Annotated in this window: 33 protein-coding genes (2 of these 33 cut by a window edge); 25 read left to right on the top strand and 8 right to left on the bottom strand. The window is 68.5% G+C overall.

Annotation, left to right across the window (positions count from 1 at the left end; translation table 11 throughout):
• The 6 genes from AB0881_RS04380 to AB0881_RS04355 all read left to right on the top strand — a co-directional run.
• Positions 1-302 carry the 3' end of an MFS transporter gene (locus tag AB0881_RS04380; RefSeq protein WP_366614105.1) on the top strand. The gene continues 1084 nt to the left of window position 1, outside the view, so only the last 302 of its 1386 coding nucleotides appear in the window; its start codon lies off the left edge, out of view; its stop codon occupies positions 300-302.
• Positions 263-835: a C-terminal helicase domain-containing protein gene (locus AB0881_RS04375; RefSeq protein WP_366614325.1), complete on the top strand. Its 573-nt coding sequence runs from the start codon at positions 263-265 to the stop codon at positions 833-835. Before AB0881_RS04380 ends, AB0881_RS04375 begins: the two co-directional genes overlap by 40 nt.
• A complete protein-coding gene (locus AB0881_RS04370; protein WP_366614103.1) occupies positions 720-1784 on the top strand; it encodes a hypothetical protein in 1065 nt (354 codons plus the stop codon). The genes AB0881_RS04375 and AB0881_RS04370 overlap by 116 nt, the downstream gene beginning before the upstream one ends.
• A 390-nt stretch (positions 1785-2174) precedes the next feature.
• On the top strand, positions 2175-3530 hold the full coding sequence (locus AB0881_RS04365; RefSeq protein ID WP_366614101.1) for a 3'-5' exonuclease: 1356 nt from the start codon (positions 2175-2177) through the stop codon (positions 3528-3530).
• A complete protein-coding gene (locus AB0881_RS04360) occupies positions 3527-4219 on the top strand; it encodes a DarT ssDNA thymidine ADP-ribosyltransferase family protein (protein WP_366614100.1) in 693 nt (230 codons plus the stop codon). Before AB0881_RS04365 ends, AB0881_RS04360 begins: the two co-directional genes overlap by 4 nt.
• Positions 4220-4238: 19 nt before the next feature.
• Positions 4239-6029: an ADP-ribosylglycohydrolase family protein gene (locus tag AB0881_RS04355; protein WP_366614098.1), complete on the top strand. Its 1791-nt coding sequence runs from the start codon at positions 4239-4241 to the stop codon at positions 6027-6029.
• 562 nt (positions 6030-6591) lie between these two features.
• On the opposite strand, the gene AB0881_RS04350 is transcribed toward AB0881_RS04355, so the two are convergent.
• The 6 genes from AB0881_RS04350 to AB0881_RS04325 form a co-directional block, all read right to left on the bottom strand.
• Positions 6592-10248: a CHAT domain-containing protein gene (locus tag AB0881_RS04350; protein ID WP_366614096.1), complete on the bottom strand. Its 3657-nt coding sequence runs from the start codon at positions 10246-10248 to the stop codon at positions 6592-6594.
• Positions 10245-11426, bottom strand: a complete 1182-nt coding sequence (locus tag AB0881_RS04345) for a CATRA conflict system CASPASE/TPR repeat-associated protein (protein ID WP_366614094.1) — start codon at positions 11424-11426, stop codon at positions 10245-10247. Before AB0881_RS04345 ends, AB0881_RS04350 begins: the two co-directional genes overlap by 4 nt.
• Entirely contained in the window at positions 11413-11694 is a 282-nt protein-coding gene (locus tag AB0881_RS04340; RefSeq protein WP_366614092.1) for a CATRA system-associated protein, read from the bottom strand. The genes AB0881_RS04345 and AB0881_RS04340 overlap by 14 nt, the downstream gene beginning before the upstream one ends.
• Before the next feature lie 384 nt (positions 11695-12078).
• Entirely contained in the window at positions 12079-13032 is a 954-nt protein-coding gene (locus AB0881_RS04335; RefSeq protein WP_366614090.1) for a hypothetical protein, read from the bottom strand.
• Between the two features lie 592 nt (positions 13033-13624).
• Complete coding sequence (locus AB0881_RS04330) at positions 13625-17074, bottom strand: AAA family ATPase (RefSeq protein WP_366614323.1); 3450 nt, start codon at positions 17072-17074, stop codon at positions 13625-13627.
• Between the two features lie 5 nt (positions 17075-17079).
• Positions 17080-18318 (bottom strand): DNA repair exonuclease, encoded by a 1239-nt coding sequence (locus AB0881_RS04325; RefSeq protein ID WP_366614088.1) that lies wholly within the window; start codon positions 18316-18318, stop codon positions 17080-17082.
• Positions 18319-19569: 1251 nt separating this feature from the next.
• Between AB0881_RS04325 and AB0881_RS04320 the strand changes: the two genes are divergently transcribed.
• The 15 genes from AB0881_RS04320 (at position 19570) to pglW (ending at position 44554) form a co-directional block, all read left to right on the top strand.
• Positions 19570-21075 (top strand): DUF2397 family protein, encoded by a 1506-nt coding sequence (locus AB0881_RS04320; protein ID WP_366614086.1) that lies wholly within the window; start codon positions 19570-19572, stop codon positions 21073-21075.
• Entirely contained in the window at positions 21072-22385 is a 1314-nt protein-coding gene (locus AB0881_RS04315; RefSeq protein ID WP_366614084.1) for a DUF2398 family protein, read from the top strand. The genes AB0881_RS04320 and AB0881_RS04315 overlap by 4 nt, the downstream gene beginning before the upstream one ends.
• Positions 22382-27382: an SbcC/MukB-like Walker B domain-containing protein gene (locus tag AB0881_RS04310; protein WP_366614082.1), complete on the top strand. Its 5001-nt coding sequence runs from the start codon at positions 22382-22384 to the stop codon at positions 27380-27382. The genes AB0881_RS04315 and AB0881_RS04310 overlap by 4 nt, the downstream gene beginning before the upstream one ends.
• Complete coding sequence (locus AB0881_RS04305; RefSeq protein ID WP_366614080.1) at positions 27379-28521, top strand: TIGR02679 domain-containing protein; 1143 nt, start codon at positions 27379-27381, stop codon at positions 28519-28521. Before AB0881_RS04310 ends, AB0881_RS04305 begins: the two co-directional genes overlap by 4 nt.
• 98 nt (positions 28522-28619) lie before the next feature.
• Positions 28620-28868: a hypothetical protein gene (locus AB0881_RS04300; RefSeq protein WP_366614078.1), complete on the top strand. Its 249-nt coding sequence runs from the start codon at positions 28620-28622 to the stop codon at positions 28866-28868.
• 40 nt (positions 28869-28908) lie between these two features.
• Positions 28909-29916: an alpha/beta hydrolase fold domain-containing protein gene (locus AB0881_RS04295; protein ID WP_366614076.1), complete on the top strand. Its 1008-nt coding sequence runs from the start codon at positions 28909-28911 to the stop codon at positions 29914-29916.
• A 73-nt stretch (positions 29917-29989) separates the two neighbouring features.
• Positions 29990-30997: a helix-turn-helix domain-containing protein gene (locus AB0881_RS04290; RefSeq protein ID WP_366614075.1), complete on the top strand. Its 1008-nt coding sequence runs from the start codon at positions 29990-29992 to the stop codon at positions 30995-30997.
• Between the two features lie 567 nt (positions 30998-31564).
• The gene (locus tag AB0881_RS04285) at positions 31565-33016 is read left to right on the top strand and encodes a hypothetical protein (RefSeq protein ID WP_366614074.1); all 1452 of its coding nucleotides are present in this window, start codon (positions 31565-31567) and stop codon (positions 33014-33016) included.
• Positions 33013-33516 carry a hypothetical protein gene (locus AB0881_RS04280; protein ID WP_366614073.1) on the top strand — a complete coding sequence of 168 codons (504 nt, stop codon included), beginning with the start codon at positions 33013-33015 and terminating at the stop codon, positions 33514-33516. Before AB0881_RS04285 ends, AB0881_RS04280 begins: the two co-directional genes overlap by 4 nt.
• Position 33517: 1 nt before the next feature.
• Complete coding sequence (locus tag AB0881_RS04275; protein ID WP_366614071.1) at positions 33518-34204, top strand: VWA domain-containing protein; 687 nt, start codon at positions 33518-33520, stop codon at positions 34202-34204.
• Entirely contained in the window at positions 34204-35031 is an 828-nt protein-coding gene (locus AB0881_RS04270; protein WP_366614070.1) for a protein phosphatase 2C domain-containing protein, read from the top strand. Before AB0881_RS04275 ends, AB0881_RS04270 begins: the two co-directional genes overlap by 1 nt.
• A complete protein-coding gene (locus tag AB0881_RS04265) occupies positions 35031-36479 on the top strand; it encodes a hypothetical protein (RefSeq protein ID WP_366614068.1) in 1449 nt (482 codons plus the stop codon). Before AB0881_RS04270 ends, AB0881_RS04265 begins: the two co-directional genes overlap by 1 nt.
• The gene (brxD, locus tag AB0881_RS04260; protein ID WP_366614067.1) at positions 36476-37801 is read left to right on the top strand and encodes a BREX system ATP-binding protein BrxD; all 1326 of its coding nucleotides are present in this window, start codon (positions 36476-36478) and stop codon (positions 37799-37801) included. The genes AB0881_RS04265 and brxD (AB0881_RS04260) overlap by 4 nt, the downstream gene beginning before the upstream one ends.
• A complete protein-coding gene (locus AB0881_RS04255; RefSeq protein WP_366614065.1) occupies positions 37798-39927 on the top strand; it encodes a DEAD/DEAH box helicase in 2130 nt (709 codons plus the stop codon). The genes brxD (AB0881_RS04260) and AB0881_RS04255 overlap by 4 nt, the downstream gene beginning before the upstream one ends.
• 58 nt (positions 39928-39985) lie before the next feature.
• Positions 39986-44554, top strand: coding sequence for a BREX system serine/threonine kinase PglW (gene pglW, locus AB0881_RS04250; protein WP_366614063.1), 4569 nt, complete (start codon positions 39986-39988; stop codon positions 44552-44554).
• 66 nt (positions 44555-44620) lie between these two features.
• On the opposite strand, the gene AB0881_RS04245 is transcribed toward pglW, so the two are convergent.
• Both AB0881_RS04245 and AB0881_RS04240 read right to left on the bottom strand, forming a co-directional pair.
• Entirely contained in the window at positions 44621-44818 is a 198-nt protein-coding gene (locus AB0881_RS04245; RefSeq protein WP_366614062.1) for a DUF397 domain-containing protein, read from the bottom strand.
• The gene (locus tag AB0881_RS04240; protein ID WP_366614060.1) at positions 44815-45624 is read right to left on the bottom strand and encodes a helix-turn-helix transcriptional regulator; all 810 of its coding nucleotides are present in this window, start codon (positions 45622-45624) and stop codon (positions 44815-44817) included. Before AB0881_RS04240 ends, AB0881_RS04245 begins: the two co-directional genes overlap by 4 nt.
• Positions 45625-46448: 824 nt before the next feature.
• Between AB0881_RS04240 and pglX the strand changes: the two genes are divergently transcribed.
• The 4 genes in view from pglX to brxD (AB0881_RS04220) are tightly spaced (at most 29 nt apart) and all read left to right on the top strand, a layout consistent with a single transcriptional unit that may run on beyond the window.
• Entirely contained in the window at positions 46449-50036 is a 3588-nt protein-coding gene (pglX, locus tag AB0881_RS04235; RefSeq protein WP_366614059.1) for a BREX-2 system adenine-specific DNA-methyltransferase PglX, read from the top strand.
• Between the two features lie 29 nt (positions 50037-50065).
• Complete coding sequence (locus AB0881_RS04230; RefSeq protein WP_366614057.1) at positions 50066-54001, top strand: hypothetical protein; 3936 nt, start codon at positions 50066-50068, stop codon at positions 53999-54001.
• Entirely contained in the window at positions 54001-56892 is a 2892-nt protein-coding gene (pglZ, locus tag AB0881_RS04225; RefSeq protein WP_366614056.1) for a BREX-2 system phosphatase PglZ, read from the top strand. The genes AB0881_RS04230 and pglZ overlap by 1 nt, the downstream gene beginning before the upstream one ends.
• A 16-nt stretch (positions 56893-56908) precedes the next feature.
• Positions 56909-57671 carry the 5' portion of a BREX system ATP-binding protein BrxD gene (gene brxD, locus AB0881_RS04220; protein WP_366614054.1) on the top strand. It continues 551 nt past the right edge of the window, so the window shows 763 of its 1314 coding nt (coding positions 1-763); its start codon is at positions 56909-56911; the stop codon falls past the right edge of the window.

Genomic DNA, 57671 nt, shown 5'->3' with positions numbered 1-57671 from the left:
GCGCGTACGGTTCCGCGCCGCTGCTGCTGGTCGCCGGGGCCGGGCACGCCGCCGGGTACAACCCGCTGATCGCGCGGATCGCGTCCCTGGTGGAACCGCGGCTCGCCGCGTCGATGTCGGCGCTCAACTCCACCGGCCCGATGCTCGCCGGGGTGACCGCCGTCGCCGGGCTCGGCAGCGTCTACTTCGCGGCCCCCACGTCCGCCGGCGGCCTGCTGCGCGCCACCCTCGCGGTGGCCGTCCTCCTCACACTGGGAGCCACCTGCGCCGCCCGCGTCCCCCCTTCGCAACGATCCTCTTAAGGCATGACACCTCGGCGCTGCCCCAGAAAGAACGCCGCGGCAGGAGACCGAGACCAGGCGAACCCTGGCCGCAGCGGAGCTGGCTCAACGACCGGGAGGCCGAACTGGCGGCCCGGCTCGCCGCCCGTTACCACGCGCGTTCCGGCGACTGGGCGGTGATCCTCCCCTACTCCGCGCAGATCGGGCTGGTCTCCGAACTGCTGGCGGGGGAGATCGGCGACGAGGACGTGATCGCCCGTCGCGTCGCCACTGTCGACTCGTTCCAGGGCGGCGAACACGACACGATCATCTTCGGCTTCACGGTCAGCACCCCCTCCGGTCACATCGGGTTTCTGAGGGAGGTCCGCCGCTCGAACGTGGCGTTCTCCCGCGCCCGGCAGCGGCTGATCCTCATCGGTGATCTCAGCACGCTGCTCAATGCGGGCGACCCGCTCTTCCGCGGCATGGTCGACAACTTGCACGAGCACATCCGGCGACGCAGAGACCTCCGCGCTTACCGCGACGTCATGGGCACTCTCGGGGAGGACACGTGAGCAGGAACGACGGCCCGCTTTACGCCCAGACCCGCGCGTTGGAACACGCGGCGAGCCTCCCGGCGTCCGGCCCCTCCGCGTCCACTCCCTCGCGTTCCCCCTGCACGCCGCCGAGCTGGACGCCACGATCGAGGAACGCGGCCCGTTCGACCTGCTCGACCGGTACGTCGACCTGGCCATCGCCGACGCGCGCTTCACCACCGCCCCGGAGGTCGCCGCGTTCCTGGGCGTCTCCGAGCGCATGGTTGACCGGGTCCTACAGTTCCTGCACGGCATCGGTCACGTCCAGGCGAACGGCGGCAGTCTGGCCCTAACACCACGCGGCTTCCGGGCGGTCCGCGACGACCGCCGCTACGTCGAGAAGCGCGAGAAGCTCCGGATCTTCTTCGACGGCGTCCGCTGCGGCCCGCTACGCACGGCCCACTACGCGCCCGGCGTCCGCATCCTCGACCGTGACGCCGCCCACGCCCAGCGCACCTTCCGCCTGCTCCAACACGGCGGACCCTTCCAACCGGGCGCCGTCGACGACCTGGCCCGGCGTCCCGACCGTGGCGACTACGACCTGCCCGACGAGCTACTGAACCTCGAAGTTTCGAGCGTCGACCAGGCATTCCGCTGGATGCGCCAGCGCGACATCACCCCAGACGCGATCGTGTGGCAGGACCATGACAGCCCCCGGCTTAACCTGTCCCCGTCCCGGTACACCGACAAGGAGCGCCGCTCGAAGAACACGTTCTCCCTGAGCATGCTCGGCGCGTACGTCGCTCCCCGCAGCCACGTCCTCCAGCTGTGGTGCGACGACTCCGCAACCCGCCGCACTCGTGACCAGCTCACAGTGTTCCTGGAACGCGTGTCCAGCCAGCTCGAACTCCCCTCGCCCCTCACCGAGGAGACCCTCCAGCGCCACGCCCGCAAGGTCGGCTACGGCCCCATCAACCTGAAGGGCTGATCGCCATCCAGTTCGACGACCACTGCGCGCTGTACGACACCGCCCTGCTCTATCAGGCCCTGATATCGGGGGGCATCGCTACCGGTCAGGCCTTCCCCACCAGATGCCCCCACCCGGACCGGATGAAGTCGGTACACAGCACTCGAACTCGTCGAACTCGTCATCGCTGACATCTACACCTCACAGGACCCATGGGGACGCTCAGCGCGACGAGGCGCTGCTCGATGCAATGAAGGGGCCCGGCAGGGCTCCGCCTGCAGCCAGTGATCACTCCAAGCCGCAGTAGGGACAGAAGAAGCAACTGCCACGAATGCCAAGAACCACTAGATATATACGCCATATCTGACATAATGATCGACTGTGGGTCACGAACTTCCTCAGCCCGTTGGGATGCAGCGCGAAGTCGTCTACATGAAGGACCATGGCCACCTCGTGGTTCTTGGGACAGCCGGCAGCGGCAAGACCACCATGGCGATCCACCGAGCCGTCTACCTAGCCTCTGTAGCGCCGCAGAGCAAGGGAAGAACCCTTCTGGTCACCTTCAACCGGGCCCTCGCCACCTACCTCAGAGCCGGCGCGAAGGTGCCAGGGCTGACGGTTGAAAATTTCCACACCTTCGCGCGGGGGTATCTTGGTTTTCGAGGTCTACTGCGTGGGCGGCAGATCTGCGAAGCCGCTTCCTTCCTCCCCACCGCCTTGAACGAAGTTCGGCGGCGCAACCCGGACCAGCCGTTGCTAAGAAGGAGCCCGCGGTTTTTCGAAGACGAACTCCATTGGATCACAGGCCATGGGGCGAACGACCTCGACACGTACAATAGGACAGCACGGGTCGGCCGTCTACGCCCCCTGTCGCAAGCAGATAAGGCTCTCGTTTTTCAGATTCGTGACGTCTACCACCAGCTACGCCAGCAGCAAGGGTACCGGTACGACTGGGACGACCTTGCGTCGGCAGTGCACCAAGAGCTGACTCAGGACAATGGTCCACGCCTATACAAGCACATCGTAGTGGATGAGGGCCAGGACTTTACACCGGAGATGATACGTGCACTGGCCGCCGCGGTTCCACCAGACGGCTCATTGACCTTCTTCGGTGATTACGCGCAGCAAATGTACGGCAGCCGTATGTCCTGGAGAAGCCTTGGGCTACAAGTCTCCCGCCCCGTGGAGTTCCAACACAACTACCGTAACACCCAGCAGATCGCCCGTCTCGCCGTGGCCATGTCGGAGATGCCACACTTTCGCGACGACGTGGATTTGGTCGTACCCAAGGCTCCCCGTGCAGACGGCCCCAAGCCGACCGTCTGGGTACACAGTTCCCCAACGGCCCAATTGCGTGCCGCCGCTAAGTGGGCTCGCGATCTCAGGTCCAGCCATCGAGTAGCGATCCTCTTGCGCACTCGCGACGAAGAAAAGAAGCTGAGCAAACTATTGGGCGAACCTGCAACCCGACTACATAAGAACATGGCTGGTTGGCCGACCGGATCCGGCGTATTCTATGGGACCTACCACGCGGCAAAGGGGCTTGAGTTCGACGCCGTCCTACTCCCCTGGTGCGATGCCGATCAGCTACCGCATCCCACCGAAGTCGAGGGGCACGGCCAGCAGGAAGCCTCAGCACGAGAGGCGCGCCTTCTCTACGTTGCCGTGACGAGAGCCAGAACCAACCTCATTCTGCTGCACTCGAGCAAGCTCACGACTCTCCTGCCCCAGGAAACCTCAGACCTGTACGAGAGGGTGGGGGCGTGATCAACCCCATCGAGGAGGATGTTCGTCGGCGCGGCATTACTAGACTGTGCCACTTCACCAAGTCATCGAATCTTGCGCATATCATTGGCGCAGGCGAGATCCGTAGTGTGACCCAGCTCGAGCGCGAGGTGGAGGGCTTCCGTCCCACAGACACCCAGCGCAGAGACGGGCACCCCGACCGCATCTGCTGCACCATCGAGTACCCGAACACTTGGTATCTCGACAAGGTACGCGGAGAGGACCCCAACTTTCTCGACTGGGTCATTCTCACTATCGATCCATGGCCCCTATGGCACGATCAGACAAAGTTCAGCCCTAGCAACGCCGCACGCGCAAACGGGGCAGTCATTCGGCCAGGGCTGGCCGGCTACCAAGCCATGTTCGCTCCGGTGGTGCACGGCCAGCGAGAGTTCCGTAGGCTGCCGGGCCATCCTCCGTGGTGGCCGACAGATGACCAAGCAGAAGTGCTCGTGGCCGTACCTATCCCATGTTCCAGCATCCGCAGCATCATCGTCCGAGATCACGGTCAAGCCAGCCGGGAGGTTGCGCGAGCCTCACACAACCGACAGGTTAGCCAGCTTCCGCCCATCGCTGTGGCTCCGACTCTGTTCGACAAGGGGCAGCTGAGCAGCTCCGTCCGTCGAGGCCACCAACCACCTGAGTTCGCCGCTAACCCTCTGGCAGAGTGATGTCGTGGAGAGAATCGCCATGAACGAGGTCGCCTCGCGAGCACGGGCTGTCTTCGTGGCCAGCGCAGTGGGAGATGCTCTCGGCTGGCCCCACGAGCGTCGCGACCGGGTCTTGGACACGGCGCCGAGCGCAGACGGTATGGGCCCTGGGATTTTCTTCTCCTGGACCAGGAAGGCCGGCAGCCGTTTCCAGCCGGTGTACGAGGAGATCAGCGCGGGCGAGTACAGTGATGACACCCAGCTGATAATTGCTACTGCGCGCGCTCGACTCACACCCGATGGCCATTGGGTAAAGCAGTTGACGGACATTGAATTGCCCTTCTTCCTGCAGTATGAACGCGGGGCCGGGGCTTCTGTAAAACGCTCATGTCGTGCCTGGACACGAAGAACAGCCCCTTGGGTGGCATCAAAAGACGACCCAGCAAAATACTTCGCAGCTGGAGCGAACGGCGTTGCGATGCGTATCGCTCCCCACGTGCTCCTTCATCACGCGGACGACAACTTCGGGTTGCTGGCTTCCGACGTTACACGAGACGCGATCCTAACTCATGGTCATCCTCGTGCACTTGTGGGAGCACTCGCGTACGCCTATGCCCTGTGGATGAGCCTGCGACAGGCCCCCTCAATTCGCTACGGCTGGCTAATCGAAACTCTACTGGCAGACGCCAAATCATGGTCTGCTCTGCATGAAGCTGTGCTAGACACACACTGGCTTCGACTAGCCGATCAGCATCATGCTGGCGACTACCGAGGAGCCTGGGCGAAATCAGTCGAAGAAGTAATCCGGATGCTGGAGCAGGCCACTGAGGCCCTGGCGCTCGGTGCGGTCGGGACTCCCAGATCTTTCGCTAATAGAATTGGCGGAACTGCGACGAAGACCAACGGGTCCGGGACTATTACTGCCGTTCTTGCAGCCTTCTTGGCTGCCTGGGGCTCAGCAGATCCACTGCGAGCTCTTCAAACAGCAGCAACACTAAAAGGCGCTGACACCGACACGCTTGCGTCAATGACCGGCGGATTGCTTGGGGCAGCACTGGGCGGCGACTGGATCAACTCAGCAGCTCGAGAGGTTCAAGATGCAATACTGTTGCAACGCCTGGCAACCGAACTAGTCGACTCAGACCACAGAAGCAAAAACCAAATGTCGTTGCCACTCGAGTTTTCGAGACCAACAACTACCGAACTCACCAAGGCCGTTCCCGAGCTAAGAGCTGGGCAGGACATCACACTACCCAACGGGTGCAGGGCGCAAGTAGGGGACATCGTTCAGCTCCGGGCCAAGGCGCACTCTGTGCAACGTCTTCGAGTTCAAACCGAGGATGGCCAAACCCTCTACTTCATACATACGGATTCTCAGCAGAATAGGGCTGCCTCTACAGCATCGCCTCATATCCCGCCACCATCACAGAGAGAGACTATTCCAGCAATACTAGAACCTACTCTCAATTCGAGAGATCTCACTTCTGAACTAGCCGGCATCGAGATTCAAGCTGCAAACTTGCATAAGACCAGATTCACCCTGGAGCGAATCATTGGAGTCCGACCACTCGAATCCGGCGACGGATGGGTACGCTATCGCGGCCTCTTCGTGGCTCAAGGAACATCGAGACAATCGATCGATCCCTCCGTTGTCCGCATACGAATTCGAAGCCGCCATTTCGATGCGATCGAATCGCGTGCCGTTGCAGCAGGGCTAACACCACGGAGACTTCCGCGCAATGAGGAAGAAGCTTTCGAGATCAAGATCGCCCCTGGCGTGCTCGCGCTTGTAACTCGTCAGCAGCACGACGTCCCTCCAATCATAAAGTAAGCGCAATGCCCCTCCGGGCAGAGTACGAGCACGCTTTCTTTACGCCCCAGCTCACAGAGTCGTACGTGGTCGCAATGTTCGCTCGGGGGCAGCGGCATGGGGCGGCACCCATCTGGTGTTGGATGCGGACAAGGTGGTAGCATTTTGATAGCGAGAACACTGATCTTGATACAAGAGCAGCGGACTCCTAATCTGCGGGTTCGAGGTTCAAGACCCTGACGGCGCATCTGCTCCGAGCTGGACATTCGCACTTATATCGCGAAGGCTCATCGCATTTATGGGCCGTTTACCTGGTCGCGCTGCTCCATGTTCGCTCGCCGGACACCAGCCCAGACACCGGCACCGCCAATAGGCGTACCAGCGGCCGCTTTCGCCAGCGCCTGTCGTGGCCTATGCGCCGCGAAATGCGGGCCCGCGCCAGTCAGTCCGTACACCGCATAACCAGCCCGGACGTTCTTCACCTGTCCCATTGGCAACCAGCCGAGGAAGCGCTGTGGCCGTTCCTCTCAGGCAAGCAAGGGCCGGCGCGGCGGAGGTCGCTACAGCGACCACCAGCCCTGCCTCAGGGGCCTACGTGTAGGTAGGGGGCCCAGAAGATGGGGAAGTCGGGGCGGCGGGCGCGGAGGGATCGGACGGCCAGGTGGAGGGCGGTGGCGGCGGCCGTGGGGTCTGGGGGGCTGGTTCCGCCGGCGGTGAGGACGGTGTAGAACTCGGCGGCGACCGCGGGGGCGTGTATGTCGCTGATGGGCCAGAGCGTGCCGATGACGTGCGGGAAACCGGCGAGTTGAAGGCTCGCGGCGATGTTGATCGCCTCGTCCGCCAGGACGGTGCCGCCGCGGGAGGTCTCGCAGCCGCTGAGGAAGGCCAGTTCGGCCTGGTCGAGCCGGTGTGCGGCCAGTTCCCTGACCAGCAGCGGGCGGTCGTGCAGGAGGAGCCGCGCCTGTGCGGGTTCGGCGATCTCCTGGACGGCGTGGCAGGCGAGATGCGCCCAGCCGTTCTCGGTCAGGGCGGCCATCACCTGGTCGTGGGTGGCGTCGCCGTCGCGGAGTTCGACGACGTCGGGGAAATGCTCGGTCACCGCCTGGATCTCGCGGGGCACTCCCATCAGCGGGGACGCTCCCGGGGTTTCGGCGAGGCCGACGAGCGTCATCCGGCGCGCGGTGCGAGGGCCTCGGGCCCGGTCACGGGCGGTGATGAGTGCGCGCAGGGTCGGGGTGTAGCTGGAGATGACCCGGTCGAGGGCCTGTCCGGCGGCGTGCAGCGGCAGCAGGGTGAGCGGGCCGGTCGGGCACCACCAGATCCGGTGGGACGGCCCCAGCGCCTCCAGCACTGGACCGGTGACGTTCGACCAGAGCCAGTCCAGGCAGGTCTGGATGCCGGTGAGGTCCTGGGTGTCCAACGCTTCGGCGAAGGCGTCCGCTTGTGTCTGCGCCTCTTCAGCGGTCGTGGCCAGCGGGAGGACGTCGACACCGTCGGTGGTCACCAGCAGGGCGTCACAGCGGTAGCGGCTGACGTTGAGGATCGCGATCGGCCCGTCCTCGGCCGCTGCGAGGAGGCTCCGGCTGCTCGGCGGACGTAGGAAATCCTCGAATCCGGGAAGTTCGCGGATCTCCGCGAGGGTCTCGCGGCGGCGTCGAGCCAGGACGGGCCGTTCGTCCAGGCGGTGCGGCGCGTCGGGGCCTTCGGTGAGGTCCAGGCGCTCGGCGGCCTCCTGCGCGTGATGGATCTCGGCCAGCCTGTCCGCCAATGCCGGCGCCGTCGCACGGAGGAGATCGAGTGAGGTGTGGCTGTCCATCGCTTGGCCGAGCAGGACGCCTCGTCCCTGTTCGAGGAGTTCGAGAGCGGTGGCCGGATCACCGGCCTGGAGCGCGGCCGCCGCGGCGTCCCGCCCGAGTCCTTCGAATTCCTGGAGTATCCGTTCCTGGTCGGCGCGTCCGAGGCCGCGCCATGCCGCCTCGTCCAGTGCGGCCACGGCGGCGCCGAAGCCCGCGGCCGCGTCGGCGGGGGCGTCGTCCTCCATCGCGAACTCGCCCCAGCGCTGGCCGACCGTCGCCCGCCAGCTCGCCGACGCGGACTCCTCCTCGGCGGCCTGCCGGTAACGCAGCAGGCTTTCCGCACGCGCGCGCTCGTCACCGGACAGCTGCCATTGGTCACGGAGGGTTTCGGCGAGGTAGTAGAGGGCTACCGAGCGGGTCGCTCCGTCGGTGCCGGTTTGGTTGACGGCGGCCCGCATCGTCCGAAGTGCCCGGGTGAGGGCCCGTGGTTCGCCGGTCAACTGGTAGCGCAGGCGCAGGGCTTGGCCCAGCCGGCTGTGGACGGCCGAGGCCCCCGGCAGGTCCTCCTTGGCCGCCTCGGAGAGCAGTTCGATGGCCTCGTCGAGTTCTGGAGTGTCGGAGGACTGGGCCCGGTGCGCGCCCAGAAGACCGAGGAAGCGGCTCCGGCGCGGCCGTTCGTCGAACAGGTCCGTGAGGAGCTCGGCCATCGCCCGTACGGAGGCGCGACCGGTCATCGCGCGGTCGAGGAGCGCCCCGGCCAGGTTGACGGTGGCGTTGCGGTGGAAGGACGATCCCGGCTGGGCCGCCGCCCTGACCGTCCTGAACAGGTCGATGGCCTCGGCCGGGTCGGCTCCGCTCAGCTCCAGGGTGCGTCCGAGGCTGTTGAGCACATGCGGCCGCTGGAGGTTGCCCGGATCGATGGTCTCGGCGGCTTCGCGGTGGTGGCGAACGGCCTCGGCCAAGGCCCCTGACTGCCCCGTGACCTGGTATCTGGTCGCGAGGACTTCGCCCAGAGACGCCAGATAGCCCGGCCGGAACGGGCTGCCGTCCGGGACCGCGGCGACGGCGGCGCGCAGCGCGGCCGCGGCGGCTTCGGTGTCCTCCGTACGGTGCAGGGCCTCGTACCTGGCCTGCAGCGCGGAGCCGAGGTTGACCAGATAGAGGCCGTAGTTGACGTGGTCGGGGGCGGTCCGGTCGACGGCGGCCTGGTGGTGGGCGATGGATTCGTCCAGCTCCTCCAGCCGTCCGGTCACCTCGTAGCGGTAGCTGAGGGCGGCACCGAGCCCCGTGATCGCCATGGCCACCTCGGGGTGCTCGGGCGCCAAGGCGATGGCCTGCCGGTAGGCGGCGACCGCCTCGTCGAGTACCGCCAGGCCCCCGCCGAGCCGGAACTTCAGGACAAGGCTGTTGCCGAGGTCGGAATAGACCATTCCATAGATGTCGCTGCCCGGCCGGGCCAGTGGGCACGCGCGGCGCAGGGCGTCGACCATCTCGTCGAGATCGTCGGTGGTGCCGGTCATCTCCATGCGCAGGCCCAGAACCGCCCCCAGCCCGCTCAGGATCTCCGGCAGGCTCGGCGAGTCGTCGGGAAGCGCGGACAGCGCCTGCCTGAACATCTCCACCGCGTCGTGCGCCCGCTGGACCTCTCCGGCTCGGCGGACGTCCTCGATCAATACGCTGCTGTTCATGGCCAGCAGCCGGGCTTCGCCCTCCCGGCCGGTGCCGAACATCGAGGCGAGGTCGTCCGGCAGGTCCGCCAGAAGGTCGAAGCCCTCCTGGGGGATCTCCGGGACCTCTCCCATCGCGAGCATGAAGCCGACCAGCACTTGGACCTGGCGTTTGACCGGTTCGGATGCCGCCGGGTAGCGCTGCCGAATGGTCTCCAGTACGGCGTTCAGCTCGGCTCTGCGCGCGGGGTCCGCGACTTCGGCGAACAGCGCGCTGGCGTACCGGGCGAGCCGCCAGGTGTAGCGGTCGGTGCCCGGGTCGGTGGTCTCTACCGCTTCTTTCAGCACCTCGAGCCCGCGGACCAGGTCGGCCCGGTCGCCTGTCTCCATGAACGCCAGATGCAGCGCCCACCCGTAGTTGGTCAGCACCAGCGACCGGTCCTCAAGAGGGCCGCGCAGCGACTCTTCGAACAGGGCCTGAGCTTCCTCGCGCCGCTTCACGTGCCACAGGATGGGCGCGAGCTGGGCCTGCGCCTCGGCCAGCCCGGGCCGCCCGGCGAGCGCGGCGACGGCCCGGCGATGCCAGTCGATGGCCTCCTCGATGTCGGCCCGGCGGCTGTAGGCGTCGTGACGCATGCTCAGCGCGTTCCCGAGGCCGCTGAACAGCTCCGGCGTGGGTTCGCGGGCCACGAGACGACGCAGACCGGCGATGCCCTCCTCCAGGTCCTGGAGGTTGCCGGTCATCTGGTAGCGGTCGATCTGTTCCAAGGGGTTCAACGGTTCCTCCGCCATCTGACGAAGCCGAATGCGGTGAGCAGGAAGGCGACCGTTCCCAGCGCCGCGACGATGTAGGGCTTGGCCGCGTCGCCGACGGGCACCTTGTAGTCCAGGGATTGGACCGCGGCCAGCATCATCAGGAGCGTGCCGATCACGGCCGTCTCCAGCACCCCGAACCGGCCCCAGCGCCGTTCGGACGTCTCGGCGCGGGCCTGCAGCCGCTCACGGATCACCAGGTCGGTGATCGCACCGATCTCCCGGGCGCGTTCCCGGGCCGCGTCGGCGTAGCCGAGGTCGTCCTCGATACGGAGGCGGAACCAGTCCGCCAGCGCGAGGTCGTCCTCGAGTGGGGTGGCGCGCATGTTGTACCGGGCGATCTCCACCGTACGGACCATGTCCCGCAACCGGGTCATGGTCCAGATGAGCCCGTCCGGCGCGACCTGGTGGTTCATCAGCTCCCGGTGGGCGGCGAGCAGCCCGTCGTCCTCCAGCGCCGCGACCACCCGGGCGGCCTGGTCGTCGACCCGCTGCCGGGCCTGCCGGAACACCCGTCCCTCGGCGTAGACGCGCAGCTGGAACCGGACCTTGGCCGCATGCATGAGGAAGCGAGCGAGAGGCGACATGCGGTCATCACCGGACGACCACAGCCACGCGTCCAGATCACGTTCGCGCTCGACGTGCGCGACCACCGCGAACACGCGAAGCCGCCGTGCGTCACCATCTCGCAGGCCGGTCTCCCAGAGCGCGAAACGGTCGGCCCGGGTGAAGCGGTACTCGCGCTCCGCTCCTGGCAGCGCGGACAGGACGCCGCGGGTCAGTCTCGGCGTGGGCTGGCCGTGCTCATAGTCGACGAACAGGCGGCATTCGCCGAGCACCCAGTCCAGTTCGCCGGCGCACCCTTCCCACAACTCGGCGAGTTCTCGCCATGTGCCGCCGGTCAGCGCGACGCTCAGGCATCTCACATCGTGAGCGTCGCGGAGCACTGCCTGCCGCAGCGGCTCCTCTGGCGCTTCGCGCACCGACACGGCGCCGTTCGTCTCCACGGTCATGCCGAGCCGGGATCCGAGGGCCGACCACAGGTGGTCAAGACGCTCGGCATGCTCCTGGGCGGCGGGCCCCGACCGTGCGACGAACACATGGACGACCAGTCCGGAACGAGCGGACTCACCCGTCCCCATGCGGACTCTCCAGCCGATGGATCAGCTCGTTGACCCGCTCCCGCAGCTCACCGGGCATCTCGACGGGCTCGGACGCCGGGCCGTCGGCATCGATCTCGACGCGGGTGACGATCCTGGTGTGCCCGGCCAACTCCAGATACCCCAGGACCGTGGCCGGGTCGGCCGCCGAAGCCATCGACTCGACCGCCTCCGCGACCTTCGGCCAGCGGACCGGCGGAAGCCGCCACCCGAGCGCCTCCCGCAGAAGGATCACCGATTCCTCGTGCACGCACCCTCCCAAGGGCCACGGCCAAGCCGCATCGGATGAGGAACGAACGGAGTCGAGGAACCCGGACCAGGTTCCATGTCCGCTTGATGAGACGCCTTCGATCCCTGTGCCGTTCTGGCCGCATTGAGTCACCTATGCGGGTCAGGCATCGCAGGCGTTGACGCGCCGGCGTCCCTGGACGGGTTCGTCGTCGGGCCCGGCTAGGCAGGGGCCGAGCCGGCGGCGTTCGATGCGGTGGCCGCCGGCTCTTCCTTGGTTGGTCTTGCCGAACCCGAGGTCGCCGGCGAGCCGGCCGAGGCCGAGCCCGCCGGGCCCTGGCCGGCGACGCGAAGTCGACCGCGTGGACGCAGACGGCCCGGCGCGTCCGTCCGCGGCTCGTGACCGTTACTCGGGGAAGTCGTCGGGATTCACGTCCGAGGTGCGCGCGTTCCCGCCGACGACCTCCTGAAGGGTGATCCTCCAGGTGCTGTACCGGATGTGGGTGGCCGTCGTGGTGGTGGTGTACTTGAGCGGATCCTCGAACTTCTGGAACGCGCACTCGCGGCCGAACGCCTTGGCCGCGCCGTCCCAGGCGGTGCCGCCGGTGAAGAACACCGTGTACGTGCCGTCCGGAACACCGTTGACCGTGTGCTTCTTACCGTGCCGGACGTAGACCGACATCTTCGGCTTGCCGCCCTTGCTGAGCGTCACCAGCGCGTCGTCCGAGCCGCCGCTGTTGTCGACGGTGAGCCGCCCGTTGCCACCGCCGCCCGACCGGATGAGCGCCCCGTTGGACGGGCGCGACCCCGGCTTCTGTCCGGCGGCCGGCAGTTTGAGCGTCCGCCGCCCGCCCGGCACCTTGGCCTGCACCGCCGCCATGGCGGAGCGGAGCGCGCCCGTACCGTCCGCGTCGCCGATCTTGGCCCGGACCGCCGCCCCGGTGCACAGGTTCCGCGAGCCGACCTCGCCGCCCAGGCCGCCGACCACGCTCTCGAACCGCCCGAGGGCACTGACGAGACCCGTGTGCTCCTGCACGACCTCGGCGGGCGGGGCGACCGGACGGAGCTTGGCGGCGGCCTGGGTCACGGCGGCCTTGACGTCGCCGACGCGCCCCTGCAGACCCTTGTACGCCTTGGCCTTCGCCAGGTCCGCCAGCTCGGTCTCCAGCGGATCGACGGCACTCTTCAGCGTGGCGCCGTACTGCTCCATCGATACCGGCGCCGCGGACGGCGACCCTGCCGCCCGCGAGGCCGGTGCCGTCCCGCCGCCGCTCGCGCCCGAGTCACCCGCGCACGCGCTCAAGCACAGCGCACCCGACACCGTCACGGCGACGCCCGTCGCCCTCCGCCACTTCGTCACAGCCGTATCTTGGGCCGCGCCCGATCAAGGATCAACGCGAATATCCACAGACGGCCTGAAGCGGACGATCAAGTCGGCGATAGAGAGAGTGGCCGCTCTCATGCCCGCGCACCCCGCCGCACGATGTAGGTGCCGGATCCTCACCCGGAGGCGCCGGCTCGGGTGCATCAGCAAGACAGCGACCTCGGCCTCGAAGACGCCGATCACCAGGGCCCCGCGGTCGAAGCCCTTGGCGGTCCAGCGGCACGTCCCAAGTTCCACGACAAGCATGCGCGGGTAGTCCCGGCGGCGCTGCGGAGGTTCGACACCCTCGCGCGGCACGTCGCTCCACTGGAGGCCGACCCAGAACATCGCCGAGGCTCCCGCCGACACCTACTCTCTCCCCTCCTCCCCCGCACAGGCGGGCAGGCACTCCAATCGAAGAGCCGCTGACTTCCTGCTGTGAACAAAAACCCGGTGGGCTTCACCTTCCCGCCCCAGATACAGCAGCGGGCCGCAAGTGGAACCACGCGGACACTAGCCGCAGTGCCGTCCCGCGTTGGAAAACGACACCGCAGCCGCACAACTCGGAGGCTACGGCGAACCGGACTGGTCAGCTGTGCAACTCGTGAACGTGGCACCGCCCGGCGGGCAGTTCCTCGACGGCGCCATCGACTACGTGTTTGTGATGCGTGAACACGATGACCTGGAACCGGTCGGCCATGCTGTCCAGGACACGCAGGGCGGCCTCCGTCCGCTCTTCGTCGAAGGACATCAAGAGGTCGTCGACGACGATCGGGAGAGCGTTGCCGGCCACCGCATGGCGTTCGAGAGTGGCCAGGCGCAACGCCAGGTAGAGCTGGTCGCAGGTACCCTCGCTGAGGGCGGCGGGCACCAGCAGCGTTCCCGCGGACGTTTTGGCGCGAATGCTCGGGCGCTCCTCGTCGGACATCTCGAGCCCGGCATAGTCGCCGCAGGTCAGCTGGGCGAACATCGCGGCGGCCCGGGCCAGGACGGGTTCCTGGTCGCTGTTCCGGTACTCCTCCATGCAGGCGTTGATGGCGATCCTCGCGGCTTCCAGGCGCAGGAACTCCTCGGCGTCATCGGCCAGTCCGGCGCAGATCTGCGCGATCTCGGCTTCGGCACGGGCGGCGGCATCGCCACCGTCGAGACCGTCGAGCACCCCCTGGCGCTCCACTCGCCGTTCGAGCCAGGTGGCTCTGGCCGTCTCCAGCTCCTCGATCCGATCGTTCAGCTCTTCCAGCTCCTCGGCGAGCTCCTCGGTGGACGTCTCCTCCGCCTCTTCGCGGAGCCGATCCAGTTCCCTTCCTTCCGGAAGGGTCTGCCGGATATTCGCGAGGGCGGTGGTCTTCTCCCTGAATGCGCTGGCACGCTCTGCGGCGGCTTCCAGTTCGGCGATCGAGGACAGGCCGAGGCGTCCGGAGAACTCGAGCAAGCGGCTTTCCACCCCGCGCAGATCGGCATCCGCTTTCGCTACTTGCTCGACAAGGCTTGCCCTGTTGGCGAGCAGGGTCTTGCGCTGCTGGGCTCCGTCGCGCTGCTCTTGCAGATCCTGCGCGAGCGTGTCGATGGCATCCGGCCAGCCGGCAACAGACACCGGAACGTCCCGCCCGCAGGCACCGAACGTCTCCTCCAGCAAGACCCTGAACTCGGAGATCCGTTGCTCGCCCTCCTGGAGCTTGTGCTCCATCGCCTCGGCCGCATCGACGTCCGCCGCCACGAGGGAAAGGTCCTCTAGGTCGGTGAGAGCGGCATCGAAGTCGCGGTCGGCGGCGAGGCTCGCGCTGCTCAGGAACCGCTGCCATCGCCCATCGTGGACGGCCAGGGCCTTCTCGGCATCGGCCTTCGCGGATTCTGCTTCTTCGAGCTCTGTTTCCGCGGTCGTCAGGTCGCGCTGTACGGCTGCTCTGTCCTGGGCGATTCGCTGATGTTCGTCAAGGCGTCCGCGTGCCGTCTCCACCATCTCCGCGAACACCGCGGAATCCTGGGCCGCATCGACGGCGGTCGGCGCGTCTTCACCAAGGCGCAGCAGGTGCCGGAGCCTGGCCGTGTGGGCGTTGAGGCGTTCGCGTCGGCCCTGCAGCTCGATGCGGACGTCTTGGAGTTCCTGCGCGCTGGTCTGAAGCCGGTCGAAGGCGTCCAGGGTCTTCGACGCCTGCCCGATGTCGGGTGCCGGAGCCGGATGCCCCTCCCACAGCGCCTCCCAGCGTCGCTGGCCCGACTCCTGCTCGGCGAGGGCCTCGTCCACGGCCGTCTGATGACCGTGGACGGCGGCTTCCAGGTCGGCGATCTCGCGCGAGAGTTCAGCCCGCTTGTTGACGCGCTCCGCATGGCGCAGCATCAGATCGGCGGTGCCGTCGGCTCGCCGGACGGCTTCGCTGAGTGAGTCCAGGACGCTCGGGTCGTCGAGGAACCGCGCGAAGAGGTCGTCGCGCTCACCACGCCGCGCTTGGAGTTCCTCGTGTGTCGGCGGCGCATCGGCGCTCACCAGCCGATCGAGGTCGCGCCGACACGTCGCCAATCGGTGTTGCGCGTCGTCGAGTTCTCTGGCGCGATCGCGGAGACGCTGTTCGAGGTCCTGGAAGTCCCGCTCGGCTCTGGTGGCCCGCTCCTGGTCGGGGAGCCGGAGCTCCAGGACGCCTTCGGGAGTCAGTTCGGGGAGGTCGAGCCGGTTGCGTGCCTGGCGGAACCGGCGGTCCAGCTTCCTCTCATCGGCCTCGGTATCGGCGAGCTTCTCCTCCAGGCCGGTGGGGATCGAGGCGTACGCGTTCTGCAACTGCGAGACGTCCTCGCCCGCCGGGAGGGCGCTGAGCTCCTTGCCGATTCGCTCGTGCTTGTCCCGGCAGCGCTTCACTGCGTCCCGCGCGTGAGTGAGGTCGTCGCGGAGCGTCCGGCCCCGGTCCCGGAGTTCCTGGCCCTCCCCGCGCAGGGCCTCGGGGATCCGGTAGAGCCTCTCGTCGGCCAGCGTCGCGTCCGCATGGACGGTACGGAGCCGCGATGCGGCCCGGGCTCGCCTGCCGGAAGCCTCGCCGGACGCCGAGTCCCGCCGGTCCAGCTCGTCGAGGATCGCCTTGATGCCCTTGGCCAGCCGTTCGATTGCGGCGGTATGCGGGAGGAGGGCTTCGTCCTGCCCCATTCCGGCAAGTTGCCGCTCGGTCTCCTCAAGAAGTCCGCCATGCGTCGAGCGCGCGCCTGTGCGCTCGCTTCGCTGGTTCATCAGTTCGGGGAGTTGCGCGCGGATGTCGTCGGTGGCCACCGGCCCCTGCGCGCTGATCTGCTCGACCTGCTCTTCGAGCTCGCGGAGCCGGGCCAGCGCCGGCAGGTTCTCAAGGAGGTGATGCCTGGCATTCCGTAGCCGCTGCGCGGTACGCAGGTCGGCCTCGGTCTCGGCAAGGCGCCGCTCCGCCTCGGCCGCAGAGTGCTCGGCGTCCCAGTACTGATTGGGGTGGAGCATCGCCTCGCTTTCCTTCTTTCGGACCTCCCTGAGCCGGTCCAGCAAAGCATTGATCGCGGGCCTCTTTCCCCGCGGTAGGAACAGCTCGCCCTGGCGATGATCGATCTTGTTCAGGACGGCGTTGAGGAGCAGGCCCGACCGTGCGGCGGCGAGGAGCTGGGCCATGTCGCCCCCGCCGGAGGCGAGCAGCCGTCCGCCCCTGCGGAGTTCGTCGCTGTTGAGGGCGAACTCGGTGGTGAACGTCTCGCGGTCGACGCCGCCGAGGAAGGGAGCAAGCGCCCCTTGGCCGAGCGGGTCGCCGTTCCCGTCCACGAGGTCGTCCTTGCGCTTCTTCCGGCGGACGATCTCCAGGGCCACCCCGCCGGCCGCCGAGAGCCTGGCGCCCAGCCTCGTGCGGTTCCCATGCCGGAAGGCGTACCGGGAGTGGTGGTCGATGCCGTACAGCAGCTGATCGAAGGCGCTCAGCGCCGTGGACTTGCCCGCTTCGTTGGGGCCGTAGACCACATGGACGCCGGGCTCGCCCAGGCCATCCAGGCTGTGGCCGTCGAAGGCGCCGTAGGCGATGAGGTCAAGGCGTTCGATACGCATCCCGGTCACCGCCCTTCCTGGAACAGGGACTCGACGAGCTGGTAGGCCTCGTCGGCCAGGCGCCGGACCCATGCCGGGTCGCTCGGGGCGATGCCCTCCGGCCCCTTGCTCTCGGCCGGGATCCTTCCGATGAGCGGGTGGCTGGAAAGTTTGGCCAGCAGACCGTCCGGATCGGCGCCGAGCGCGGAGAGGGTGCGGTGCAGGTCGGTCAGGATCCCGGAGGCGCCCTCGCGCGAGTCGCCGCCGTCCTCGCCGGACGTGCGGATCTTGACCTTCTCCAGCCACAGGTTCGGGAACTGACCGGCCGCCGCACGGACTTCGTTGAGAATCCTCTCGCGGTCCCGCCACAGCGTCGTGTGCGCGGACGTCGCACCGCGAAGGGTGACGCGGACGGCGGTCAGCCGTTCCTGCGGGATCTCCTGGAAGCGCGCCTCGACGAGGCTGAGCACCTGGTCGATGTCGTCGCGACCCGTGACGTCGACCACCTCGTGTTCCCAGCGGGCGGTGTCCAGGTCGTGGTGCTCGACCGATGCGACCTGGAGCCGGTCGTCCACGGTAACGACGACGCAGCCCTTCGGACCCGTCTCACGTGCGTGCCGTCCCTGGATGTTGCCGGGGTAAACGATCCACGGCTCCCGGCTGACGATCTCCTGCTTGTGGACGTGGCCGAGCGCCCAGTAGTCGTAGTCCCGCGCCTGGAGATCCGCGACGGTGCAGGGCGCGTACCGCTTGTGCTCGGAGTAGCCGCCCTCCAGGCCCGTGTGCAGCAACCCGACGTTGAACAGCCCGCGGTCTCGTACCGGATAGCCGATGGCGAGGTTGTCCGCGAGGTCCCATCGGGCGAAGCCCTGGCCGTGGACGGCGAGCCCCGCCTTCTCGTCCCGGACGGTCTCGGGCTTCCCCGTCGCGAAGACGTGGACGTTGTCGGGGAGCTTGAGCGTGCGCGTCGTGCGGTTCTTCGCGTCGTGGTTGCCGGACACCATGTAGACGGGGATGCCGGCCTGCTTGAGGACCGACATCTGCTTACTGAAGTAGAGGCCGGTCCGGTAGTCGAGCCAGTCCCCGTCGTACACGTCTCCGGCGAGGAGTACGGCGTCCACGGCCAGGTCGATCGCGAGCCTGACGAGGTTGTCGAGGGCCCTGCGAGTCGCCAGCCGCAGATCGTCCTTCGGAGCCCCTTCGTAACGAGACAGCCCCCGTAGCGGGCTGTCGATGTGAAGATCGGCGGCATGCAGGATCTTCATGTTCTCCCTTTTCGCACGGATGCCGGCGTGCGGCGTCCGGTAGTCCGGTGGCGAGGGGGCTGGAGGAACGCTAGCCCTCTGTGGTGATTCGTCTGCTGAAAGCGACGAAAGAAGTGTGGTGTGACGACCGGGACCGGCCATGAAGCGGTTCCCGCGGTGTACCGGCTACCCACTTCGTTCGGCAGCCGGGCCCGCATTGCGGGGTGCCCCGGCGCTTCGAGGCACCGTGGAAGGCGAGTTCAGGAGGCGGCCTGGGCCCGTGCCGCCTCAGAGAACAGCGGGTTGGTCATCGCGACGATCTTGGGGCGAAAATCGCCCTTCGTGCGCACCAGGCCCGTCGTCTTCTCCTGCGGGGCGAGTGTCGTGGTGGCGATCTGCCCCTCGTACTCACCGAGGGCGGAGCCGCTGTCGTGCTTGGTGTTCTCTTGTTTGCACGCGCCCGCTTGGCAGTGAGTTTGATCGGGTAGGCGCTGCCCCGGTCACAGCCGGCCATGTCGGCCGCTGTGGTCGACCACTGGGGCACCTACCTTGAGGAATGCGAGCGGACCATCGGCCTTCCCCTGACCAGCAAGCTGTTCGGCAGGCTGATCACGGGAATATCCCCCCGTCGACCATGCTGTCCGGGAGCGTCGATGTGCTCACCACGGTCGAGGAGGCTCCGACGAGTCAGGGCCGGGTGACAAGGCAGATGACGCCCGCTCCGAACCTATGCCCGACTGGCAACGAGCAGGCTGGCGGACTTGGATATCACGCGCGGTCGACGGCACCACGCATCGCGACCAAGGCGAGAGACCCATACTGGTCGTACGGATCCTCATCGCGCGACTCTTCGTCCAACGCACAAACTGGATCTCGTCCGTCCAACCTCGGAAGACTCAGAGCCTGTGGGGCGCGAAGATCCGCTTCGTCTACGTGACCTGCGAGTACTCATTGATCAACCCCCTCGTCCGCGGGGCGGCGTTCAGGGCCGCCATGTGCCTGTCGAAGGCCGGTAGACGCTGCGCTCCCGATATCAGTCTCGGCGGCGCCGTCGACCTTGAGCCCGCAGCCAAGTCCGGATAGAGGAAGCCTCCGTATGACTATCCGAGATGAGTCCTGTATCGGCTGAGGCGGTTTCGACTCCTTTACTTACAACGGTCACAAAAGTTGGCCACACTTACGGATGAGGCTCTGGTGCAGCGGCGGTTTCAGGAGGCGGATTTGGAACAGGCCCGGCGGTGGTGGCAAGCGGTTCTCCCAGCTGATTGGACCGTGTTCTCGCTACCCGACGACCTGGTACGGGAGCGCTACACGGCCCTTCTGGCGGCGCTGGAAGAGCTGTCGACCCGGGGCCCCATGTCGAGCCTGGATGAGATCTCCACACAGGTGCGCAGCGTCGGACTGCATGATCCGCTGCCGGAAACCGAACTGCGGGACGCTCTCGACAGGCTCGCGAAGTGGGGGTTCGCGGAACCGTTCCGCGATTACACGGCACCGGTGCGCGACTACCAAGGCGTGATCGTCCGGCAGGAGGCATGGGCACTGACCCGTAAGGGGCGGGGCATCGTGGCCGCGGTCCGGGCAGCCGTCATCGATGCGCGGAGGGCGCTTCAGCTGCCCAGCAGGCTCCTTGACAGCGTCGAGATGACGGTCCGAGGGCTTCTAGACCATCTGGCTGGCGACAACGGCATCCTCCCCATGGACCTGGACGATGTACGAACTCGCATCGACGAGCTTCAGCGCGTCACCGCTGACTTCTACACCGCGCTGGCGCAGATGGTGCAGTCGGACGTCACCGACGACGATCTGTTCGGCGAGAACCGGGACCGGGTCATCGAGGCGTTGCGCCAGTTCCCTCGCGAGTACGGTCGTGCCCTGCGCCGCGTCGAGACCGCGCTGGAGGATCTCTCCACCGCCGGGCACCGCCGGATCGCGGAGGCCGCCGTCGCCCACGCCGGGCTCATCGACGCCCGGGACCAGCAGCACTGGGTCGAGGAACGGGTACGCCGGCTGTCAGACCTGGAGGCATGGTTCGCACCCGACGGCACGGTGCACAGGCTGATCTCTTCGGCGACCGGTGCGGTCTACACCCTGCTGGTCGCCATCGACCGTCGCTATTCGGCCCGGCGCCGCGGCTCCGACCTCGGGGTGGATTTCCATGCGCTGGCGCAGAGCCTGCACCGGCAGCCCTCCGACGAGGAAGCCAGACGCGTCTTCGCCGCGGCATTCGGGGACTGGCCCGCCTGGCACGCGGTGATCGGAACGGCCGAGGAGGACGTCGCGCACGGCACCACGGCCGCGGCCGGCACGGCCCACCACCGCGTCGAGGTGACTCTGCGCGAACACGAGCGGCAAGGCAGAGCCGCCGGCCGCCCCCGCAAGGTCCCGGACACTTCCCACGACCGGGCCGCCGCCGCCGAGGCCGCCGCAGCGGAGGCGCAACGGCGTCGGCGGCTGGCGCGCCTTCTGATCACTGACGGGGAGGTCGGCCTCGACCACTTCGCCGGGCTGGATTCCGAGGCGGCCGAGGTCTTGTTCCGGGCCATCGAGACGGCACTCGCACAGTTCGACCCGGTGACCGGCCGTGGAACGGGACATGCCGACGGCGCGAGTGTCCTCGTCGAGGTGAGGCCGGGCGAGAACGGCCGGACCGTGTCGGTGGACCTGGCGGAGGGCAGGTTGACCGGCCCGGACCTGCGAATCTCCATCACGGCGGCGGAATCCGCGCCGGCCAGGGAGGCCGCCGATGCGGACGGGCGGAACTGGAGCGTCGCGTGAACGGTCCCCTGCTCGATGCGGATCTACGGGAGGCCGCTCGAATCCTGGTCGCGACCGGAAGGCTCCGGGCCGAGACCGCTCCGGAGGCCTATCGCGCGGCCGTCAAGGGCCGTCAGCAGCTCACCGCCTTCTTCCACGAGGAGCTCGCCTGGAACGTGGAGGTCCTCGAGGTGGCCGAGATGGTCCGACTGCACAAGCGGCGGGTCGATGTCCCAGCAGATCGCGGACCGACTCTGGTACGCGGACGAGGCGACGGTCGGCTGGCGTCGAGAGAGGTACTGGTGTGCGTCGCCCTGGTGTGCGAACAACTCTGGCGGCGGTCCCGGATGAGCCTGCGGGAACTCTTGCAGGCGCTGGCCCAGGTCTGCGCGGCTGAAGCGGCCGAAGGCACCCTTCCTCGATTCCAGGTGGTCGCGCCGGACGGTGTAGGAAAGCAGGCCGCACGGGAGAACCGGCGCCAGCTGGTGGACGCGCTCAAGCTGCTGGTGGCGGAAGGAACAGTGGTCGTGGACGCCGACCTCGATCACGCCATGGACGCCGAGGACGGAGACCTGGTCGTCAGCGCATCACGAGATCGCCTGGCCGCCAAGTTCTCCTCCCTGTCCCCCGTGCTGCTCGGCCTGGACAAGCTGCCGCCCGACCGGCATGCGGCCGCCCTGTCGGCAGCGTCACTGCCGGAGCATGAGGCGACCACCGACCCCGCCAGGACACCGACTCTGGAGGACCGCCGCCTACGGCTGGCCCGCAGGCTGGTCGACGATCCGGCGACCGACCCCGCCGACGACCGCACGGAGGGTTCTCCCTATCTGCACACTTTGACCGGACGGGAGCGCGCACTGAACGTCACTGGTTCTCTCGGCTATACGGCGACAGTGCGTCGCGACTGGTGGGAGATCACCGACCCCTCTGGAGTCGGTACGGCGATCGAGTTCCCCAACGGCCGACGCACCGAGAGGCAGGCCGCTCTGGCGCTGCTGGGCGCTCTGTCCGGGCGGGTGGACCGCACGGCGCCTTTGCCGATCTCCGAAGTGGTCGAGGTGATGGAACGGGCCCGGCGGGAGCTCCCCCGATGGGCGGCCGCCTACGCCGAACGGCTGCCCGCCCTCGCCCGTGCGGCAACGGCCGAACTGGCGGCGGTGGGACTCCTGCGGCCGGCACCAGAAGACGTGGACGTCTGGCTGCCCACTCCCGGCGTCCATCTGTGGCGGATCAAGGTACGCCACGGCTCCCAGGCGAAGACGCCGAAGAGTCCGAGTGCGGCCGACCAGGCCGCGCTTCCGCTCACCGACACCCCTGGGAGCACTCCATGACGCGGATCGACCCGCCTGCCCGCCCGTTCGCGGCGCTCGACGTCGCGGAAATCGGTACACCGGGCGTGGACGGGCGGTGGCAGCCAACGAGAGCCGGCGTGGTCAACTCGTGGGCTTGGGCCGAGGAGACGCTGTTCTTCGCCGACGGCTGGCTTGCGCTGGCCGGCCCGAACGGCTCCGGCAAGTCCCTCACCGCGTCCATGTTGATCACCGTACTCCTCGACGCGGAGACCACCCAGACGGCGTTGTCGGTCTCCGGCAAGGCCAGCGGAACCCTCACCAGCAGGCACACCGACCGGAACGAACGCGAGGACCGGACAGGCGTCTGGTGGCTTGAGTACGGTCTACGCGACAAGACCACGGGACAGGTCGAATACCTGACGACAGGGCTGTGGCTGAGGTCGGCCGGCAGCACGCTGCACCGGGCGTTCTTCATCTCCCCCGGACGCGTAGGCCACGAGCTCGCCCTTCAGCACGACCGCGAGACGGTACGCATCACCGAACTCGCCGAGCAACTCGCCGCCGTCGACGGAGCACTGTTCAGCTCATCGGACAAGCTGCGTTCGCAGGCGAGCGCTTCACTCCACTCTGTCGGAGACGAACGCGATTTCCGCAAGGCGGTCAGGACCCGCCTTTTTTCTCCCCTGGACGATGTGCAGTTCGACGCGCTCATCGGTGTTCTCCGCAGCCTGCGCAGCGTCCGCACCGCCGAGGCCATCTCCCCGGCGAAGATGCGTGAGGTCCTCACCGAGGCGCTGCCAGCGCTCGAACCCGACCAGCTCACACTGATCGCGCAGACGATGGAGCGCATCGCCGAGCTGGAGAACCAACTCGACCGGGCCCGTACCGAAGCACGGCTCCTCAGCGATACTCACCGCCTTTACCGTCGTTATTTGAGCGCCCTCGCCCAGTTCCAGGCCGCCGAACTCTCGTCCGCCAACACCGCCTTCGACAAGCAGACCGAGAAGGCCAGGCAGGCGGCCGAGGCGCTGAGCTCCGCACGGGACGACAAGCAGTCGGCCGATGAGCGTCTGGACGGCACCCGCGACCTGGCCTCGCAACTCGAAGGAGAGCTCACCGCCGCCAACGCGATCTTGCGTGACCACGCCGGGGCGGAGCTGCCCCTGAGAGAGCAGCGGGCCGCAGAGCTGGCGGACGCGGCCACCGCGGCGGAGGACCGGGCAGAGCAGGCGGCGAAAGCGGCACAGGCCGCGACCGACCGAGCGCAGGAGGCCGCGGAGGAGACGCAACGGGCGCAGCACCATCTCGCGAACCTCGTCGAAGGGCTGCGGCGCGATTCGGGCGCGGTCGGCGCCGAGTCGGCCTACGACCGGATCCTGGCCACCCTCTCCGACCTCGCCGTCGCCGGAACACAATCGTCCCACGGCTCGCTGGACCTGGACGTCCTCAGCGGTACCCCGCTGGCATGGACGGACACACGCCGGGCGCAGATCCGTGAAGTGGAGAACGCACTGATCGAACACGGTGCGGCACAGCAGGCGGAACAGGCCCTCGGCGATGCCAGGCGGCGTGCCGACGACGCCGAAGCCCGCGCCCGCGATGGGCTGGAGGCGGCAGCGCAACGCAGGCAAGGAGCCGAGACCCTGCTGCTCGATCAGCTCGCCTCCTGGTCGGACACCCTCCACCGGATCGACCGTCCGAACCTTGAGGACGGTCCGCTCGCCCGCGAGGCGAGCGGCGGCCGGTTTCCCGTCGAAGAGCTGGAGCGCTGGCTGGCCGCCGCCGTCGCCTCCGCCCGGGACCGCATCGACCTGGTCGGACGGCGACACCAGGCGGCGACGGACGCAGCGCTGGCGACTTCGGCGGCGCAAGACGCCGCGGACGCACGAACGCTTCACGCGGAGGCGCTGACCGCCGCGAACGCGGCCGACGACCACGTACAGGAGGTACGGGCGCGGACGGACGACGAGGCCGAGGCCGACGAGGAACTGCGCGCCCGAGCCATCAGCGACCACGCGGACGAACGCTCCGCCGTCGAAGCCGACGTGACGGCCGCGCGGGACCGGCTCTCCGGCGCCGAGCAGGCCGCGGTCCGCGCCGCGCGCGAATGGCTCGCCGACGCCCACCGCTGGCGGGATGCCTGGCGTTTCCTGGATCCGCTCGCCATCGACCTTCCCGGGCCGCCGGCCTCGATCGCAGCGGACCGGCTCACCGTCCTCGACCCGGGCAACATCTGGCTGGCCGCCCATCACGCCCATTCCACTGCCGCCACCGCTCTGCACGACCAGGTGGCCGCCGCGCGCGACACCGTCCAGAGGGCGGCGGAACGCATCGACGAGCTTGAGGCGGAACTGGCCGAGGCCCGTCGGGCCGCCGCCGTCCCGGCACCCCCGGCATGGCGGACCCGCCGTCCCGCCGACGGAACGCCCCTGTGGGCCCTGGTGGATTTCGCGCCTCATGTCTCTCCGCAGGAAGCCGACCGGCTCGAGGGGGCGCTCCTGGTGTCCGGGATCCTCGACGCGCTGATCACTGCGGACGGCCGTCTGGCCGCCGGGGATCTCGTCCTCACGGCGGATGCGCCCGCGGCCGGCCGGACGCTCGCCGACCTCCTCCGTCCCGAGCACCATCCGAACGTCCCCACCGATCGGATCACACAGATCCTGCGTGCCGTTCCCGTCGACGCCGCCCGAACCGGACCGGTCAACGGAACACTGGTCAACGGGGTCCTCACCGCCTCCTGCCCGCCGGACTACCGGGCGGCGTTCATCGGCAGGACAGCGCGTGAGCGCGAACGCCGGCGGCGCATCACCGTCCTGGAGCAACGGCTCACTGTTCTCGAGAGTGAGCTCGTCGCGGCGCGGGCACGGTTGGAAGCTCGGGAAGCTGATGTGGCGGCGGCCGCCGCCGAACGTGACGCGATCCCTTCCAGCACCGAACTCATGGACGCGCGCCAACGCACCACCCAGCTGACCGCTGATCTCGCGACCTCCGAACGCCTGGCCGCCGAGCGCCTCGCACGGGCCGAATCGACGCTCCACGAAGCCATCACTGCCCTGGAGAGGAGGGCAGGGCAGCGTTCCGCACGGTTGGCGAAGGTCCAGGACGAATGGCGGTACGCAGTGCGGGCCGCGAAGACCGCCGACGCCATTGCCGAGCGCAGAGAGCGGAAGGCCGAAGAGCGCGCGGAAGCCGCCCGTAACAGCGATGCCGCTCACGCCGAGGCCGCCCGGGCGCAGGACGAGGCCGATGCCGAACGGTCCCGTTTTCCCGACGTCGTCCTCACCGGTGTCAGGACGGCCCAAAACGAGGAGGACGACGCGGAGCGGGACCTCACGCGTGCCCGTACCGACGTCATCACCGCCTCAGAGCAGCACACACAGGCGACCGAAGCGGTCAAGGCCGCACTGCGGCTCCTGAACCGTGCGGCGTCCCTGCCCGACGGGTCGCTGCTGCCCACCTCCCGTGACGCGCTCGGCGAGCACGCCGAGGCGGTCTCATCTCTCCGGAAAAGCGTGCACGGATGCACCGCGGTCGCACAGCGCTGCATCGATCTGCTCGGGCGCGCCCGCAACGACCAGCGCTCCGCCGCCGAGCTGCGGGACGGCACCGTCAAGGCGGCGGAGTCGGCCACGGACGCTCGGCGTGCCGCCACCAGCGCACTGGCCGGCGTGCAGAAGATGCGAGAAATGCACGGCTCCGAATACACCCGGCTGCTCCAAGATCGGGACGCTACGGACGACCGGTTGAAGAACGCCAGAGTCCTGATCGAGACCCTGCTCAAGCAGCGGGAGGGCGCCGCCGCACGGGAGTCGGCCGCGCAGTCCACCCTGGACGGCATCGCTCCCCAGCGCGCCGCCGCCGAGCAGCACCGCGACCTCTGCCTGCGCCGGCTCGGACGCCTGATCGATGAACGGCTGGCCGCCCTGCCGGACGATCTGCCCGCCGATCCGTCCGGGCGTCCCGCAAACCTCACAGCGGGCCTGACCTGGGCACGACGCCTCCTCACCGACAAGCCGGCCGGTGCCGAACGCCTCAACACACTCACTCAGAACCGCCACCGCACCCTCACCGCGCTGGAGAAGAGCATCCGCACCGCGAGCACCGCGCTGGCCCGGTTCAACCGGCAGATCATTCTTGTCTCCATCGAGGGCACCGAATGGCGGCGCGCCGTCATCGCGGATCCGGATGCCACCCGCGGCGAGGACCTCGATCAGGCATTGCAGGCACTGCACGGGACCATCGCCCAACTCGAAGCGGACCTGCGCGACGACGTCAAGCAGACGATGAAGACCGGCATGTTCACCAAGCTCCGGCGGGACATCCAGGTCCGACGCCAGGCGGCCCACGAGCTCGTCCGGCAGATCCGGCACACGCTGCGCGGGGTCCGAACCGGAGTGGCGAACGTGGGCGTGCAGGTCGCCTGGGACGTCCGCGAGGACGAGGACGCCCGGCGCATGGTGGATCTCATCTCCCAGAAGCCGTCCGACGAGACCTTCGACCAGATGTACACGGTCCTGCGGCAACGCATGGACGAGAGCGTCGGAGAGCCCTGGCCCGACCGCGTCGCGCACACCTTCGACTACCGGGCCTGGCACGAATGGGACATCTCCGTGACGCACTCCTCGTTCGGTGACGGCACCGCCGAGGTTTTCAAGAGGGTTTCACCGCGTTCGAACCCGCTGGAGTCGCTGTCCACCGGGGAACGCAGGCTGGCCACGATGCTGCCGCTGCTGGCGGCCGCTTGGTCCATGTACTCCGGCGACTCCTATCGCGGGCCGCGACTGCTGTCGATCGACGAGATCGACGCCGCCTTCGACGAGCCGAATCTCCGCCAGATCCTTGCGCTCCTGCGCATGTGGGACTTCGACGTGCTCGCGACCACACCGTCCATCGCACCAATGATCAAGGGTGAGGCCAGGCGCGCCATGGTGCACGAGGTCATCGCCTCCGGCCGGCAGCGCATCACCGTACCCTGGCTGTGGGAAGGCCACGGCGACCCGCAGCCCCTCACGCTCGATCTGGACACGCCCTCGTGAGCCACCACGCGGATCCCATCGTCACGGACCCGGAATTCGCTCCATTCTGGAGCGCGATCCACGAACGGTTGTGCAGCGGCGTGGAGCCCGGCCAAATCGCCACCCTCAAAGTGAAGAACCTCTCGCAAGTGGCGGTAGCCGAGTTGCGCTCATGGCTGGACACCACCACCCGGCGCCGCCGTGACCGGTCAGCAGTCGTCGCCAACGGCTCGACCATCTCCCTGCCGCTTCGTGAACTACTGGCCGTGCTGGACATTTCTCCGCAGGACCTGGCCCCTCTCGCGGAGAAGGCGACGGGCCGTCCGGTGGTGAACCGTGCCGCTGCCCGCAAAGAGGCCGCTGGACTGCGCCAGGACCTTTGGACGTTCGCCGCGAAGCAGCTCCCCGGCCTCCCTGGGCTGGTCGGCCGCATGCGAGCTGCGGGAGTGGGCGACGACGAATCCAGCGTCAGGCAGTCGATCATCGCTCTCGCAGCGGCGGTGTCCCGGCTGCCCGCACATCCCCCGGTGAGCCTGCCCAAACTCGCTCACGACTGCGCCGGCGACCCGCACCACTTCGATCTGAACACCCTCAACGGGGCACGACTGGTCACGGCCGTCGCCGAACTCTCCGGCAGGTCCGAGCCCAGCCGTCCCGACCATGTACGGGCGATGCTGGCCGACATCGGCATCCTGGCCGACCGGCTGTCCTCCACCGTCCTTCTCCATAACGTCAAGGTCGCCGGTGACGGTGTCCTCGACCGAAGACTCCGCGACTCCCCTACTCCAGTGCCGGTCCATCTCCTCGACCTGACCCTGCATCCGCCCACATTCGCACCCCAGGTGCTGACCGTCGTGGAGAACCCCTCCGTCCTGGAGGCCGCGCTGGCCGCCGACGCCGGTCTCCCCCTCGCCTGTACCAGCGGGCATCTACGCGGCGTCGACCACGCGCTCCTGCAACTCGTCCACGACCAGGGCGTCGCCCTCCGCTACGCGGGCGACCTCGATCCGGACGGCCGCCATGTCGCGGCCTACATCGCCGAGCACTACGGTGCCGAACTGATCGCGATGGACACAGAAACGATCACCGAGGCCGACGGCGAACCGGTGCTCTACCAGGAGCATGACGCCATCCTGCGCCGCATCCTCTCGCCACCCTGATCACCGAACCAGGATGGGAAGATGGAAGTAGAAGATGGCCGACCGACGACTCTGCGGCTGCGGCGCTGCGTCTGTACCTTGAACGGGACGCACAGAGCGTGAGCGGACCGCTGAACGCTTTTGGCCTGGATTTCACCGGCGCGAATCTGAGCAGACTCAGGCTTAAAAGCGCCAACTTCGCGGAGAGCGTGCTTGAGGATGAAGTGGTCATGCTGGTCGGACACATGCGTGACCGCTTCGGGGGCGAGCCGGTCTGCCGGATCCTGGGCCTGCGCCCCCCTGCCGGTTTGACGGTTGATGTCCGCCATTCGCGCACCGTCCCAATCGTGCAGGACGCTCCACAATGAGGGCTGTCAGATCGACAGCCTGACCTGCGAGGAGTATGCCGTGAGCGATCCGATCACCGTGCCCGAGGGTCCCATCACGCCGGGCGGCCCGCCGCCGGTGCCGTTCGATCCGGATGTGGCTGCGGCTCTGGCGGTGGTTCGGGAGCGGATACCGAGGATCACCTCGGAGGGCCTGCGGGCACTGCGTGAATCGACTGGCGAATTCACGGCGGTGTCCCTGGAGCAGTTGCGTCGGCAGGGCTCTGTCGAGGTGGAAGAGCGCATGGTGCCCGGTCCGGCCGGTGCCCCGGACATCTCGTTGCTGATCTGCCGGCCGGCGGCGGCGTCGGGGCCGGTGCCCGCGATCTACCACACGCATGGCGGGGGCATGATCACGGGAACCAGCCTGGACGGTCTTCCCGAGTTGCAGGACGCGGCCGGTCTCGACGTCGCGATCGTGTCGGTGGAGTACCGGCTGGCGCCCGAGCATCCCCATCCCGCGCCGGTCGAGGACTGCTATGCCGGGCTGGTGTGGACGGCCGGGCACGCCGCCGAGCTGGGCATCGATCCCGGCCGGATGGTCATCGCCGGTGGCAGCGCCGGCGGCGGGCTGGCCGCGGCCACCGCGCTGCTGGCCCGCGACCGGGGCGGGCCTGCGCTGGCCGGGCAGATGCTGCTGTGCCCGATGATCGACGACCGCAACGACACGCCCTCGTCCAGTCAGATGGCCGGGCTGGGCGTATGGGACCACGGTGACAACGAGTTCGGCTGGACGGCCCTGCTCGGCGAGGCGCGCGGCGGCCCGGACGTATCGCCCTACGCCGCCCCGGCCCGCGCGACCGACCTGTCCGGCCTGCCCCCGGCCTTCATCGACGTCGGCTCGGCCGAGACCTTCCGGGACGAGGACGTCGCCTACGCCACCGGCATCTGGCGGGCCGGCGGAATCGCCGAACTGCACGTGTGGCCCGGCGGCTGCCATGGTTTCGACAGGTTCGCCCCGCACGCGGCGATCTCCATCGCGGCCCGGCGGGCACGCCGGGAGTGGCTGCGCCGGATCCTGGCCGCGTGATGCGACCGGCCCGGGTGCCACGGCGCCCGGGCCGGCGCTGTTCCGCGGGTGCGCCCGAAGGCAGGATGAGACGGTGAGAGAACTCCTGGGCCGGGTGACCGCGCTGGACCCCGAGGCCGGTGCCGCGATGCGTGTCATCACCTACTTCGACGAACTGCTCGAACGGCGGGCGGGCCTGGAGTCGGTCGTACGCGGGGCCGCCTTCCTGGCCGGCTGCCCGGCGCGGTTCATCGACGACCAGCGCCGCCTGCTCATCAGGATCGATCCCGACGGCCGCCATCTGGACGGCCGCACGCCCGTCGACGACCACTGGCCCGTCCAGAACGCCGACGGGCCCGCGCGCCTGCTGCTCGAACGCCCGGCCGGCGAGCGGCCCGGCGGCGTCCTGGACGCGGTGATCCTGGAGCGCGCCGCGGCCACGGCCCGTACCGTCCTGGACCGGACCCGGTCACGTCCCGGCACCGGGCCCGATACCGACCCCGCTTCCGTTGAAGTCCTTCTGGACCGGCGGGCTTCCGAACGCGAACGCCGCCGCGCCGCCGACCGCCTCGGCCTGGCCGACACGGCGCGCGCGATCGCGCTGCCCGGTCACCAGGTCCGTATCGAACCGGTCCCTCCCGTTGCCCGTACGGCAGAACCGTCCGCCTCCCAGCGGGCCGGAGTCGGGCCAGCGGTCGCGGTCATGGCGTTGCCCGATTCCTGGGAAGCGGCCCGTACCGCCCTGCGCTTCACGGCCGAGGCCACCCCGCACGACCCCGGCCCCCGTGTGGTCCATGCCGACGACCTGGGCACCCTGACCGTTCTGGCCGCCCACATCCGTCCCGGCGACCCGCCGACCCCGGACATGACCGCCCTGGACGCAGCCGCGTCCTGCGCGCCCTGGATGCTGCTCACCCTGGACACCGTGGCCACCAGTACGAGTCTGCGCGCCGCCGCCAACGCCCTCAACCTCCACCACTCGACCCTGCGAAGCCGCCTGGCCCAGGCCGAACGCCTCCTGAAGTGGGACCCGGTATCGCCCACCGGCCGCCTCCGCCTCCAGCTGGCACTGATCGCCCGGCGCCTGCACCGCAACCTCTGACAGCGACCGCCATAAGCGATGCCGACGGTAGGGCCGTGTCTCATCCGCGCGCTCTCACCAGGCCAGGCAGCCGAAGCCGCCTCCGGTGGCGTCTCTGGAGACCACCAGATCCGATGAAGCGGTGAGGGCCCCGGGGATTCGTGGTGTCGGGAATCAGAATCCAGTAGTCGATGTGTGGATTCCTTCGTACTCGACGGCGTCACGTCACGCCGGTTTCTCAGCTGATCAGCCGAGCAACCCTTGCGCCGGACGACTCAAACCGATGACCGACAGGGCGCACATGGGTGCCGACAAAGCATAAAGGGCCAGCTGCGCCACGGCATTCGACTCAAAGTTGTCTTGCAGTTACAGCAAGTTCCCCGCGCCCTCCAGGCGCAGGCGACCCGCTGGGGCAAGGTACCGCACTTCCTCCCAAGTGGAGGGGCCGGCGACAAGATTCTCAACAGTGACACGCTGCAGCGGCCTGACCTGGACACTCGCATGACTCCCGCGGTGAGCGACTGCTAGAACAATCCGACGATCGCTTTGCCTGAAGTATCGGCAGGGCATGCTGGGGGAGTTCTTTCGTTGGTAGAGCCTGAGCTGGGCGATGAGCTACGAGCTCTTGCCGAACACAGTGATCTTGAGCAGAAGAGCGAGCTGCTGAGGGATCTCTCCGAGGCGATGAGCGACCGGAGCAAGGCGGAACGCTGGTGCGAAGTCGATCTGTTCGCGGCGTTCGCGCCGGCCGAGACCGTCATTCCGGCGCTTCCGGAGAAGGCCACCCGCAAGCATTGGGCTTCGCGTGCGGTGAAGGGCCTGCTCGCGACCGGCCCGGTCCTGGTGTTCCTTCCCGTGCTCTTCACGTGGTTCGGCCTCCACGAGGCAACGTCCGCATACGGCAAGGTGCTGGACGACCAGGGCGGCGAAGCGGCTCGACGGCCGTTCCTGGAGATGTGGCAGCAGGGCTTCGATGGCCGGTTGCCCGGCTTCCTCCACTTCAACAATGTCGCGATGCTGACAGTCGGCGCGATCCTGTTCCTAGGAGCATGGACGGTGGGCGAGAACCTGCTGTACAACCGCTCCTTGGATCGGGCCGAACGCCGGCAGGTCGTGCTGCGCGCCCGGCTCAGCCGTGCATTGACCAAGGCGAGCCTGTACCTGGGGCAGATCCGGCTGTCCGCGCCGAGCCGCTTCAACGAGGAGCTGACTCAGGCGGCCATGCAGATCTCCGAGATCGGGGATACGGTCCGGAAGGCCCAGTCCGATCTGATGGACGCCGTGGTCTACGCGCTCGAGTCGGCGCAGAAGACCGGTGACGCGCTCGTCTCCAGTGCGAACGAGGTGCAGGGCACGACGAAGGTCCTCGATCAGCACTTGCAGGAGGTGACCTCGGCGGGCACGGCGATGACCGTCACGGCGGACGCAATCGTGACCAGGACGGGGCAGTCCATCGAGGAGTTCAAGGCGGGCGTGATCGCCGCTCTTGACAATGAGTTGCAGCGCCTCACCTCGGGCATCCGATCCTCGGTCGGCGAGTTGCGGCACGAGGTCGAGGAGCTGGTGTCGGCGAGCAGCGGCATCACCAGGGCCGTCGACAGGTCGACGGAGTCGGTGCAGGCCGTCGGCAGCGTCACCGAGCAGGCGGTGAACGCCCTGACCGGCCAGCTCAACGGGACCTTGCAGCTCACGGCCGCGAATTTCGAGCGCTCGTTCTCCGGGGTGAGCACTGAGATCCGGTCGGCTCTCGGGGACTGGGCGGACACCGCCGGTGCGCACGCCGGCCGTATCGAGATCGTCACGGACGTGTCGGGCCGGACCGTGGACATGCTCGACCGGACGAGGAGTTCTCTCGAACGGCTGGCGACCCTGCCCGACCAGATCTCGCAGGCCACCGGCGCGACTCTGCACGAGGCCCAGACTACTGTGACGGCCGAGCTCGATGAGCTCAAGCGGTCGATCGCCGAGTTCAGCCGCGTCCTGATGGACGCCTCGCAGACCATCGCCGCGCGCCCTCACCAGCAAGGCGAAGTGGTATGAAGCGGCGCCGTCCCTCGCTGACGATCCTGATGGCGGGGTGGCTGTTCGCGGACATGCTCCTCGCGCTGACCATCGTCATGCTGGGCGCCGAGGCTCCACCCAAGGCGGAGGCGTCTCCTGCGGGCGGGCCTTCTGTCTCCAAGAGTCCTTGCGCCGCACAGGTGAGGGGTGTGGAGTCCAGACCGGTGTCGGCGAAGTTCCGCGTCAGCCCGGCGGCGCGCGGCAGAACGCTCATCGCTCAGGTCAAGAGGGGGTTGCGCGATGAGACGCGCGGTTTCGCGGGCAAGCGCGCCGGCATGGTGCTGACCTTCGGCGGTGACGGCGGCAGCGGGCAGGGCGTCGCACTGGCCTCGCGGGTCAACACGGCGCTGCGCGCGGCGTACCCGAACGTTTTCCAGTCCAGTGCGACCCGGAACTTCCACGATCTCTCGGCCTCCGCAGGGTCGGTCTCGATGGAGATCTATTTCATCAACGACGGTTGCGACCAGAAAGGCTCGTGACATGAGCGAGCAGATCCTCCCCTTCTACCTCGTGTGCGACGAGTCGTACTCGATGGCCGGCGAGCCTCTCGAAGAGATCAACAAGCAGCTCCCGGAGATCTTTACCGAGATCGCCAGCAATCCGACCGTCGCCGACAAGGCGCGGCTGGGCATCATCGGTTTCAGTGACCGGGCCGAGGTCCTGCTGCCGCTGGCCGATCTCAACGACGTGCATCAGTTGCCGAAGCTGGAGCCCAAGGGCGCCACCAGCTACGGCGTGGTGTTCGACCGGTTGCGCGACACCATCGAGCAGGACATCCGTGCCCTGAAGGCGGACGGGCACGTTCCCTTCCGGCCCACGGTGTTCTTCCTGACCGACGGACAGCCCACCGACTCCGACTGGGCCAGTGCTCACCAGCGGCTCACCGGGCGGGACTTCGGTCCGCGGCCCACGATCCTGGCCTTCGGGTTCGGCCACGTGCGACCGGAGACGTTGCAGTCCGTCGCCACCTTCCGGGCGTTCATCGCCGACGAGGAGCTGAATCCCAGCAATGCTTTGCGGGAGTTCGCGAAGCAGCTGCTGAACTCGGTCGTCGCGTCGGCCGTGGCCTCGTCCGCCGCGTTCTCGGCGAATCCGGCCGCCGGCGCACAGATGGTCTTCCCGGAGCAGGTCAAGGGCTACACGGTCCTCGAGGCGGACCCCGTCTGATGCACCTCCCCGAACCACAGGTCATCGGGCGTCCATCCCGCTTCACGATCGAGCCCGGCGAGCTGCCGCGGCTGGACGCCACCTGCCCGGACACAGTCCTGGATGCCGCGCAGGCGCCAGGGCTGGTGATCCGCGCCGCCTCGACCCGGGGTGACGCGCACCGCTACAACGCGCAGCCGCGGCAGGACGCCATGGGACTGTGGCGTATCAGTGAACGCATCATCCTGGCCTGCGTAGCGGACGGGCTGGGCAGCGCGGAGCTGTCCCACCTCGGAGCCATGGCCGCATGCGATGCGGCACGGAAGCTCCGCAAGCGGCCGGACGAGCAGTTCAAAGAGATGGCCGAACGCTACTTCTCGCGGATCGCCGAGGCCGTCGAGGCCGCCGCCGCGGAGCGCGGGGTCGCGGCCGCGGAGCTGGCCACCACGTTCCTGGCCGCCGTGCTCGAGGTCGGAGCTGACGATTCGCCGCACAAGGTTTGGCTGATGCGGGTCGGTGACTGCGAAGCGATGGTGCTGAGCAAGGGCGAATGGGAGTCCTGCTTTGATACCGCGTCCGAGGACGAGGTCTCCAGTTCGGCGACACTGGCTCTGCCCGGACACGCCGATCAGGTCGAGATCTGCGAGATGCCGCTTGACCGGGGTGACATGTTGCTGCTGTGCACGGACGGGCTCTCCAAGCCCATGCGCGGCGAGGAGGTCCGCACCCAGCTCGCCGACTGGTGGGGAGCGTTCCCTCCGTCGATGGCTGAGTTCCTCTGGCAGCTCAGTTTCCGGGCCCGCACGCACGACGATGACCGCACGGCCATCTGCGTCTGGAGGGCGTGATGCTGGCACCGCATCCCCTGGACCGTCCGAGGTCCGGCCTCCTGCTTGCGGACGAGCCGCTGGGTGAAGGCGGGCAGGGGGTCGTGTGGCGTGTGGGCGGCAGCGAGAAGCTGGTCTACAAGGAGTATCTGCGCAACGCCGGGACCCCGTTCGCTCCGGCGCTGGTCGACCTCGTGGAATCCGGGCGGCGCCTCCCCGACACCGACAGCCGTGCCCTTCTCGATCAGAGCGCCTGGCCGCTCGCGCGCGTTGTCCACGAAGGCGCGGTGACCGGCTTCCTCATGCGCGAGATCCCGGCGGAATTCGCCGGGTCGATCGGCGGCAAGCGGCGGCCGCTCGAGCTCCAGTACCTGCTGTACAAGCCGAACCACGCGTGGCGCTCCCTGCACCTGCCGGACGGAGCCGGGCGCGTCCAGATCGCCATGGCCGCGGTACGCCTTATCGACCTCCTGCATGGTCACGGTTTCGTTCTCGGCGACATCTCGTTCCGAAACCTGCTGTGGTCACAGTCCCAGCCGTATCGGATCTTCATGCTGGACTGCGACGGGGTACGGCGCCACGGCGGCGAGCCGGTCCTTCCGCAGGCTCAGACTCCGGAGTGGGAAGACCCTCATCTGCCGCCGACGGGGCTCGACCTCGACACCGACAGGTACAAGGTCGCATTGCTCGTCGGCAGGGTCCTGAGCCGAGACGCCTACGTCCGGCCGGGTAAGGACCTCCAACTCCTGGAGGGCATCGACCCGCACATCGCCGACGCGGTGACCCGGTTGTTCGCCAAGGCCGCGGGCCCGCACGGGTTTCGGCCCACTGCCCGGGAGTGGCTTCAGGCGCTTTCGGGCCGCAAATACATCGCCGTGCAGCGCCCGCCCGTCCGAGTGGAGCAGCCACCGCCCTCCCCCGCCGCGCCACTGGTGACCGCGAGCGGGCAGCGCAGCTTCTATCCGGTCAGCCTGCCTGGAGGCACCGCTGCAGGTTCCTCCCGCTCAGCCCGGCCCCCGAGGTCGACGCAGAAGGTGTCGACGAGGAAGTCCGTCCCGGCTCCGCCGGTTCGCTCGGAACCGAAGGTTCAGGCCGCCCCAGAGCGGAAGGCGACGCAGGTGGTTCAGCAGGCTCCCCCGGCCAAGGCGGGGAAGCCGGGACCGGGCCGGCAGGTGGTGGGCTCCACGGCGTTCGCCGAACAGCGGCGCCTCGTCCCGAACTGCCGGCTCGGCGACGAGCAGGTCGCCGATCTCATCGACCTTCTGGTCAAGGCGGGAGGCAGGACACCGGTCGCCGAGGTCGCCCGCCTGCTGACCGAGCCGCAAGGCCGGACGGTCATGATCCTCGGCGGCGTCTGCCAGCTGCTCAACCTCGACGGGGAGGAGGTCCTGGTCCTCCGGGACGACGACCGGACACTCGAACTCGACATCCCGCTTCTCGAAGAGCAGTTCCTGGAGACGGTTCCATGACCCCGCCAAGGAAGATCAGCCCGGCCAGGCGCCGCCGGGTCACCGACGCCCTGGGGCACGGGACCGTTCCGGAGCAGGACCTCGACCTGTTCGCCGTGGGTATGGAACGCTTCGCGCGGCTGGACGGCGAGCTCGACGCCGTCACCCGCGGCGGCCACAAGTTCAAGGCCGTTCAGGGCGAGTATGGCGCAGGCAAGACGTTCTTCTCGCGCTGGCTGGCGCAGCAGGCGCGCGACAAGCACATGGCGTCCAGCGAGGTGCAGATCTCCCACGACGTGCCCCTGCACAAGATGGACATCGTTTACCAGCGGCTCATCAACAACCTCGCCATCCCTGGAGCCTCTGGAGGCGCGTTCAGGACACTCGTCGACAACTGGCTGTTGAATCTCGAGGACGAGGTCTGCGCTGCGGAAGGCATCGATCCAGCGGATCACGCACGTGTCGAAGCGGCCGTGAACAAGCTCATCGACTCGCGGCTCAAGGAGGTCGCCGATTCGGCACCGTCCCTGTCCGCCGCGTTGCGCGCCTACCGCAGGGCCAGGTTGGCGAGCGACACGGGAACCGCGATGCAACTGCTGGCGTGGGTCAGCGGCGACGGGCACGTCGCCGCCCCCGTCAAGCGCCAGGCGGGCATCAAGGGGGACGTCACCGCGGACACCGCCTTCGGGTTCCTGCGCGGACTGCTCATCATCCTGCGCGACTGCCGCCACCCCGGGGTCCTGCTCGTCCTGGACGAGCTGGAGACGATCCAGCGGTTGAGGTCCGATGTCCGGAGCAAGAGCCTGAGCGCCCTCCGGCATCTGATCGACGAGATCGATCGCGGCGCGCTGCCCCGGTTCTTCCTCCTCATTACCGGGACGCCCGCCTTCTTCAGCGGCCCCTCGGGGATTGTGCAGCTCGCACCGCTCGCACAGCGGCTGGACGTGGATTTCGCCACCGATCCACGGTTCGACTCCATGCAGAGCCATCGCCTGAGGCTGACCGGGTTCGACCTGGACAAGCTCGTCGAGCTGGGCCGCCGGGTGCGCGATCTGTACGCGGAGGGGGAACCGGATGCCCGTGAGCGCATCGGCCGGCTCGTCGATGACGCGTATGTCAAGGACCTCGCCGCCGCGGTGGCGGGGCGGCTCGGTGCGGGCACCTCGCCGCGTGTCTTCCTGCGCAGTCTGGTCTCGGACGTGCTGTTCAAGGTGGCCGAGCATCCGGAGTTCGATCCGCGGCGTGACTATGCCCGGCACCGGCTCGGGGAGCTGACCCCCGAGGAGGAGAACGCGGCGCGCGGCCCCGCGACTTCTGCGGGCGAGATCGAGCTGGACTTGTGACGAAGCTCCATCCGACCCTGGCCTACCATCTGTCGGCGTCCCTGGGGTGGAAGCAACTCCGTCCGCTTCAGGAGCAGACGCTGCGGCGGCTGGGCGCGGACTCGGACGCGCTGCTCGTCGCGCCGACCGCGGGCGGGAAGACCGAGGCCGCCCTGTTCCCCGTGCTCACGGCCATGGAGGACCAGGGCTGGACCGGCCTGTCGGTGCTGTACGTGTGCCCGTTGAAGGCGCTGCTCAACAATCTGGAGCCCCGCATCAGGCAGTATGCGGACTGGCTCGGCCGCACGATCGGGGTCTGGCACGGCGATGTGTCCGCCAATCGGCGGCAGGCGATCCTCCGCCGTCCACCGGACATCCTGCTGACCACGCCCGAGTCACTGGAATCGATACTGATCAGCACCGGTGTCGACCATCGACGGCTGATGGCCGACGTCCGGGCCGTCATCGTCGACGAGGTGCACGCCTTCGCCAAGGACGACCGGGGATGGCACCTGGTCTGCGTGCTCGAGCGTATCGCCCATCTGGCGGGCAGACCGGTCCAGCGGATCGGCCTCTCGGCGACCGTCGGAGACCCGTCCGGCCTCGTGTCGTGGTTGCAGGGCGCCACCGAACGTCCCGCCGAGGTCATCGCGCCTCCGGCCGAGGCCGGCGGGGCTCCCGAGACCGAGCTGGACCGGGTCGGCACCCTGGCCAATGCCGCGAAGGTCATCGCGTCCCTGCATCGCGGCCAGAAGAGACTGGTCTTCTGCGACTCCCGCCGGACCGTCGAAGAGCTCGGCGAGGCACTGCGCGGGCTCGGCGTCACCGTCTTCCTGTCCCACGCCTCGCTCTCCGCGGACGAGCGGCGGCGCGCCGAGGAGGCGTTCGCCGAGTCCGGCGACTGCGTCATCGTCTCGACTTCCACGTTGGAGCTGGGCATCGATGTGGGTGACCTCGACCGGGTCGTCCAGATCAATGCGCCGTGGACGGTGTCCTCCTTCCTGCAACGGCTCGGCCGGACGGGGCGGCGGCCAGGCAAGGTGCGCAACTGCCTTTTCCTCACGCTGACCGAGGAGGACCTCCTGCTCGCGGCCGGTCTCCTGCATCTGTGGAGCACCGGACATGTGGAACCGGCCCTTCCGCCCCCGGATCCGAGACACATCGTTGCCCAGCAGCTCATGGCCCTCGCCCTGCAAGAAGGCGCCATCGGAGATGTGGACTGGGCCGACTGGTGGAACGGCCACCGGCTGTTCCGGCCCGGCGACGCGGGACCTGTTCTGGCACATCTGCTGTCAGCCGGCTATCTGAGCCGGGACGGACACCGCCTCTTCATCGGAGCCAAGGCCGAGGAAGACTTCGGCCGGCGCCATTTCATGGATCTGATGGCGTCTTTCACGGCGCCGCCCGAGTTCACCGTTCTGCGGGCCGGCAAGGAGATCGGGCGCTGTGACCCGATGGTCCTCACCCGGGCGGTGCACGGGCCTCGCCTGGTCCTGCTGGCCGGGCGGAGCTGGCAGGTCGACTGGATCGACTGGAAACGCCGCCGGTGCCATGTCGTGCCCGTCACGGGAACGGGTGGGGTCGCACGCTGGTCGACGTCCTCGTCGTTCGGTATCTCCTTCGAACTCGCACGGGCGGTCCGCGACGTCGTCCTCGGGCAGGATCCGCCTGTCGGCCTGACTCATCGGGCATCCGCAGCGCTGGCCGCGGCCCGTGCAGAACTCGGCGAAGTGGCGCATCCGGACCGTACGATGGCGGTCCGTTCGGGCGATGAGGTGCTCTGGTGGACATGGGCCGGAACGCGCGTCAACGCCACGCTCAAGGCGTCCCTCGGTGCCCTCGCCGACCCTTCCGCGCGGCCTGACGACCTCTACATCAGGCTCCGCGGCGACCTCGATGCGAAGACCTGGAGCGAAGCGGCCGGGTCCGTGACGCATCTGGTCGGACCGGAGGTCGACCCGCAGGCCGTCCGCGGGCTGAAGTTCAGTGCGGCGCTCCCGCCGGGCCTCGCCACCGCGACCCTCGCCGCGCGGCTGGCTGATCTTCCCAATGCCCAGCGGGTTCTCGACGAGCCACGCTCTTTCCAGCATGGCCGCCCTCGTCCCCGTTCTTTGTTAGGAGGTCCCGGCGACACAACCCGCCTATAGCATCGGATATCTGTCAATAATGTGCGTGCGTTGATACTCCCGTCGGCAAGGGGTGGGGATGCTCGAAGGTCGGTGGACGACGGTCACGGCGTCCGAGTTCGAGCATGAACGGCGCGGCCTGGAGGCCATCCGCGAACGGCTGCCGGACGCCGAGCCGTGGCGGGCCTGGTCCAATTTCACGTTCACCGCCAACACCGGCCATATCCGGGAAGTGGACCTGCTGGTCGTCACGCCCCGCGGCGTCTACATGATCGAGCTGAAGGACTGGCACGGGCGGTTGGCCAGCGAGAACGGGACGTGGGTGCAGACGACGCCCACGGGGCGCCGGATCTCGCACGGCAACCCGCTGCACCTGGTGAACCAGAAGGCCAAGGAGCTGGCGGGGCTGCTCGCCCGGAACGGCGTGCGCGTGTGGGTGGGTGCCGGGGTCTGCTTCACCGACTCCTCGCTGCGGCGGAGCCTGCCGGCGGGCGAAGAGCACAGCGTGTACGGCGTGGACGGCCTCCTGGAGATGTTCGGCCGGCGCGGCAACGATGAGCGCCGGCGGATCGACGGGCCCCGGTCGAAGCAGATCAAGAAGGCGCTGGAGCGGGTCGGCATCCGCCGTAGCGAGGCCGAGTTCAAGGTCGGCCCCTACCTGCTGGAGCGGCGCTCGTTCGACACCGGCCCGACGTGGGCGGACTACCTGGCGCGCCATAGCGAGCTGCACGAGCTGGCGCGGGTGCGCATCTACCTGAGCGAGCGCGGTTCGGACGCCTCGATCCGCCGGTCGGTGGAGAGCGCGGCCCGCCGTGAGGCATCGGTGCTCCAGCGGTTCCGGCATCCCGGCGTCGTCCAGCTCAGGCAGTACGACCCGTCCGGCCACTCCGCCGGCCCCGCGCTCATCTTCGACTACCACCCCGACACCTTGCGGCTGGAGGAGTATCTCGCCCGCTACGGCGACCGGTTGAGCATCCTGGACCGGATGGCGCTGGTGCGGCAGCTCGCCGAGACCGTCCGGTCGGCGCATTCCAGCCGCATCCATCACCGGGCCCTGGCCGCACGGTCGGTGCACGTCATTCCCCGGCTGCGCCGCCGGGGTGATCCGTCCGGTGACGGGGACGCGCGCTGGCTCTCCCCGCTGCTGCAGATCTCGGACTGGCAGATCGCGACACAGCGGGCGGGTTCAGGCGGCGCGACCCGGTTCGCCCCGACGAGCCTGTCGGCGATCCACGTCTCCGACGGCTCGGACGCCTACCTGGCGCCGGAGCTGACCGCGCCCAGCCCTGACGCGGTCGCGCTCGACGTCTACGGCCTGGGCGTGCTGACCTACCTGCTGGCGACGGGACGCCCGCCGGGCGCCAACCAGGCCGAGGTGCTGGCCCGCCTGGAGGAGGGCGGGGGGCTGCGCCCGAGCGGGCTCGTGGACGATCTGTCGGGGGACGTCGACGAGCTTGTGCAGGCCGCTACTGCCTACCGGCCGGACCGGCGGCTGGCGACGGTGGACGAATTCCTGGAGATGCTGGAGTGCGTCGAGGACGCGCTGACCGCTCCGGCCATCTCCTCCGACCACGGCACGGTGCCCGCACCCGTTCCGGACAAGGACCCGCTGGAGGCCGTACCGGGCGACGTGCTGGCGGAACGGTGGGAGGTGCGCCGGCGGCTGGGGACGGGTTCCACGAGCCGCGCGTTCCTGGTCCGCGACCTGCACGCCGATCCGGACGCCCGCAGCGGGCGTGCGCTGGCCGTGCTGAAGGTCGCCCTGTCGGACGCGCGTGCCGCGATCCTGGTCCGCGAGGCGGAGGTGATGGGGCGGCTGCGCGCCGACTCCAAGGTGATCCGCCTGGTGGAGCCGGAGCCGCTCACCATCGGCGGCCGGACGGTGCTGGCCCTGGAGTACGTCGGGGACGAGCGCGTCGACGACGAGCAGCCGGGCCAGGGCACCCGGCACCGGCAGGAGACGGTGGCGCGGGAGCTGCGCGAGCGCGGGCGCCTGAACGTCGACCAGCTGGAGGCGTACGGCGACTACCTGTTCGCGGCGGTGGACTTCCTGGAGGGCGAGGGCGTCTGGCACCGCGACATCAAGCCCGACAACATCGCGATCCGGATCCGTCCCAACCGGACCCGCGAGCTGGTGCTGATCGACTTCTCGCTGGCCGGGTACCCGGTGCAGGAGACCGAGGCGGGCACCGAGGGCTACCTGGACCCGTTCATCGGCGGCCTGACCCGTTCGGTGTACGACGCGCACGCCGAGCGGTACGCCGTCGCGGTGACGCTGCACCAGATGGCGTCGGGCGAGCTGCCCCGATGGGGCGACGGGAAGGCGGCGCCGCGGCAGCTCGACGCCGCCGAGTGGCCCTACCCCACGATCGCCGCCGACGCGTTCGACCCGGCGATCCGGGACGCCCTGGTCGGGTTCTTCCGCAAGGCGCTGCACCGCGACGCCGCCCAGCGCTTCCCTGAGCTCAAGCCGATGCGGGACGCCTTCCGCAAGATCTTCCTGGATCTCACGGTGCGGGCGCCGTCCACCCGGCCGGGCAGCCGCCATCCCGCCGCCGAGGAGGGCGATGCGACCGGCATCGCCGAGGCCGAGCCGTCGACCGCGCAGCGGCAGCGGGACGTGCTCGCGGCGGAGGCCACCCGCGACACGCACCTGTCCGCCGCCGGTCTCACGCCCGCCGCCGAGTCGTTCCTGTACGGGCTCGGCGTCACGACCGTGGGCGAGCTGCTGGAGTACAGCCGCCGCAGTCTCGTCAACGGCCCGGGGCTGGGCCCCAAGACCCGTACCGAAATCCAGCAGCGGCAGCGCGAGTGGGCCGAACGCCTCGGCCGGGCTCCGCGCTCGCCGCTCACGCCCGAGGGCCGCGCGGCCACGGCCGAGGAGCTCAAGGAGACCGGCGCGGCGCAGTCGTCGCCGGCCGGTTCGCAGGCGGACGGCGAGCAGGCCGACGCGGCGGCGGCGCACCGGCTGCGCTCGGTCAGCCTGGACGCGCTGGCCACACTGCTGGTGCCGAAGCTGAAGGCGGACGGCGCCAACCGCAACGAGGTCGAGATCGTCCGGCGGCTGTTGCGGCTGCCCGACGAAACAGGGGCACTGCCGGACCGCGTGCTGTGGCCGACGCAGGCGAAGGTGGCCGGGCCTCTGGACATCACGCGCGGCCGGGTCCCGCAGGTGCTCAAGGAGCAGCGCAGGCGCTGGCGCAAGCTGGCGGCCGTGCGGGAGTTGCGCGCGGAGATCCTGGAGCTGCTGGCCGGGTTCGGGCGGGTGGCGTCGGCGGTGGAGATCGCCGATGTGCTCACCGTCCGGCACGGCACCGAGTACCGGGACACCGAGCTGCGCCGGGCGCTGGGCCTGGCCGTGGTGCGCGCGGTGGTGGAGGCGGAGCAGTACCGGCCCGAGGAGGCCGCGTTCAGCCACATCCCGAACCGGGACACGGACGGCAGCGCGGTCAACGGCGGCCTGCTGGCCCTGGAGGTCGGCGAGGACGACGGCCCTGACACCCCTTCGGCGCCGGGCCTGCTGGACTACGCCGTCCGCCTGGGCAGGGTCGCCGACCGCCTCGCCCGCCTGGACACGCTGCCGACGGCGGCGACCGTCCTCACCGAGCTGGGCACGGAGGACCCGCCGCCCGGCGCTCTGGACTGGGACGAGCGCCGTACGGTCGAGGTCGCCGTGGCCGCGGCCAAGACCGCGGCCGCGACCCCGCGCCTGGAGATCTATCCGCGGACCCTGCCGCTGGTGCGGGCGCTGCGGCTGACGCAGGCGGGCCTGGTCCCGCTGACTCCGGGACTGGCGGAGGAGTACCAGCCCGGCCTGACCGCCGAGGACGTCCACGAGCGCATCCTGACCCGCTTCCCCCGGTTCAACGACGGCGGCGACCGGCTGCCCACCGGCGGGCCGCTGACCCGGGCGCTGCGCGAGGCCGGCTTCGACCTCACCTTGGCCGAACGCAAGGACACCGGTACCCGCAGGTATCTGCCGACCGGCCTGGACATCGCCACCAGCTACATCACTAGGCTCGCCGACCGCCGCTCCACCCGCCGGGGCGGCGCGGCCCGCTACTCGGACGACCCGCTGACCGCCGCCGCCGTCGAGGCCGAGGAACGCCTGGCCGCGTCGGTGCAGCGCGACGGCTTCCGCGTCCTCACCGTCCGGACGGGCCTGACCGTCCAGGCCGTGGCGGAGCTGACGGCCGACCGCTTCGGCGCCGAGCCCTTGTCGGTGACGGAGCTGTTCCTGCGCACCCTGCACGAGCTGGTGCCGCCCGGCACCAAGCCGACCTGGGAGACGATCCTGCGCGCCGACGCCGCCGAGCCGGACAGCAAGGCGGCGCGCAAGTTCAGCGAGTACGCGATCACCGCGTGGGGCCGGATGGAACCGGCGATCCGGGAACGTCTGGCGTCCGGCACCGGACCGCTGCTGCTCACCGATACAACGGCGTTCGCCCGCTACCAGGCGATGGGCACGCTGGCGTCGCTGGCCGCCGCGGCCCGCAGGGGCGGACGGGGACTGTGGCTGCTGTGCCCGCAGAGCGACCCGTTCCGCGAGCCGCGCCTCGCCACAGCCGCCGTCCCGTACCAGGACGCGCTCGGCGAGTGGATCAAGCTGCCGGACTCCTGGATCACCAACGTCCACCGCGCCGCCTGACCCCGAGCAGCCGCGAGCCCCCAGCCCATGAGGGCTGGGGGCTCGCGCACGTGCTCTGCCGGGGAGTCAGGTCAGGTCGTGCTCACCGTTCTTCACACGGCGGGCGAACGCGGCCCAGTCGCCGCTGCCGAACACCAGGCGGGCGCCGTCAGCGTTCTTGGAGTCACGCACCCCGACGCTGCCTGCGAGATCCGCGACCTCTACACAGTCGCTCGTTGCGGGATCGCTTCCGCTGCGACGGGACTTGCGCCATACGGGGCTCATCCGAACCTCTCCATCACTTGCTGAATCAGCTCGGCGGACGCATCCACCGGGAGCGCCCGATCACTGATGCGATCGAAGTTCGCTCGATACGAGCGTACATCCGTGACGTCCACGACAAGTCGCCCACCGATGCTCGCTTCGACATAGACGGCTTCACTGCCGTCCACGGTCATGATCTTGAACGAACCATCCCGCCCCACATGCGCACCCGCGCGCTGAGGGACGATACGCACCGAGATGTTGGGCTGTTCGGCCAACTCCAGGAGCCTGGCGAGCTGACTCTTCATGACCTCGGGCCCACCGATCGGTTGCGTGATGGCTCCCTCGTCGAGCATGACCCAGATACTCGGCGGCGGATCACGAAGCAGACATTCTTGACGCTGCATCCGGACGGCGACTCGCGCGTCGATGTCACGCAGACCCGCCCCGATTGCGACCGCCTGCGCGTACTCCTGAGTCTGGAACAGACCTGGAATCCAGGCGAGCTCCCATATCCGCAGCTCAGAAGCATTGACCTCCATCTCGAAGTGCGTCTTGAACCATTCTGGATCATGGCCGGACTTGGCGAAGAGCACCAAGACCCGGAACAGGTCCTCCGTCTCCCACTCGCGATCAAGAACGCGGGCATGCTTTTCCAGGAGCTTCACCTGACCAGACTCAAGCCGTGAAACACTCGATCGATCAAGATCAAGTATTGCCCCCAGCGCACTACCTGACAGCTTGCGCTCCTCGCGATGTCTGCGCAGCTGAACAGCTATGAGATCCCAGAGCGAACTCTCAGGATTCAGTGACTCTCTGGCGTTCACTCCCCACTCCCCGTTGTTGTATCTGCTGCACGAACCTTCCGAAGGTAACGCTGGAGGTGAATGCTTGTCCCACGAACACCGAACTCCACGGGGGCAAAATGAGTGATCGAAATCGAATCGAAGATCAAGAACTCGCTCAGTTGCGGCGAGACTTCACCGGCCACCGGATCTGGCGGTCGACCCGCTGGGACGGACGACTCGGAGACTGGGTGGCCAGCCTCCATGACCCAACCGCCGGCATCGACCCCACGGTGATCTGTTCGGATGCAACCGCGCTCCGGACCGCCCTGCGCCTGGAGGCTGAGAAGGCTCTTCTACGGGACGCGTCCCGCTGATGGAACACGCGCAACAAGCATCCGCCTGGCTGCCAGGACGCCCCGCAGCCCAGAACGCAGAGCCGTGGCGGGAGGTGCGAGCAGCGCGTCCGGTGCGCAACCCCTCGGGCGCACCGGACGTGCCGCTTCATCTCCCGAGCCAGACACCCATCGCATACATCGAGCAGCGCTTTCCTGGCGTCCGCTGCTGGTGGGGCCTCCACACCTGCAATTGGTGGGCATACATCCCAACTCGATCAGGTGGTCGGCTATTCGAAGCCGCTACTCCAAACGATCTGCTTGCCCGGGTCATGTCACTGCTGACATGAGCTAGCACGCATGGACGAACACGGCCCCACTCAAGATCACTCGAGTGGGGCCGTGTCAACCAGGCGCGATGACCGATTTGGGCCCCCATCGTTGCTCATAGTGTTCAAACAGAGGCATTGACCGTCGATAGCCTGCAAGCTGGAAGAGTTCCGGTATTAACGGCTGATCGGACGGCCCAAGTTGATCGATCGCAAGGCCCTGCTGAACGACCTGAAGAAGCAAGTCCAGAGTTTCGAGAAAGACCTGTCACAGCAGGTCAAGGCCCTTCCTGAGATCAACGCACGGCTTCGAGGCGAGTACGATCAGGCCCGCAAGCTCGGCCGGACGGCAGCCACATGGAACTCCTGGCTGGTAGAGCGCATCACCCAGGTAGCGGTGGCCTGGGTACTCGGCACGGTCTTCGTCCGCTTCTGCGAGGACAACCGCCTCATCCCCGAGCCCTACCTGGCCGCTCCGGAGCCCGATCGGCATGACCTCGCCCGCGCACGCTACGAGGCGTACGTCGAGGAGGACGAGAACCCGACCTATCGAGGCTGGTTGGAACGCGCCTTCGCGGAACTCGGCGAGGGCCAGGCCGGCAAGCTCCTCTTCGACCAGGCCCACAACCCCCTCTTCCAGATCCCGATCAGCCACGATGCCGCAGGAGCTCTCATCACCTTCTGGGCGACCCAAAACGCAGAGGGCGCCCTGGTCCATGACTTCACGGACCCCCTGAACGACGACGGCACCGAGGGTTGGGACACCCGCTTCCTCGGCGACCTCTACCAGGACCTCTCCGAGTCAGCCCGCGAGAAGTACGCCCTGCTCCAGACTCCGGAGTTCGTTGAGGAGTTCATCCTCGACCGCACGATGGACCCCGCCATCCGCGAGTTCGGCTACGAAGACTTCAAGATGATCGACCCAACCTGCGGCTCGGGCCACTTCGTCCTCGGAGCCTTCCGCCGCCTGGTCCGCCTGTGGAACGGCCGCCCACTCGGCCGCGATCTCCCCGAGCGCGTCCGCGCCGCCCTCGACTCAGTCCACGGCGTAGACATCAACCCGTTTGCCATCGCCATCGCCCGCTTCCGCCTCCTTGTAGCAGCCATGGCAGCTGCCAGAGTCCACACTCTGACTGAGGCTGCCAAGCATGAGTGGACAATTAATCTCGCAGTCGGCGACTCACTTATCAAAGCGCGCCAATTTGAGATAACCATCGACTCCGAAGAGCGCAAGGAACCCCCTCTTGACTTCTCATACGCCACTGAGGACATACACGAATACCCTTCCATCCTCCAGGCAGGCCGCTATGACGTCGTAGTCGGAAATCCTCCCTACATCACAGTAAGAGATGGGAGCCTCAACAAGCTTTATCGTGACCTTTATGATACATGCGCCGGAACCTATGCTCTTTCAGTTCCTTTCGCTCAGAGATTTTTCGAACTCGCTAATAGCGATACAACCGGCGACCACTATGGCCGAGTCGGGCAAATAACAGCTAATTCGTTCATGAAGCGCGAGTTCGGCAAGAGTCTGATAGAGCAGTACTTCGCTAATCACGTCGAACTAACGGAAGCGATCGACACCTCCGGCGCCTACATTCCCGGCCACGGAACACCGACAATCATTCTTATCGGACTCCCACGTTCCGGCACCAAGCGCTCTCTCTCGATTCGAACAATACGAAGCATCCAAGGCGAGCCAAGCGCACCACCTGAAGGCGAAACTGGTTTCGTCTGGGAGGCGATTGTCGACCAGATCGACAGACCAGGTTCGACAAGTCGCTGGGTCGCATGTGACGATCTCGACCGAGACCGCTATTTTCGGAATCAGCCATGGATCCTTGTTGACGGCGGCCTCGAAATGGTCGAAAGAATGACCGTATCAGCCACTCAGCCTCTGAAAACGATCACAACTGCTTCCATTGGAGGCGCGGTACGCGTCGGCGCGGACGAGGCGTTTATCCGTCCCGCCAAAACTGCATTCGATGACTCCAGTATCGTCCCTCGCCGTCGGCTAGTTGTCGGCGAATCCGTTAGAGACTGGGGAGAGGCCACAACTGACGTGATCCTTTTCCCCTACGCAGAGCAGCTAGACCCGGGTGCAGTTGAGCAGGAACTGTGGCCTCTGCGTCACCTCCTTGCAAGTCGCAGAACTTTTCAAGGAAAGATGGCAGATGCAGGGCTGCAGTGGTGGGAATACATGCAGTACACCAAAACAACCTATGAGACTGACCTTTCTATAACCTTCGCGGAAGTTGCAACCGGGAATCACTTCACGCTTGACCGAGGAGGCAGTGTCTTCAAACAGACTGCGCCAGTAATCAAGCTCGCCACCAAGACTGCAAGAGAGCAGCTAGGGATCCTCGGATTACTTAATAGCTCCACTGCATGCCTCTGGCTGAAACTTAATTGCCACAACAAAGGAATTCGAGGCGAAGGCGGTGGCTTTACGAGTGCAGAATGGGAGCGCTTCTACCAGTTCAATGGAACTACTGTCGAGCGATTCCCGCTTCCGATTGAGCGTCCCGTCGAGCTTTCCCTTCGGCTCGACGAGCTGGCTAGGGGTCTACTAAAAGTAACACCTCAGACCGTCAGTAGATTTCCAATCATCACGGTGTCGACCCTCCGTGAAGCGAAATCCACTTGGGCAACTCTCCGGGCACGGATGATCGCGCTTCAGGAGGAGTTGGACTGGCAGGTCTACTCGCTTTATGGGCTCTATCCGGAGGACCTGCGGGTTCCTGCGGAGGACGTTCCTGAACTGGCTCTTGGGGAGCGGGCATTCGAGATCGTGCTGGCTCGGAAGATTGCCAAAGGCGAGGCCTCGGACGAGTGGTTCAAGCGGCATGGCTCGACTCCGGTCACCGAGATCCCGTCGCACTGGCCGGAGTCGTACAAGCAGGTCGTCCAGAAGCGGATCGACGCTATGGAGTCCTCTCGTGCCATTGGCATGATCGAGCGACCTGAGTACAAGCGGCGGTGGGCCACTGAGGGGTGGGACGCGCTTCAGGAGAAGGCCCTCCGATCCTGGCTGCTCGACCGAATCGAGAAACGGGAGCATTGGTTCGACGCCAACGATCAACCGGTCATCCTCACGCTCTCGCGGGTGATCGACCTGCTGTCCCGGGACGACGACTTCGTGTCCGTGGCCGGCATCTACCGGCCTCGCGAAGAACTGTCCAAGGTCGTCGCCGGGCTGATGGCGGACGAGCACGTTCCCTTCATCGCGGCGCTCCGTTACAAGCCGTCCGGGTTGCGCAAGCGAGAAGACTGGGAGCACGTCTGGGACCTCCAGCGGCAGGAGGACGCGGAGACCGACGAGTACGCCAAGCGGCGGATCCGGGACTCCATTCCCACTCCCCCGAAGTACTCCTCGGCCGACTTCCTCAAGCCCTCGTACTGGCGGGCGCGCGGGAAGCTCGACGTTCCGAAGGAACGGTTCATCTCCTATCCGAGCACGCTTGGCGGTCAACCTCAATTGTTCGGCTGGGCCGGGTGGGATCACCTGGAGCAGGCGCAGGCGCTCGCCACGTACTTCACCAACCACGCCATGACGCGGGACGAGATCGCTCCGTTCCTCGCCGGGCTGCTGGAGCTCCAGCCGTGGCTGGGGCAGTGGCATGACGACTTCCATCCTGCCTACTCCGGTTCCCCCGCCGGGTTCTTCAACGGATACCGGCAGCAGGTGGCGGGCGAGCACGGCCTGACCGACGACGACCTGAAGAACTGGCGGCCCGCGCCCGCCGCGCGAGGCCGCAGAACGGCCAGGAAGACCAGCAGCGCGCAGTAACCGATCCGCGGAAAGGAGAGAAGGTACTCATGGCACAGCAGCCGCCGCTGCTCCGCGACCTCATCCCCATCAAGGAGTCCATCTCCACCTCGGACTACGTGCTGAGGCTCGCCGAGGCCACCACCCCCGAGGGGGTCGAGCGCGCTCTCGACAACTACGTCGTCACCGACCGGCTGCGGCAGAACTTCACCGAGGCGCTGGACCTCATCAAGTCGGCGGTGGACGGCCAGACGTCCAAGGCCGCCTACCTGCACGGCTCGTTCGGTTCCGGTAAGTCGCACTTCATGGCGGTGCTGTACGCGCTGCTATCCCGCCATCCCAAAGCCTGGGGTGCCCAGGACTTCGACCCGGTGCTGACGCGGCACGAATGGCTACAGTCCAGTGGCAAGAAGTTCCTGCTGGTGCCGTACCACATGCTCGGTGCACAGTCGCTAGAGCAGCGGGTCCTCGGCAAGTACGCCGAATACATCAGGGAGCTACACCCGGACGCGCCCGTTCCGCAGGTCTACAAGACCGACGCGCTGTTCGAGGACATCCGGCGGCTGCGCGCGAGCATGGGCGACGAGGCCGTTATCCGGGGCCTGGGCACCTCCTCCACCGGCGACGACGGCGATGACGAGGACGAGTGGGGCGACTCGTTCGCGTGGACGCCGGAACTGCTCGACCAAGCAATGGCCGCCGAGGAATGGCACGGCGTCCAGGACGAGGACGACGAGGCGGAACGGCAGCGCAAGAAGAGCGCCCTCGACCTCGTCAACCCGTCGACTCCGGTCGAGCTGCGCGCCAAGCTGGTGCACGAGGCGTCCACCAACCTCCTCCCGGGCTTCTCTAAGAAGGCCGTCGAGAACGGCGACGGCTTCGTCTCCCTCGACGCCGGCCTGTCGGTCATCGCCGAGCATGCCAAGTCGCTCGGGTACGACGGGCTGGTCCTGTTCCTGGACGAGCTGGTGCTGTGGCTGGCCACGCTCATCCACGACCAGAAGCTGGTGGCCCGCGAGGCCGGGAAGATCACCAACTTCGTGGAGGGCGGCGACGCGCGGCGCGCCATCCCCGTCGTGTCGTTCATCGCCCGCCAGCGCGACCTTCGCGAACTGGTCGGCGAGGAGGTGTCGGGGGCGGCCGAGGCGGCCATCCAGGACACGCTGAACCTGGCGTCCGGGCGCTTCGACAAGATCACGCTTGAGGACCGGAACCTGCCGCAGGTCGCGCACGCGCGGCTGCTCACCCCCATCGGAGGGGAGAACGGCCCAGCGGCCCGGGAGATCGACCAGGCTTTCGAGCGCACCAAGGCGCTCGGCCCCAACATCTGGGACACCCTGCTCGGATCCGACAAGAGCACCACAGGCGCCGACGAGGAGTCGTTCCGGCTCACGTACCCGTTCTCGCCGGCGTTCATGGACACGCTCGTCCACATCTCCTCGGCGCTGCAGCGGTCCCGGACCGGCCTGAAACTGATGGGCGAGCTGCTGGCCGCCAACCGCGACCATCTGCGGCTCGGTGACCTGATCGCGCTCGGCGATCTCTACCCGGTGATCGCCAGGGGCGGGGACCGGCCGTTCGTGGACGACCGGAAGGTGCTGTTCGCCGCCGCGGACAAGCTCTACATGACCAAGCTGCGCCCCTACCTCCTCAACACCTACGAGGTCACCGAGGAGGACGTCCAGCGCTACCTGCGCGACCCCGCGAGCATCGCCGACCAGCGGCTGGCCCAGAAGTGCAAGCTGTTCACCGGCGACAACCGGCTGGTCTGCACGCTGCTGCTGTCGGCGCTGGCGCCCAGCGTGCCCGCGCTCAACGACCTGACGTTGCGCCGCCTCGCCGCGCTGAACCACGGCTCGGTCGTCGCGCCGATCCCCGGCAGCGAGGCCGGGATCGTCCAGAACAAGGTCAAGGAATGGGCGGCCCGCTTCCCCGAGATCAAGCAGGTCGGCACCGCCGCCAACCCGGGCGTCCGGCTGGAGCTGAGCGGCGTCGACGTCGACTCGGTCATCGCCAACGCCCGGGTCAACAACAACCCCGGCAACCGCGCCGCGCTGGCCCGCCGCCTGCTCATCGAGGAGCTGGGGGTCGACCACACCGACGGCCGCCTCGGCGGCGACGAGCTGAACCTGGTCTGGAAGGGCTCGCAGCGCACCCTCGAAGTCGTCTTCGGCAACGTCGCCGATGAGGACGAGCTGCCCGACCACGACCTGGTGCCGCAGCTCGACGGCCGCTGGCGGATCGCGGTCGACCTGCCGTTCGACGAGAGCAACTACGGCCCGGCCGAGGACGTCAACCGCATCCAGCGGCTCCGAGAGAAGCAGCGCGAGCCCGTCCAGACGGTCGCGTGGCTCCCGACCCACCTGTCGGCGCAGCGCTACGAGGACTTTCAGCGGCTCGTCATCATCGACAAGGCGCTGGAGGACGAGCAGCGGTTCGCCACCCAGTACGCAGGCCACCTCAACGCCGACAACCGGGAGCGTGCCAAGACCCTGCTGGGAGACCAGCGCGCCGCTCTGGTCTCCCAGATCAAGGACGCCTTCAAGCAGGCGTACGGGCTCAAGCCCAAGGAGGCCACGCACGTCCAAGTCGAGTTCGACCAGCACTTCCAGCCGATCCCCGGCGACCTGCCCGATCTGAAGGTCCAGTTCGGGCAGTCGATGCGCGAGGCCGTCCGGCACATCGCGGGCCGGCTGCTGGAGGCCCAGTACCCGGCGCACCCCGACCTCGACCAGGGCGGCACCGGAACCCCGGTGAAGCTCGCCGATGCCAAGACCGTCTTCGGGCACGTTCGGGCCGCCGCCGAAGCGCGCGACAACCAAGTCGAGGTCCCCTCCAAGGACCGCAAGCTGATGACCCGGCTCGTCGGGCCGCTGCGCCTGGGTGTCCAGCGGGAGGCGTACTTCAAGCTGTCGCACGAATGGGCCGACCACTTCCGGATGCAGGCCCGCGCCGACGGCATCACCGGCGACCTGTCCCTCATCACGCTGCTGGACTGGATCGACCGGCCCCAGCCGCGCGGACTCGACGCGTTCCTCGGGCACCTGATCGTCGCCTCGTTCGCCGAGCTGGACGACCGGGTGTGGGTGCGCGGCGGGGTCCCCCTCGAACCCGCACCTGACCTGCACCAGATCAAGAACGGCGACGCGCTGCGCGCCCAGCCCCTCCCGAGCGAGGAGGACTGGAACGCCGCGCGAGAACGCTTCCACGCGATCTTCGGGAAGACCGCGCCGAGCCTGCTGCGCGGGCGGCTGGTCAGCCAGCTCGCCCGGCAGATCACCGAGGCGGCCAGGGAGCGCCGGAGCGCGGCCGAGGACCTGGTCCGCCAGCTGGACGAGCACTCCGCCTTCCTCGGGCTGGACGAGACCGACGACGCCGGGCGGCTCCAGATCGCCCGCCGCTCGGTGGACCTGCTGAAGGAGCTGGAGGCGGCCGGGCAGCGCAGCTCGGGCGCGAAGAAGACCGTCGAGGCCCTTGCCCGGTTCCCCCTGGGTGAGGTGAGCGCCGAGCGGTACGGGAGGTCCATCGCGCACGCTCACAAGGTCGCCGTGGCACTGGCCGGGGCGTCCTGGGACATCATCGCCCTCGCCGACCGGCACGGCCCCGATGGCAAGGCCCTGCTGGAATCGCTTCGCGGGATCGCCCGTGCCGACCAGTTGACCGCCGACCTCGCCGCCGCCCTCCAGGACACCCGCGACAAGGTCACCGAACTGCTCCACCGCATCTCTCCGCCCGACCCACCGGACCCGGACCCGACACCGCCGCCGCCCCCTCCGAAGGCCCCGGACGACGTCGATCTGGGGAACGACTCCAGCCATCCTCCCGTTAGAGGCGACGGCAAGGAGCGGCCCGATGAGGGGACGGCGCCGGCACGCACGGGGACGCGGCGGGCATCGGCGTCACGGGCGGCGGAGGCGCTGAACGAGGAGCTCAGGAAGCTGCCCGGTGACGCGACCGTCGAGATCACCTGGCGGGTAGTGGACTGATGTCCGCGACCACCACCGGCCACAGCGCGCTGCGGCTCACCGTCCCGACCGTCACCCAGTACCTCGCCGCCAGGCGCAGGCTGAACGAGCACCCGAAACGCCGGGTCGTGCTGCTGCGCGCCGTCCCGGAATGGGACGCTCCCGAGGAGCTGTCCTGGGGCACCGATCAGCGGGCGCGGGTCGTCCCGGCGCCCTCACCGCTCGCCGTCCACGAACTGGTGCTGGAGCACCTCGCACCGGGCGCCGACGGCGGCCCCGAAGTGCTCGTGGTGCTGACCGACCGGGAGGAGGGCGAGCTGGATCCGGGGATCCTCGCCCGCGTCCACCGGCAGCGGATCGAGATCGTCGACAACTGGAGTCTCGTCCTGGAGACGTTCGGCACCGACCAGGGCGACCCGCGCCTGCGCGGCCACGGCTGGGCCGCCGAGGCCCTTCTGGACGCCACACCGCCGGGCGGCTGGCCACCGCTCGCCGACCGCGTCCTGTCCAGGCGGACCGCGCTCGCGTCGCTGGCCCTGCGCCGGCTCCGGCTCGGACGCTACGCCGCCGAGGGCGTGGCCGACGGCGAGGCCGCCGACTCCGGCGACGGTCTCGACCCGCCCGCGCTGCTGCGCTGGTCGCTCGCCCCGGGAGGGCCCGGTCGGCTGCGGGCCCTGCGCCGCCCCGAACGCGACGGGCTGATCTCTTTTCTGAGCGAGGAGGAGCAGGCCGGGGCCGCCGGACGGATCCTGTTCGCGCTCGTCGAGGCCGAGCACGGTGCGGACGCCGTACCGTTCGGGTTGCTCTGCGCGGCGCTGTGGCTGGACGCCCCCGCCGATACCGGCACCTACCTGGCGCGCGGGCGGATCGAGAGCTGGCTGGGCGACCCGCCGCCCGTCACCGGAGAGGCCCTGGACAGCTACCTGTGCAGGTTCGGGAAAGCCTGCCGGGAGTTCACCGGAATGCTGCTGGCGGCGGGCCGCGGCAACGGCAACGAGGCCGCGCGCGACGCCCGGCGCGACACCGACCGCGTCCTGAACCGCGCCTCCGAACTGGCCCGCCAGTTCGGGATCGAGGAGCCGATCTCGCACAGCACCGTGCTGCCCGAGGGCCTGAACCGGCGGTTCACTTCCCTGGGGCACGCTCTGCGCGAGGGGGAGCTCGACGCGATCCTCGCCCGGCTGGACGAGTTGGCCGCCCACGAGCTGGCCGGCGGCCACGACGCGAAGATCCGCATCGAGCGGGCCCGGATGGCGGCCCGGCTCGCCCACTGGCTCGCCACCGGCCCCGCCATCGACGCCCCCACGGTGGCGGCGGCGATCGGCCGGCACGTGGCCGAGACCGGCTGGGTCGACCAGGCCCTCGACCACATCGAGGCCGGCGGCGACCCCGACCCGGTGCTCAAGTCCGCGTACGACCTGATCGGCGAACGGGTCCGCGACGTCCGCAGGCGCATCGACCGGTCCTTCGCCCGCGAGCTGGAGAAGTGGACGGCCGCGGGCACCGACCCCGGGTCCATGCTGACCGTGGAGACCTTCCTTCCCCGGGTCGTCAAGCCGCTGGTGGCGGCCAAGCCGGCGCGCCGGCTCCTCCTCCTCGTCCTCGACGGCCTGAGCGCCGCCATCGGAGCCGAACTCGCCGAGGAGCTGCGCCGCCACTGGGCCGAGTATGACCCGCTGCCGGACACCTCGGGCAGGCGCCCCCGCCGCCGGGCCATGGCCGCGGCCCTGCCCACCCTGACGGCCGTCTCGCGGACGTCGCTGTTCGCCGCAACGCTGGTGAAGGGCTCGCAGGCCGACGAGAAGCGGCTGTTCCCCCGGCATCAGTTCTGGGGCAGCGCGAACGCCGGCGTCTTCCACAAGGACGACCTGCGAGGCGAGACCGCCGGATCCCCGTTCAGCGAGGCGCTGGTCGACGCACTGGCCGATGAGAAGGCCCATGTCGCCGTCGTGCTGAACACCGTGGACGATCGGCTCGCCAAGGAGCAGAAGCTCGGCGACGCGACCTGGCGCCTAGAGCACATCGGCGCGCTGCGGGCCCTGCTGGGGGAGGCCGCCAACCGCGGCATGGCGGTGATCCTCACTAGCGACCACGGGCACGTCGTGGACCGCCGTGGCACGAAGATCGACGGGACCGGCGTCGATTCCGCGCGGCACCGCTTGGCGGCCGGCTCCGGCGGCTCTCTGGCCGACGGGGAGGTCCGGCTGGCCGGGCCACGGGTCGTCCAGGACGCGCCGGGCGGCGAGATCGTCGCGCTGTGGGACCGCGACCTGCGCTACACAGCGCAGAAGGCCGGCTACCACGGCGGTGCCTCGCTCTCCGAGTTCACCATCCCCGTGCTGGCGTTCCTGCCGTTCAACGCCGCGCCGCCCAAGGGCTGGCGGGAGCTGGGCGACCAGCGGCCCGCCTGGTGGCGGCTGGAACCCGAACGCATGCCCGCGCCGGCCGAGCACGTCTCGCCACCGGAATCGGCGGAGACGCAGGCACCGGCCGAGCCGACCGAGCCGGCGCCGTCCTCCGACGCCCTCTTCGACATCGACCTCGGCACCGCGGCCCCATCGCCCGCGGCGCCTGAACCCCCGGCGCCCCAGGCCGTACCGGCCCGCGACGACCTCGCCGCGGCGCTGCTCAGGTCGGACGTCTTCGCCGAACAGCTCGACCTGGTGGCGCGCAAGCCACCCCCCGGCAAGGTCGAGGAGGCGGTGCGGGCCCTGCTGGACTCCCCCACGCTGCCGACCACCGCGCTCGCCCAGCGCGTCGGGTACAAGCCCGACCGTGCCAGCGGGTTCGCCGCCGTGCTCGCGCAGGTGCTCAACTACGACGGCGTCCAGGTCCTCGAAACGCTGCCCGACGGCCGCACGCTGCGCCTGCACACCGCCCGGCTCCGCGAGCAGTTCGACCTGCCGGGGTGATGGGACACTGAGGCACGTGAGCACCACACGGCCCAGCCGGGTCAGCGCCGCCCGCCGCCGCGCCGTCATCGACGCGCTGCGGCGCGGCGCCGTCCCCGACAGCGGGCTGGACCTGCTGGCCACCGGACTCGACCGCTTCGAGGCCGCCCTCGACGGCGAACTCGACGCGGTCGCGTCCGGCGGATCGGTCTTCAAGGCCGTCCGCGGCGAGTACGGGTCCGGAAAGACGTTCTTCTCCCGCTGGCTCGGCGAGCGCGCCAAGCGCCGCAACTTCGCAGTCGCCGAGGTGCAGATCTCCGAGACCGAGACGCCGCTGCACCGCCTCGAAACCGTCTACCGGCGGCTGACCGAACGGCTCACCACGGCCAGCTTCCCGCCGAGCGCGCTGCGCCCGGTCGTGGACGCCTGGTTCTACGCGCTGGAAGAGGACTCCCTGGCGGCCGGAGCCGCCGAGGAGGACCTCCCGGCCGAGGTGGACCGGCTGCTGGTCGCGCGGCTCGCCGAGGTGTCGCGGCACGCGCCGTCGTTCGCGGCCGCACTGCGCGGCTACCGGGCGGCGCTCACCGCCGGGGACGAGGCCACCGCCGCCGCCGTACTGGCCTGGCTCGGCGGCCAGCCGCACGTCGCCGCCGCGGCCCGCCGCGCCGCCGGAGTGCGCCGCGACCTCGACCACTTCGGCGCGTTCGGCTTCCTGCAAGGGCTGCTGACCGTACTCCGTGACTGCGGGCACCCTGGCCTGCTGGTCGTACTGGACGAGGTCGAGACCCTGCAACGGGTCC

The organism is Spirillospora sp. NPDC029432, assembly GCF_040703975.1.
Taxonomy (GTDB): Bacteria; Actinomycetota; Actinomycetes; order Streptosporangiales; family Streptosporangiaceae; genus Spirillospora.
This window is presented reverse-complemented; position numbering and strand designations above follow the sequence as displayed.

What these genes read in the sequence shown, in the direction of transcription:
- AB0881_RS04365 (WP_366614101.1), top strand. Translation starts at nt 2,175, where the DNA reads ATGCAGCGCGAAGTCGTCTACATGAAGGACCATGGCCACCTCGTGGTT.
- AB0881_RS04245 (WP_366614062.1), bottom strand. Translation starts at nt 44,818, where the DNA reads ATGAGCCCCGTATGGCGCAAGTCCCGTCGCAGCGGAAGCGATCCCGCA.
- pglW (WP_366614063.1), top strand. Translation starts at nt 39,986, where the DNA reads ATGCTCGAAGGTCGGTGGACGACGGTCACGGCGTCCGAGTTCGAGCAT.
- AB0881_RS04330 (WP_366614323.1), bottom strand. Translation starts at nt 17,074, where the DNA reads ATGCGTATCGAACGCCTTGACCTCATCGCCTACGGCGCCTTCGACGGC.
- AB0881_RS04275 (WP_366614071.1), top strand. Translation starts at nt 33,518, where the DNA reads ATGAGCGAGCAGATCCTCCCCTTCTACCTCGTGTGCGACGAGTCGTAC.
- AB0881_RS04230 (WP_366614057.1), top strand. Translation starts at nt 50,066, where the DNA reads ATGGCACAGCAGCCGCCGCTGCTCCGCGACCTCATCCCCATCAAGGAG.
- AB0881_RS04355 (WP_366614098.1), top strand. Translation starts at nt 4,239, where the DNA reads ATGAACGAGGTCGCCTCGCGAGCACGGGCTGTCTTCGTGGCCAGCGCA.
- AB0881_RS04280 (WP_366614073.1), top strand. Translation starts at nt 33,013, where the DNA reads ATGAAGCGGCGCCGTCCCTCGCTGACGATCCTGATGGCGGGGTGGCTG.
- AB0881_RS04370 (WP_366614103.1), top strand. Translation starts at nt 720, where the DNA reads ATGCGGGCGACCCGCTCTTCCGCGGCATGGTCGACAACTTGCACGAGC.
- AB0881_RS04345 (WP_366614094.1), bottom strand. Translation starts at nt 11,426, where the DNA reads ATGGGGACGGGTGAGTCCGCTCGTTCCGGACTGGTCGTCCATGTGTTC.
- pglZ (WP_366614056.1), top strand. Translation starts at nt 54,001, where the DNA reads ATGTCCGCGACCACCACCGGCCACAGCGCGCTGCGGCTCACCGTCCCG.
- AB0881_RS04265 (WP_366614068.1), top strand. Translation starts at nt 35,031, where the DNA reads ATGCTGGCACCGCATCCCCTGGACCGTCCGAGGTCCGGCCTCCTGCTT.
- AB0881_RS04325 (WP_366614088.1), bottom strand. Translation starts at nt 18,318, where the DNA reads ATGAAGATCCTGCATGCCGCCGATCTTCACATCGACAGCCCGCTACGG.
- AB0881_RS04310 (WP_366614082.1), top strand. Translation starts at nt 22,382, where the DNA reads ATGACGCGGATCGACCCGCCTGCCCGCCCGTTCGCGGCGCTCGACGTC.
- brxD (WP_366614067.1), top strand. Translation starts at nt 36,476, where the DNA reads ATGACCCCGCCAAGGAAGATCAGCCCGGCCAGGCGCCGCCGGGTCACC.
- AB0881_RS04270 (WP_366614070.1), top strand. Translation starts at nt 34,204, where the DNA reads ATGCACCTCCCCGAACCACAGGTCATCGGGCGTCCATCCCGCTTCACG.